At 48.1% G+C, this 57671-nt stretch carries 49 protein-coding genes and 3 tRNA genes; 27 read left to right on the top strand and 25 right to left on the bottom strand.

The features are described 5' to 3' along the window. Window positions 1–61: 61 nt before the first annotated feature. Entirely contained in the window at window positions 62–1219 is a 1158-nt protein-coding gene (locus Q0K92_RS05475; RefSeq protein ID WP_297324797.1) for a cation diffusion facilitator family transporter, read from the top strand. Between the two features lie 85 nt (window positions 1220–1304). On the opposite strand, the gene Q0K92_RS05470 is transcribed toward Q0K92_RS05475, so the two are convergent. Further along, window positions 1305–3335: a hypothetical protein gene (locus Q0K92_RS05470; protein WP_297324796.1), complete on the bottom strand. Its 2031-nt coding sequence runs from the start codon at window positions 3333–3335 to the stop codon at window positions 1305–1307. Window positions 3336–3668: 333 nt separating this feature from the next. Between Q0K92_RS05470 and Q0K92_RS05465 the strand changes: the two genes are divergently transcribed. The 4 genes from Q0K92_RS05465 to Q0K92_RS05450 all read left to right on the top strand — a co-directional run bounded on the left by Q0K92_RS05465 (window position 3669) and on the right by Q0K92_RS05450 (window position 8965). Beyond that, entirely contained in the window at window positions 3669–4910 is a 1242-nt protein-coding gene (locus tag Q0K92_RS05465; protein WP_297324795.1) for a pyridoxal phosphate-dependent aminotransferase, read from the top strand. 75 nt (window positions 4911–4985) lie between these two features. Then, on the top strand, window positions 4986–6299 hold the full coding sequence (locus Q0K92_RS05460) for a homoserine dehydrogenase (protein WP_297324794.1): 1314 nt from the start codon (window positions 4986–4988) through the stop codon (window positions 6297–6299). Between the two features lie 127 nt (window positions 6300–6426). After that, window positions 6427–7845, top strand: a complete 1419-nt coding sequence (gene thrC, locus Q0K92_RS05455; protein ID WP_297324793.1) for a threonine synthase — start codon at window positions 6427–6429, stop codon at window positions 7843–7845. Between the two features lie 304 nt (window positions 7846–8149). Then, window positions 8150–8965 carry a DUF2971 domain-containing protein gene (locus Q0K92_RS05450; RefSeq protein ID WP_297324792.1) on the top strand — a complete coding sequence of 272 codons (816 nt, stop codon included), beginning with the start codon at window positions 8150–8152 and terminating at the stop codon, window positions 8963–8965. 356 nt (window positions 8966–9321) lie between these two features. On the opposite strand, the gene Q0K92_RS05445 is transcribed toward Q0K92_RS05450, so the two are convergent. Continuing rightward, the gene (locus tag Q0K92_RS05445) at window positions 9322–9516 is read right to left on the bottom strand and encodes an entry exclusion lipoprotein TrbK (protein ID WP_297324791.1); all 195 of its coding nucleotides are present in this window, start codon (window positions 9514–9516) and stop codon (window positions 9322–9324) included. 329 nt (window positions 9517–9845) lie between these two features. On the opposite strand from Q0K92_RS05445, the gene Q0K92_RS05440 reads away from it, so the two are divergent. The 7 genes from Q0K92_RS05440 (at window position 9846) to Q0K92_RS05410 (ending at window position 18537) form a co-directional block, all read left to right on the top strand. Then, window positions 9846–10541: a succinate dehydrogenase iron-sulfur subunit gene (locus Q0K92_RS05440; RefSeq protein ID WP_297324790.1), complete on the top strand. Its 696-nt coding sequence runs from the start codon at window positions 9846–9848 to the stop codon at window positions 10539–10541. Then, on the top strand, window positions 10538–10771 hold the full coding sequence (locus Q0K92_RS05435; protein WP_297324789.1) for a succinate dehydrogenase assembly factor 2: 234 nt from the start codon (window positions 10538–10540) through the stop codon (window positions 10769–10771). Before Q0K92_RS05440 ends, Q0K92_RS05435 begins: the two co-directional genes overlap by 4 nt. Window positions 10772–10851: 80 nt before the next feature. Further along, window positions 10852–12153, top strand: coding sequence for a citrate synthase (gene gltA, locus Q0K92_RS05430; RefSeq protein WP_297324788.1), 1302 nt, complete (start codon window positions 10852–10854; stop codon window positions 12151–12153). Between the two features lie 30 nt (window positions 12154–12183). Further along, the gene (locus Q0K92_RS05425; protein WP_297324787.1) at window positions 12184–15012 is read left to right on the top strand and encodes a 2-oxoglutarate dehydrogenase E1 component; all 2829 of its coding nucleotides are present in this window, start codon (window positions 12184–12186) and stop codon (window positions 15010–15012) included. Window positions 15013–15024: 12 nt separating this feature from the next. Further along, on the top strand, window positions 15025–16287 hold the full coding sequence (gene odhB, locus Q0K92_RS05420) for a 2-oxoglutarate dehydrogenase complex dihydrolipoyllysine-residue succinyltransferase (RefSeq protein WP_297324786.1): 1263 nt from the start codon (window positions 15025–15027) through the stop codon (window positions 16285–16287). A 199-nt stretch (window positions 16288–16486) separates the two neighbouring features. Continuing rightward, window positions 16487–16639, top strand: a complete 153-nt coding sequence (locus Q0K92_RS05415) for a hypothetical protein (RefSeq protein ID WP_297324785.1) — start codon at window positions 16487–16489, stop codon at window positions 16637–16639. 350 nt (window positions 16640–16989) lie between these two features. After that, entirely contained in the window at window positions 16990–18537 is a 1548-nt protein-coding gene (locus Q0K92_RS05410) for a galactose oxidase early set domain-containing protein (protein ID WP_297324784.1), read from the top strand. Between the two features lie 193 nt (window positions 18538–18730). Here Q0K92_RS05410 and glgA read toward each other — a convergent pair whose 3' ends face one another. The 5 genes from glgA to glgC all read right to left on the bottom strand — a co-directional run bounded on the left by glgA (window position 18731) and on the right by glgC (window position 27019). Beyond that, window positions 18731–20206, bottom strand: coding sequence for a glycogen synthase GlgA (glgA, locus tag Q0K92_RS05405; RefSeq protein ID WP_297324783.1), 1476 nt, complete (start codon window positions 20204–20206; stop codon window positions 18731–18733). A gap of 10 nt (window positions 20207–20216) precedes the next feature. After that, window positions 20217–21851, bottom strand: coding sequence for a glucose-6-phosphate isomerase (gene pgi / locus Q0K92_RS05400; protein ID WP_297324782.1), 1635 nt, complete (start codon window positions 21849–21851; stop codon window positions 20217–20219). A gap of 25 nt (window positions 21852–21876) precedes the next feature. Continuing rightward, entirely contained in the window at window positions 21877–23889 is a 2013-nt protein-coding gene (locus Q0K92_RS05395) for an alpha-amylase/4-alpha-glucanotransferase domain-containing protein (protein ID WP_297324781.1), read from the bottom strand. Between the two features lie 87 nt (window positions 23890–23976). After that, window positions 23977–25680 carry a glycoside hydrolase family 57 protein gene (locus Q0K92_RS05390; protein ID WP_297324780.1) on the bottom strand — a complete coding sequence of 568 codons (1704 nt, stop codon included), beginning with the start codon at window positions 25678–25680 and terminating at the stop codon, window positions 23977–23979. 34 nt (window positions 25681–25714) lie between these two features. Beyond that, window positions 25715–27019 carry a glucose-1-phosphate adenylyltransferase gene (gene glgC, locus Q0K92_RS05385; RefSeq protein ID WP_297324811.1) on the bottom strand — a complete coding sequence of 435 codons (1305 nt, stop codon included), beginning with the start codon at window positions 27017–27019 and terminating at the stop codon, window positions 25715–25717. 473 nt (window positions 27020–27492) lie between these two features. Here glgC and Q0K92_RS05380 point away from each other — a divergent pair, with 473 nt between their 5' ends. From Q0K92_RS05380 to glgB, 4 genes are all read left to right on the top strand, one after another. After that, window positions 27493–27996 (top strand): TonB-dependent receptor plug domain-containing protein, encoded by a 504-nt coding sequence (locus Q0K92_RS05380; RefSeq protein WP_297324779.1) that lies wholly within the window; start codon window positions 27493–27495, stop codon window positions 27994–27996. A gap of 34 nt (window positions 27997–28030) precedes the next feature. Next, window positions 28031–29464 carry a TonB-dependent receptor gene (locus Q0K92_RS05375; protein ID WP_366084095.1) on the top strand — a complete coding sequence of 478 codons (1434 nt, stop codon included), beginning with the start codon at window positions 28031–28033 and terminating at the stop codon, window positions 29462–29464. A gap of 8 nt (window positions 29465–29472) precedes the next feature. After that, window positions 29473–30051: a YfiR family protein gene (locus Q0K92_RS05370; protein ID WP_297324777.1), complete on the top strand. Its 579-nt coding sequence runs from the start codon at window positions 29473–29475 to the stop codon at window positions 30049–30051. A gap of 128 nt (window positions 30052–30179) precedes the next feature. Beyond that, window positions 30180–32393 carry a 1,4-alpha-glucan branching protein GlgB gene (gene glgB / locus Q0K92_RS05365; protein WP_297324776.1) on the top strand — a complete coding sequence of 738 codons (2214 nt, stop codon included), beginning with the start codon at window positions 30180–30182 and terminating at the stop codon, window positions 32391–32393. Between the two features lie 240 nt (window positions 32394–32633). Here the strand turns inward: glgB and Q0K92_RS05360 are convergent, their stop codons facing one another. The 5 genes from Q0K92_RS05360 to Q0K92_RS05340 are packed head-to-tail and all read right to left on the bottom strand — an operon-like array spanning window position 32634 to window position 35798. Next, window positions 32634–33038, bottom strand: a complete 405-nt coding sequence (locus Q0K92_RS05360; protein WP_297324775.1) for a WD40 repeat domain-containing protein — start codon at window positions 33036–33038, stop codon at window positions 32634–32636. Continuing rightward, window positions 33004–33381 carry a hypothetical protein gene (locus Q0K92_RS05355; protein WP_297324774.1) on the bottom strand — a complete coding sequence of 126 codons (378 nt, stop codon included), beginning with the start codon at window positions 33379–33381 and terminating at the stop codon, window positions 33004–33006. The genes Q0K92_RS05360 and Q0K92_RS05355 overlap by 35 nt, the downstream gene beginning before the upstream one ends. Continuing rightward, window positions 33382–34275: an ROK family protein gene (locus tag Q0K92_RS05350; protein WP_297324773.1), complete on the bottom strand. Its 894-nt coding sequence runs from the start codon at window positions 34273–34275 to the stop codon at window positions 33382–33384. 24 nt (window positions 34276–34299) lie between these two features. Further along, window positions 34300–35142, bottom strand: coding sequence for a cupin domain-containing protein (locus Q0K92_RS05345; protein WP_297324772.1), 843 nt, complete (start codon window positions 35140–35142; stop codon window positions 34300–34302). After that, window positions 35139–35798, bottom strand: a complete 660-nt coding sequence (locus Q0K92_RS05340) for a sigma-70 family RNA polymerase sigma factor (RefSeq protein ID WP_297324771.1) — start codon at window positions 35796–35798, stop codon at window positions 35139–35141. Before Q0K92_RS05340 ends, Q0K92_RS05345 begins: the two co-directional genes overlap by 4 nt. A 563-nt stretch (window positions 35799–36361) precedes the next feature. Here Q0K92_RS05340 and Q0K92_RS05335 point away from each other — a divergent pair. Next, window positions 36362–36955: a hypothetical protein gene (locus tag Q0K92_RS05335; RefSeq protein ID WP_297324770.1), complete on the top strand. Its 594-nt coding sequence runs from the start codon at window positions 36362–36364 to the stop codon at window positions 36953–36955. 135 nt (window positions 36956–37090) lie between these two features. Here the strand turns inward: Q0K92_RS05335 and Q0K92_RS05330 are convergent, their stop codons facing one another. After that, complete coding sequence (locus tag Q0K92_RS05330; protein ID WP_297324769.1) at window positions 37091–37969, bottom strand: hypothetical protein; 879 nt, start codon at window positions 37967–37969, stop codon at window positions 37091–37093. A gap of 310 nt (window positions 37970–38279) precedes the next feature. Between Q0K92_RS05330 and Q0K92_RS05325 the strand changes: the two genes are divergently transcribed. The 3 genes from Q0K92_RS05325 (at window position 38280) to Q0K92_RS05315 (ending at window position 39318) form a co-directional block, all read left to right on the top strand. Further along, window positions 38280–38432, top strand: a complete 153-nt coding sequence (locus Q0K92_RS05325) for a hypothetical protein (RefSeq protein ID WP_297324768.1) — start codon at window positions 38280–38282, stop codon at window positions 38430–38432. A 136-nt stretch (window positions 38433–38568) separates the two neighbouring features. Next, entirely contained in the window at window positions 38569–39108 is a 540-nt protein-coding gene (locus Q0K92_RS05320) for a PEP-CTERM sorting domain-containing protein (RefSeq protein ID WP_297324767.1), read from the top strand. A gap of 27 nt (window positions 39109–39135) precedes the next feature. Continuing rightward, window positions 39136–39318, top strand: coding sequence for a hypothetical protein (locus Q0K92_RS05315; protein ID WP_297324766.1), 183 nt, complete (start codon window positions 39136–39138; stop codon window positions 39316–39318). Between the two features lie 30 nt (window positions 39319–39348). Here the strand turns inward: Q0K92_RS05315 and lspA are convergent, their stop codons facing one another. The 5 genes from lspA to Q0K92_RS05290 all read right to left on the bottom strand — a co-directional run bounded on the left by lspA (window position 39349) and on the right by Q0K92_RS05290 (window position 45875). Beyond that, the gene (lspA, locus tag Q0K92_RS05310) at window positions 39349–39840 is read right to left on the bottom strand and encodes a signal peptidase II (protein ID WP_297324765.1); all 492 of its coding nucleotides are present in this window, start codon (window positions 39838–39840) and stop codon (window positions 39349–39351) included. 32 nt (window positions 39841–39872) lie between these two features. Next, window positions 39873–42674: an isoleucine--tRNA ligase gene (gene ileS, locus Q0K92_RS05305; protein WP_297324764.1), complete on the bottom strand. Its 2802-nt coding sequence runs from the start codon at window positions 42672–42674 to the stop codon at window positions 39873–39875. A 26-nt stretch (window positions 42675–42700) separates the two neighbouring features. Continuing rightward, a complete protein-coding gene (locus Q0K92_RS05300) occupies window positions 42701–43672 on the bottom strand; it encodes a bifunctional riboflavin kinase/FAD synthetase (protein ID WP_297324763.1) in 972 nt (323 codons plus the stop codon). 119 nt (window positions 43673–43791) lie between these two features. After that, a complete protein-coding gene (locus Q0K92_RS05295) occupies window positions 43792–45357 on the bottom strand; it encodes an amino acid permease (protein WP_297324762.1) in 1566 nt (521 codons plus the stop codon). A 137-nt stretch (window positions 45358–45494) separates the two neighbouring features. Beyond that, window positions 45495–45875 carry a helix-turn-helix domain-containing protein gene (locus tag Q0K92_RS05290; protein ID WP_297324810.1) on the bottom strand — a complete coding sequence of 127 codons (381 nt, stop codon included), beginning with the start codon at window positions 45873–45875 and terminating at the stop codon, window positions 45495–45497. Between the two features lie 145 nt (window positions 45876–46020). Here Q0K92_RS05290 and Q0K92_RS05285 point away from each other — a divergent pair, with 145 nt between their 5' ends. The 3 genes from Q0K92_RS05285 (at window position 46021) to Q0K92_RS05275 (ending at window position 48163) form a co-directional block, all read left to right on the top strand. Beyond that, complete coding sequence (locus Q0K92_RS05285; RefSeq protein WP_297324761.1) at window positions 46021–46734, top strand: glutathione S-transferase family protein; 714 nt, start codon at window positions 46021–46023, stop codon at window positions 46732–46734. 262 nt (window positions 46735–46996) lie between these two features. After that, window positions 46997–47536, top strand: coding sequence for a glutathione peroxidase (locus Q0K92_RS05280; RefSeq protein WP_297324760.1), 540 nt, complete (start codon window positions 46997–46999; stop codon window positions 47534–47536). A gap of 147 nt (window positions 47537–47683) precedes the next feature. Continuing rightward, window positions 47684–48163, top strand: coding sequence for a hypothetical protein (locus tag Q0K92_RS05275; protein WP_297324759.1), 480 nt, complete (start codon window positions 47684–47686; stop codon window positions 48161–48163). Between the two features lie 268 nt (window positions 48164–48431). Here the strand turns inward: Q0K92_RS05275 and Q0K92_RS05270 are convergent. The 3 genes from Q0K92_RS05270 to Q0K92_RS05260 all read right to left on the bottom strand — a co-directional run bounded on the left by Q0K92_RS05270 (window position 48432) and on the right by Q0K92_RS05260 (window position 48776). Further along, window positions 48432–48507 (bottom strand) — tRNA-His (locus Q0K92_RS05270). Window positions 48508–48588: 81 nt separating this feature from the next. Continuing rightward, window positions 48589–48665, bottom strand: a tRNA-Arg gene (locus Q0K92_RS05265). Between the two features lie 34 nt (window positions 48666–48699). Further along, window positions 48700–48776 (bottom strand) — tRNA-Pro (locus tag Q0K92_RS05260). Window positions 48777–49036: 260 nt separating this feature from the next. On the opposite strand from Q0K92_RS05260, the gene dksA reads away from it, so the two are divergent. Continuing rightward, window positions 49037–49462 (top strand): RNA polymerase-binding protein DksA, encoded by a 426-nt coding sequence (gene dksA, locus Q0K92_RS05255; RefSeq protein WP_297324758.1) that lies wholly within the window; start codon window positions 49037–49039, stop codon window positions 49460–49462. A gap of 113 nt (window positions 49463–49575) precedes the next feature. On the opposite strand, the gene pnp is transcribed toward dksA, so the two are convergent. From pnp to Q0K92_RS05240, 3 genes are all read right to left on the bottom strand, one after another. Next, on the bottom strand, window positions 49576–51699 hold the full coding sequence (gene pnp, locus Q0K92_RS05250; RefSeq protein ID WP_297324757.1) for a polyribonucleotide nucleotidyltransferase: 2124 nt from the start codon (window positions 51697–51699) through the stop codon (window positions 49576–49578). A gap of 134 nt (window positions 51700–51833) precedes the next feature. After that, window positions 51834–52103 (bottom strand): 30S ribosomal protein S15, encoded by a 270-nt coding sequence (rpsO, locus tag Q0K92_RS05245; RefSeq protein WP_297324756.1) that lies wholly within the window; start codon window positions 52101–52103, stop codon window positions 51834–51836. 349 nt (window positions 52104–52452) lie between these two features. Next, complete coding sequence (locus Q0K92_RS05240; RefSeq protein WP_297324755.1) at window positions 52453–53913, bottom strand: dynamin family protein; 1461 nt, start codon at window positions 53911–53913, stop codon at window positions 52453–52455. A 591-nt stretch (window positions 53914–54504) separates the two neighbouring features. Here Q0K92_RS05240 and Q0K92_RS05235 point away from each other — a divergent pair. Continuing rightward, window positions 54505–55200: a DUF502 domain-containing protein gene (locus Q0K92_RS05235; protein WP_297324754.1), complete on the top strand. Its 696-nt coding sequence runs from the start codon at window positions 54505–54507 to the stop codon at window positions 55198–55200. 22 nt (window positions 55201–55222) lie between these two features. Here the strand turns inward: Q0K92_RS05235 and Q0K92_RS05230 are convergent, their stop codons facing one another. Beyond that, complete coding sequence (locus tag Q0K92_RS05230) at window positions 55223–56263, bottom strand: folate-binding protein (protein ID WP_297324753.1); 1041 nt, start codon at window positions 56261–56263, stop codon at window positions 55223–55225. Between the two features lie 130 nt (window positions 56264–56393). Here Q0K92_RS05230 and Q0K92_RS05225 point away from each other — a divergent pair, with 130 nt between their 5' ends. Beyond that, entirely contained in the window at window positions 56394–56837 is a 444-nt protein-coding gene (locus Q0K92_RS05225; RefSeq protein ID WP_297324752.1) for a protein YgfX, read from the top strand. Window positions 56838–56905: 68 nt separating this feature from the next. After that, entirely contained in the window at window positions 56906–57355 is a 450-nt protein-coding gene (locus Q0K92_RS05220) for a hypothetical protein (RefSeq protein ID WP_297324751.1), read from the top strand. Window positions 57356–57671: the final 316 nt, after the last annotated feature.

Below are 57671 nucleotides of genomic sequence, written 5' to 3'. Positions count from 1 at the left end.
TCTTCGTACATGATGTCGCAACTGGATGATTGGTTACTTTTAGAGTACAGGTAGGCACAGTATGAATGCTGCTTCGGAAATGAGCGCTCAGCAACAACGTTACCGAGACGTGCGCAAAGTGACGCTGGTTGGATCAGTGTTGGATCTTATGCTGGGTGTTACCAAGATCGTGGTGGGGTGGTTTGCCAATTCGCAAGCGCTGATTGCCGACGGTATTCATTCCTTGTCAGACTTGTTGACTGATTTTATGGTGCTGTATGCCGCCAAACACTCGCACAGGGCAGCCGATGAAGCGCATCCCTATGGGCATGGCCGGATTGAAACGCTGGCAACGGTCAGTCTGGGAGTTGTGTTGGTCATCGTCGCCATCGGCATCGCGACGAGCGCGATCCAACGGCTCAATGATCCGCATGTATTATTGGATTTCAGCATATTGGCGCTACTGGTTGCACTGGTGTCCGTGGTGTCCAAAGAGTGGATTTATCATTATACGATGGCGGCTGCGCGGCGGTTGCGCTCGGATATGCTGACGGCCAATGCCTGGCACAGCCGCTCCGATGCTTTTTCGTCGATTGTGGTGCTGATCGGCATCGCCGGCGTCATGTTGGGTTATCCTTACCTCGATGCGATCGCCGCAGTGGTGGTAGCTGCGATGATCGCCAAGATCGGTTTTGATTTGGTGCGTTCCAGTACGCGGGAATTGATCGATACCGCGCTGGATCCTGAAACAGTCAATGCGATTCGAGAACATATTTATGCCGTGAATGGCGTACGCTCAATTCATACGCTCAGATCCCGCAAGAGTGCAGGGGATGCTTTTGTTGATGTGCATATCCAGGTCGATCCTCGTTTAAGCGTATCGGAAGGCCATCAGATCGGCGATGCCGTGCGGCGGCGCTTGATGAAACACGTGGATGAGGTAACGGATGTGACGGTTCACATCGATCCGGAAAACGATGAAACCGGTTCATCCTGCAACGAACTGCCTGCGCGTGATAAAGTCATCGATGAATTAAAACAGCGCTGGCTGCAATTGCCGACGGCGGCAATTGAAACTGTGACGCTGCATTATCTGTCCGGTGAAATCGATGTGGAACTGGACTTGCCGATCGAAATTCTGCAGGACACCAATGAGGCAAAGCACCTGGTGCTGGAACTTAAAAAAGCTGTTGCATCGTTGATTTATATTCGTGAAGTGCAGGTGCGGTTTAGGGCTTGATTTGCACACAACGAATTCTGTGAAGGGATCATCCCTGAAGACCTGTTTTTCAGGGATGATTGTCTAGGTTATTGCCCGATTCAACTTAAATCACCACAAAATCCACATTGGTCAAGGCCAAACCGGCGCTCAATGTAGCAATTTGCACTGCCGCACCCGCGCCGCTTGCATCCGCGTCGTACAGCAATGCACCTGTTACGTTGTTGTACACAACGAAATCATTGGCATCCAGCGCTTGTGTGCCGACTTTGAGTTGACCTACCGCTAATGTGCCCGGAGTGGTTAACGCGGTAAATACAGCATTTTCTAACTGAATGGTGTCATCAGCCACGATAAAATCAGTAATCGCATCAATGTGACCTGCGCTAGTCAGTTTGAAGGTATCTTGGCCTATTCCGCCAGTGAGCGTGTTGTTGCCGGTGCCACCGTCGAGTGTGTCATTACCGCCAGCGCCATTCAATTGATTGGCTGCTGAATTGCCTACCAAGTTGTTGACTGATCCATTACCACTTCCATTGATCGCTGATGCACCGGTGAGGATTAAATTCTCTACATTGTTTGGCAAAGTAAAGGTCGCGCTGCTACTGACTTTATCGGTACCTTCATTGAGATTCTCAGTGACGATATCACCGGCGTTATCGACGACATAATTATCATTGCCGAGACCGCCTATCATAGTGTCGGTATCTGCATTGCCGTTAAGCGTGTCATTGCCTAAACCGCCGTTTAACTGGTTGACTGCCAAATTGCCAATTAATATATTGTTTAGATCATTACCTACTCCATTGACATCCGATATACCGGTTAGCGTGAGATTTTCTACATTCACTGGCAAATTGAAACTGATACTGCTTTTGACGATATCTGTGCCTTCACTTAGGTTTTCGAAAATGGAGACGCCACCATTATCGACAATATAGGTATCATCACCTAAACGCCCTATCAGCGAATCATTACCACCTTTGCCGTTGAAGACGTCATTTAATGCAGTGCCGTAAAGAGAATTATTGTTGAAGCTGCCCGTAAAAGTAAGACCGCCGGCGAGGGAAGTGGCGGCAGCGGCACCTAATTTCAGTGATTCAACTTTAGCGCCGAGCAAATGATCAATCAGTCTGATTGAGCCAAAGCCATCGGCAACGATATAAAGATCATCATTACCGTCCCCAACCAAGCGAATAGAAGAAGCAGGAATATCGTTCAGAATACGCACCGTATCGTTAAGCCCACCAACGATTTCCTCTATGATTGTGTCGTCGCCAAAGAAACCTGAGAAGTCGTAGGAATCATTGCCGAGTCGGCCGGTGAGGAAATCGTTACCTTCTTTGCCATTAATGACGTCATTAAAGGCAGTACCGTAGAGTGAGTTGGGATTGATACTTCCAGTAAAAGTGAGGCCGCCAGTAAGAGAAGTGGCGGCAGCGGCGCCTAATTTCAGTGATTCAACTTTAGCGCCGAGCAAATGATCAACCAGTCTGATTGAGCCAAAGCCATCGGCAACGATATAAAGATCATCATTGCCGTCCCCAACCAAGCGAATAGAAGAAGCAGGAATATCGCTCAGAATACGTATCGTATCGTTAAGCCCACCGGCTGTATCTTCTGAGATGGTATCATCACCAAAAACATCTGAGAAGTCGTAGGAATCATTGCCGAGTCGGCCGGTGAGAAAATCGTTACCTTCTTTGCCATTAATGACATCATTAAAGGCAGTGCCGTAGAGTGAGTCGGGATTGATGCTTCCAGTAAAAGTGAGGCCGCCAGTAAGAGAAGTGACGGCAGCGGCGCCTAATTTCAGTGATTCAACTTTAGCGCCGAGCAAATGATCAACCAGTCTGATTGAGCCAAAGCCATCGGCAACGATATAGAGATCATCATTGCCGTCCCCAACCAAGCGAATAGAAGAAGCAGGAATATCGCTCAGAATACGTACCGTGTCGTTAAGCCCACCAACGACTGCTTCTGTGATGATGTCATCGCCAAAGAAACCTGAGAAATCATAAAAATCATTGCCGAGATCACCAATAAGCGAATCATTGCCACCTTTTCCATTGATCGTATCATCGCCGCTTGTTCCATTCAGCGTGTTGTTAAAATCATCCCCATTGATTATTGCCATTTTTTTTGTTCTCCGTAATAAGAGTAAGTATTATTACCCACTCGGCGCGTATGGTAGCTTGCTGAATAATTCAAAGTCAATGTAAATAATCATATAAAATAATAAGATAGATGATGAACTTCAGTCCGGGAATTGGATGTTTAGATATCTGTTAGTAGAAGGTGGAAGCAATGAGAAAAATTTTATATCAGCGATAACTGAATCAGGTTTTCCTGCCAGTCCATCAACTGAACAACTGTGATTGTGTATATAATTGCACAATCCCGTTTTTTAATGAAAAAACCAGCCTATGGTAGGTTTTGAATCTTTTTATCTTCGTAAATCTTTTTCACCATGCGTCCAATATTAAAATCCAGCAAGCTCACCAATGTGTGTTATGACATTCGCGGTCCGGTGATGGAGCGTGCCAAGCAGATGGAAGAAGAAGGGCATCATATTATCAAGTTGAATATCGGCAATCCGGCGACGTTCGGGTTTGATGTGCCGGAGGAGATCCTGCAGGATGTCATTCGCAATTTGTCGGATGCTTCCGGCTATTGCGATTCCAAAGGGCTGTTTGCGGCGCGCAAAGCGATCATGCATTACACGCAGGAAAAGCAGATCAAGAATGTGCAGCTGGATGATATTTTTATCGGCAATGGCGTATCCGAGCTGGTGGTTTTGACGATGCAGGCGCTGTTGGATAATGGCGATGAGGTGCTGATTCCGATGCCGGACTATCCGTTGTGGACGGCTGCGGTGGTGCTTTCCGGTGGTATGGCGCGACATTATGTGTGTGACGAAGCATCCGGCTGGCTGCCGGATCTGGATGATATTCGCGCCAAAATCGATTCCAGAACACGCGCCATTGTCATCATTAATCCGAATAATCCGACGGGTGCGTTGTATCCGAAGGAATTATTGCTCGAGATCATTGAAATTGCGCGCCAGCATCAATTGATTATTTATGCCGACGAGATTTACGACAAGATTCTGTATGGGGATGCGACGCATACGTCGATTGCTTCATTGGCCGATGACGTGTTGTTTGTGACGTTTAATGGGCTATCCAAAAATTACCGCGCAGCGGGTTTTCGCTCGGGTTGGGCGGTGGTTTCCGGTGAAAAGAGTCATGCCCGTGACTACATTGCCGGGTTGAATATGCTTGCTTCGATGCGATTATGCGCCAATGTGCCGTCGCAATTCGGCATTCAGACAGCACTGGGCGGTTATCAGAGCATTTATGATTTGACGCTGCCAACCGGCCGGTTGATGCGTCAGCGCGATGTCGCTTGGAAAATGCTGACGGATATTCCCGGTGTCAGCTGTTTTAAACCGCAGGCGGCGCTGTATTTGTTTCCGCGCCTGGATCCCGAGGTGTATCCGATTGAGAATGATCAACAGTTTGTACTGGATCTTCTGTTGGAAGAAAAAGTCTTGTTGGTGCAAGGCAGTGGCTTTAACTGGCGCAATCCAGATCATTTTCGCGTGGTGTTTCTGCCCAATGTCGACGATTTGACTGAAGCAGTCGGTCGCATTGCACATTTTCTGCAGCGCTACCGCAGACGTCATGGAACTGATTCAGCATCGTATTAGCTATTTATTTCTCGTCTTCCGGCCCCTATAATCCGGTAGGTTCTACAATCCAATCAGTTTTTATATTTTAATGTTATGAAACCCATAAATGTCGGTTTACTAGGAATTGGTACTGTCGGTGGTGGTACGTACACCGTTCTCAAACGCAATCGTGAAGAAATCGCCCGTCGCGCGGGCCGCGAAATCGTCGTCACAATGATCGCTGATAAGGATCTCGATAAAGCGCGCCAATTGGCGGATCCAGGCGTGGTGGTGACGGACAATGCGCATGAGATTACGACCCACCCCGCCATCGATATCGTCGTTGAGTTGATTGGCGGACAAACGATTGCCAAGGATTTGATACTGGAAGCGATTGCGCACGGTAAACATGTGGTGACCGCCAATAAGGCCCTGCTGGCGAATCATGGCACTGAGATATTCGCAGTGGCGCGCGCCAAGGGCGTGATCGTGGCGTTTGAAGCGGCGGTGGCGGGCGGTATTCCCATTATCAAAGCCCTGCGTGAAGGCTTGACCGCCAATCGCATCACCTGGATTGCCGGCATCATCAATGGCACGGCAAATTTCATTTTGTCCGAAATGCGCGAAAAAGGCTTGTCGTTTGCGGAAGTCTTGCAACAGGCGCAAAAACTGGGCTATGCCGAGGCTGATCCGACCTACGATATTGAAGGCATTGATGCGGCGCATAAAATTACCTTGATGTCGGCGATTGCATTTGGCATACCGGTGCAATTCAGCAAAGTATATACCGAAGGCATTACCAAACTGACCGGCGAAGACATTCGCTATGCGGAGGAATTGGGGTATCGCATCAAACTGCTGGGGATTACCAAACGTGTGGAAAAAGGCATCGAATTGCGCGTGCATCCAACGCTCATTCCAATACGGCGTTTGATCGCCAACGTCGAAGGCGTGATGAATGCTGTGGTCGTCAGAGGCGATGCCGTGGGCGCAACGCTTTACTATGGCGCTGGTGCTGGTGCTGAACCGACGGCGAGTTCAGTGATTGCCGATCTGGTGGATGTGACGCGCATGCAAACCGCTGATCCGATGCATCGTGTTCCAACATTGTCATTCCAGCCGGATTTGTTGTCGGATACGCCGGTGATTTCGATGGAAGACGTCGAAACCTCGTATTACCTGCGCATGCAGGTGATCGATAAACCCGGCGTGATGGCGGAAATCACCCGTATCGTGGCGGATAATGATATTTCCATTAGCGCCCTGATTCAAAAGGAACCTGGCAGTGATTCCGACCGCGTCAGTGTCATTATGTTGACGCACTTGACGGTGGAGAAAAATATCAACGCGGCCATCGCCCGTATTGAATCTCTGCCGGTGGTGACGAATAAAGTCATTCGTATCCGCATCGAAGAATTAAATAAATAGGCATTGAATCATCGGAATGGGTGCAGTGATGAAGTATTGCATCCATTTTTCAGGTATTGCTGCTGTTTTTTAACGCTATTGTGTGATGCAATAGCCTTTATTCAAACTCAATCCATTAAAAATAAGCATGCGTTATATTTCAACCCGCGGTGGAATGCCGCCCAAACCGTTTTCTGAAATCCTGTTAAGTGGCCTGTCGCCTGATGGTGGATTGGCGATACCCGAAGCGTATCCTCAAATCACAGCAGCGGAATTGAATGCGTGGCGCGGCTTGAGTTACCCGGCGCTGGCGTTCGAGATTCTGTCGCGCTTTGTCGACGATATTCCCGCCAATGATTTGCGCCATTTGATCCATCAGACGTATACCGCCGAAGTGTTTGGCAGCGCGGATATCACGCCGCTTAAAACTTTGGAGCCGGGTTTGCATATTCTGGGATTATCGAATGGACCGACCTTGGCGTTCAAGGACATCGCCATGCAATTGCTGGGCAATTTGTTTCAATACCAATTGACGAAAACCGGCGATGAGTTGAACATTCTCGGCGCGACATCGGGCGATACCGGCTCCAGCGCGGAATACGCCATGCGCGGCAAGCACGGTATCCGTGTTTTTATGCTGTCGCCGCTGGGAAAAATGAGCCGCTTTCAGACTGCGCAAATGTTTTCGTTGCAAGACAAAAACATTTTCAACATCGCCATTCGCGGCGTGTTCGACGATTGCCAGGATATCGTCAAGGCAGTCAGTAATGATCACGTCTTCAAACAAGCGCATCGCATCGGCACGGTCAATTCGATCAACTGGGCGCGCATTGTCGCGCAGGTGGTGTATTACTTCAAAGGCTATTTTGCGGCAACCAAAAGCAACGATGAGCAAGTGTCTTTTGCTGTGCCATCCGGTAATTTTGGCAACATCTGCGCCGGCCATGTGGCACGCATGATGGGATTGCCGATCAAACATTTGATTCTGGCGACCAATGAAAATGACGTGCTGGACGAATTTTTCAGCACCGGCGTATACCGCCCACGCACCACCACGGAAACCCGGCACACCAGCAGCCCGTCGATGGATATTTCCAAAGCATCCAACTTCGAGCGCTTCATTTTCGACCTGACCGGCCGGAACGCCAAGCAAGTTGCCGAATTATGGTCAGCGGTGGATCAAGGCAATGCCTTTGATTTATCGACCACACCGCTATTTGCCAAAATTAAGGACTACGGCTTTGTCTCCGGCAGCAGCAACCATGCGAGCCGCATTGCGACGATTCGCGACATCTACCAGCGCTATCATGTGCTGGTTGATACGCACACTGCGGATGGCTTGAAAGTCGGTCAGGCGCACCACGAAGCAGGCGTGCCGCTGATTTGCCTGGAAACCGCATTACCCGTCAAATTTGCTGAAAGTATCCAAGAGGCGATTGGTCAAGAACCCGAACGTCCGGCTGGTTTCGAGAATCTTGAAGATCTGCCGCAACGCTTTGTGGTCAAGGATGCGGATGTGCAGGCAATCAAGGATTATATTGATGAGCAATGTGAGGTATCTGCGTAGAAATATCTGATGAATCGTTGGAATATTCCAGATTGGCTAGAACGTGAGGTAATCGAAAGAGACACTCATTGCGTGTATTGTGGAGTTGAATTTATCACGACGAATCAAACGCGGAAATCGAAACCATCGTGGGAGCATATTGTAAACGATGCAAGAATAATTACTCGCACAAACATTGCGAGATGCTGCATGTCTTGTAATGCAAGTAAGGGAGCAAAGCTTCTTTCTGTTTGGCTGGGCTCGAGTTTTTGCAAGGAACGAAACATTACAAAAGAAACCGTTGCGCCAATTGTCAGGATGGCTCTTGATTATCCCATCAATATTGGATAACTCAGCAAGTAGCCCGGATAAGCCAGCGCCATCCGGGAAGCATGAAACAACTACCACAAATGATTCATTGATGATCGTATACCACTTTATCTCTTCTGAATTTGCACTCAAAGCATTGCGTGACCGCCGTTTGAAAATCTCACGCATCAATGAGCTGAGTGATCCGTTTGAGTTTTGTGCGGCAGATTTTTCCGATAGTGATACCCAAGCTAAGCTGGAAACATTCAAGAATCACGTGAACGAGCATTATGGTGTCATTTGTTTTTCGGAACAATATCATGATCCGGTGCTGTGGAGTCACTATGCCGATGGTCATCGCGGTGTTGCCTTGGTGTTTGAAATTCCCGATGACCAAGCGATCTCTATTGATTACCAGCCTGCGCGCTTGTGCTTGGATGTCGATGCCGCCATTCAGCGTGGCGGTTTTACCGAATCCGATTTAAGTAAACTCATTTCGACCAAATTTTCCAGCTGGCAGTATGAAAATGAGATACGAATGACCTGCCGCCTGAACGATCACTTTTGTCAAATCGACTCAAAAGGGAAAAAGGTTTACTTTGAATCATTAAGCTTGGAATCTTTTGGTCTGGATCCGTTGAAGTTAATCGGATTGATCCGCGGCATCCGGTGTGATTTGAGTCCTATGGATATTGCGAGCGAATTACTGGCAGCGGATACGCTTTCAGTTCAGGATACCCTGTTAGATTTATCGTCCTTTCGAATCATTTCCGGGAAAACTTACCCGGTCAATGGCGTGCGATCTTTTTCCGCTTGTTGCTTTAGGGTTTGATTATGATGGGATTTAAATAATTCCATATAACGCAGTACACGCTATTCAGGAATTAATTTGAAATAAGACAGAAGTGATTGCTCAAGAGATTCGGGCAATTACGAGACGTCCTGCTAACTTGTTTGGTTAAAAAGACAAACCAAACCTGGCTAATCTGGTTTTAAAACTGTGCAGTCCTGGTGCCGGGATTTACATGTGACATGCTCTTTCCTTCTTTTCAATCTGCTCATGTCAAACGCATGGTCTGACACTCAAGTCTGCAGAAGCCGGACTCATCGCTCGTTAGTGACATCAACCCCAGGCTTTTCACGTTCTGGAAACCATCCTGGGGTTTGCCGAATTCCTATACGCGCGCTTTAATTCCCTTTTTTCAAAGCATCGCATTTATCGACAAATGCTTGCCGTGCAACTTCGTCGTTCCTGAAAGTCGCCAGTGATGACTCCAATCCTCTCCCCGAACAATTCACCGAATCCGCTTCGGGAACTCCGCCGCAACCGATCAGAGCGATACTAAGGCCAATCACACAAACGACGCTATATTTAAAATTCATCTAAAATTTTCCTTTATAAAATATTGACTATGGCTTGATGGCTATGTCCGATTTCTCAATCAGTTGGCGCTGGTCCGGCCACACGAACCTAACGTTCCAATTCTACCTGAATCCTCACGGTCTTTGTATTTTTGCCTGGTATCGGTTGCCTCGAAAATGTTTTTCAACGCCTGCTAAAGCCCGCTTGCCAAGCGCCACGAGCAATTTGGCTGGTTGGGTTAGAAAGACAAGTCAAACTATGCTAATCTGGCTTCAAATCTGTATACTTCACAATATCCTGAGTTATTTTTATCGACTATAGGCAGTATTCAAATCGTCCGGAGCCAGTAATGAAATTTTCTATTTACCGCTATGATCCCGATAAAGATGAACAACCTTACATGCGCGATTACGATGTGCAGTTGGCGGCGACCGATAAGATGCTGCTGGATGCATTGTTGCGTATTAAATCGGTCGACGACAGCCTGAGTCTGCGCCGTTCGTGCCGTGAAGGCGTATGTGGTTCGGATGCGATGAATATCAATGGGCGTAATGGGTTGGCGTGTATTACGCCGATCAGTAGTTTGAAGGAACCGGTAGAAATACGTCCACTGCCGGGATTGCCAGTGATTCGCGACCTGATTGTCGATATGACGCAATTCTTCCAGCAATATCACTCCATTAAACCTTATCTGATCAATAATGATCCGCCGCCGGAAACAGAACGGTTGCAATCGCCGGAGGAACGGGCTGCGCTGGATGGCGTTTACGAATGTATCTTATGCGCTTGCTGCACGACATCCTGTCCTTCATTCTGGTGGAATCCGGATAAGTTTGTGGGTCCTGCGGGGTTATTACAAGCTTATCGCTTTCTTGCGGATAGCCGCGATCAGGCGACTGCTGAAAGACTGGATAATCTGGAGGATCCTTACCGATTGTTTCGCTGCCATTCCATTATGAATTGTGTTGATGCGTGTCCTAAAGGCTTGAATCCTACCCAGGCAATCGGCAAAATCAAAGACATGATGGTGAAAAGAATGGTATGAAGGAATTCGAGCGCGCACGCTGGCGCTGTCGGCGCGGTCTACTTGAGTTGGATATCGTTTTGCAACGTTTTATGGATCAGTATTACAGGCAGTTGGATCAGCACGAGCTGGAACAATTTGAACGATTGCTGTCCCTCCCGGACAATGATCTGTGGGACTTGATCACGGCACGGCAGGTCACGACGGATGATAAACTGCAACAGATCGTGGAATTGCTACAAAAGAGTTAGATTTTAGAGGGTATTCTGCGGTTCTGAAACTTTCTAATCGTGCATACTAGTCAATCGTACGCAACAAGTGGAGAAGTAATATGGCACAAAAAGGCATGGCAACTTTAAATCTCAATGATGGCAGCGCGCCCATCGAACTGCCCATTTTATCTGGGACGATGGGACCCGATGTAGTCGATATTCGTGCACTGCATGCAAAAAGTGGCGTATTTACTTATGATCCGGGCTATCTATCGACAGCCAGCAACAGCTCCAACATCACATTCATTGATGGCGACAAAGGAATTTTGCTATATCGTGGCTATCCCATCGAGCAGCTTGCAACGCACTGCGATTTTATCGATGTCTGCCATCTGTTGATGAAAGGTGAATTGCCCGATACAGCGCAGAAATCCGAGTTTGACCGCGCCATCAAAAATCACTCGATGCTGCATGAACAACTGGTCAGGTTTTATAGTGGATTCAGGCGTGATGCGCATCCGATGGCGGTCATGGTGGGTGTGGTCGGTGCGTTATCGGCGTTTTATCATGAAGCGTTGGATATTTCTGATCCGGGGTACCGGGAGCAATCCGCGTTCCGGCTCATCGCAAAACTGCCGACGATTGCTGCGATGGCGTATAAATACAATATCGGCCAACCCTTTATCTATCCGCAGAATCGATTAGGCTATGCGGAAAATTTTCTGCACATGATGTTTGCGGTACCGACTGAAGAATACCAAGCAAATCCGGTGATTGTCCGCGCGTTGGACCGGATTCTGATTTTACATGCCGATCATGAACAAAACGCTTCTACGTCAACGGTGCGCCTGGTTGGCTCCAGCGGTGCGAATCCATTCGCTTGCGTTTCATCGGGAATTTCATGTCTATGGGGACCTGCGCACGGTGGCGCCAATGAGGCTTGCTTGAAAATGCTGGAAGAAATCGGCGATGTTTCCCGTATCGATGAGTTCATTAAACGCGCCAAAGATAAAAATGATAATTATCGGTTAATGGGTTTTGGTCACCGGGTCTATAAGAATTTTGATCCCCGGGCAAAACTGATGCGCGAAACCTGTCATGAGGTTTTAAATGAATTGGGATTGCACAATGATCGTTTGTTTAAGCTGGCGCTACAGCTTGAAAAGATCGCCTTGGAAGACGATTATTTCATTTCCCGGAAACTCTATCCGAATGTCGATTTTTATTCCGGTATCGTACAACGTGCATTGGGGATACCCACCAGCATGTTTACCGCAATTTTTGCCATGGCGAGAACAGTAGGATGGGTGGCGCAATGGAGCGAAATGGTTTCCGATCCGGCGTATAAAATCGGGCGGCCGCGCCAATTGTATACCGGTACCACGATGCGGGATATCCCCAGTTCGTATTCAAGAAAATAGCATTCTTTGATATTAAGGGCTGCCTATCGTATGAACAAGCCGTTGTTTGATGATTCCCTGTTATCCGGCGCAAATGCCGCGTTTATTGAAGCGGTTTATGAAGAATATCTGCATAACCCCAACTCTGTTGCATTAGCCTGGCGTGAATATTTTGATAAGCTGACCAAGCAGCCGGATACCGCAAATAAACACCCGCTAAGCAGCGCTGCTGTGACTGCGGCTCCACAATCTTCCGGTACGGAAAGTCAGACCGCGCTGCCGGATGCGATAGTTGCCGATTCCGATGACCGGAAGCAAGTCGCAGTCCTGCAGCTCATCAATATGTACCGCTATCTTGGCCTGGGCCAGGCTAAACTGGATCCCCTCGGACTCAAGCAACAAGCGGATGTGCCCGAGCTGGATCCTGCGCATTTCGGATTTTCCGAAGCGGATATGGATAAGGTATTTAATACCGGTTCACTGGTTGGGCCTGAGCATGCCACCCTGCGTGAGATTTTGCAGATTCTGCGAGAAACTTACTGCGGTTCCATCGGTGCCGAGTATATGTACATTTCTTTGGTGGAGCAGAAGCGCTGGATACAAGCGCGCTTGGAAGGTCAACGCTCCAATCCGAATTACTCGGATGACTATAAACGTCATATTCTTGAGCGGCTCAATGCGGCGGAGGGACTGGAAAAGTATCTGCATACCCGTTATGTCGGACAGAAACGTTTTTCCGGAGAAGGCAACGAGAGCCTCATTCCATTGCTGGATTGCCTGATCCATCGAGCCGGAAAAGCCGGTGTTCAGCAGATTGTGATGGGCATGGCGCATCGTGCCAGACTGAATGTTCTGGTCAATACGCTGGGAAAAATGCCCGCCGATCTGTTTCGTGAGTTTGAAGGAGAGCAGCCGCAGGATCTGCCGTCAGGTGATGTCAAGTATCACCAAGGTTTCTCATCCGCAATCAACACAGCCGAAGGCATCGTGCGATTGGCACTGGCGTTTAATCCTTCGCATCTGGAAATTGTCAATCCGGTGGTCGAAGGCTCGGTGCGCGCGCGCCAGCATTTATTGAACGACAAACTTGGCGACCGGGTGTTGCCGGTACTGATTCACGGTGATGCCGCTTTCGCCGGACAGGGTGTGGTCATGGAAACGCTCAATTTGTCGCAGACTCGCGGCTATGGCACCGGCGGCACGGTGCATATCATCATCAATAATCAAATCGGATTCACCACATCCGATCCGCGCGATAGCCGTTCGACCTTGTATTGCACCGATGTTGCCAAAATGATCGAGGCGCCCATTTTCCACGTCAATGGTGACGATCCGGAAGCGGTGGTGATGGTGGCTGAGCTGGCGTTTGATTTTCGTATGCGCTTTCATAAAGATGTCGTGATCGATATGGTGTGTTTCCGTCGCCTGGGTCACAATGAGCAGGACGAACCGATGGTGACGCAGCCGAAAATGTATCAGATCATCAACAAACATCCTGGCACCCGTAAGCGCTATGCCGATAGGCTGGTGGCAGAAGGCGTTATTAAACCGGAAGATGCGGACAATCTGATTCAGACCTACCGCGAAGCCATGGATGAAGGTGTCAACCCAAACAAGAGCGTTAGCTACGACTATAAATCTCCCTATACCATCAATTGGGAACCGTTTCTCAAGCCGATCAAATGGAACAAGAAAGTTAAAACCGGCGTGGCGCTGCAAACACTGAAACAGCTTGCGATACGATTGACGGAAACTCCCGAGGGCTTCAAGTTGCATCAACGGGTTGAAAAAATTATTGCCGACCGGCGTTTGATGGGAAATGGCGAATTGCCTCTGGATTGGGGAATGGCGGAGAATCTGGCCTACGCAACCCTGCTGAAGGAAGGTTACCCGGTAAGATTGTCGGGACAGGATTCAGGACGCGGCACATTCTTTCATCGCCATGCCGTGTTGCATGATCAGGTCGCGGCGGATCAGAATGAGCGGATTTATATTCCGCTCCGTCATCTGTATCCCGAACAGCCGGATTTTGTCGTGATTGATTCGATGCTGTCTGAAGAGGCAGTGTTGGGTTTTGAATATGGTTATACCACTACACAACCTAATGAATTGGTGATCTGGGAAGCGCAGTTTGGTGATTTTGCCAATGGTGCGCAGGTGGTGATCGATCAGTTTATCGCCTCCGGTGAAGCCAAGTGGGGACGTGTGTGCGGTTTGGTGATGATGTTACCGCATGGCTATGAAGGGCAGGGGCCAGAGCACTCTTCCGCGCGGTTGGAACGCTATCTGCAGTTATGTGCGGATTACAATATCCAGGTCTGCGTGCCTTCCACGCCGGCACAGATGTTTCACATGCTACGGCGGCAAGTCATCCGCCCGTTGCGCAAACCATTGATCATCATGAGCCCGAAAAGCATGTTGCGCCATAAAGAATCGGTGTCGAGCCTGGAAGATCTGGCGCACGGGCATTTTTATCCGGTGATTTCCGAAGTCGAAGACCTGAATCCGGAAACCGTCAGGCGGATGATTGTTTGCAGCGGAAAAATCTATTACGAATTGCTGGCTTATCGCAAAGAGCATCAAATAATGGACATGGCGATCATTCGCCTGGAACAGTTGTATCCCTTTCCGCATGAGGAATTTCAGACGGAAATCGACCGTTTCAGTAATGCCAAGGAAGTGATCTGGTGTCAGGAAGAACCCGGCAATCAGGGTGCATGGCATCGCATTCAGCACTATCTGTTGCGCCATATGCGATCTGACCAGGCACTGGGTTATGCACTGCGGGCATCTGCAGCTTCTCCGGCGGTGGGTTATACGGCGCGGCACAAGTTTACGCAGAATGAATTAATCGTGGCAGCATTCAGAGATAAAATTTAGAAAGAGGGCACCATGCTAGTTGAAGTCAAAGTACCCGTGTTATCTGAATCCGTAGCCGAGGCTACGTTAGTATCCTGGCACAAAAAAGCAGGCGACTACGTCAATCGCTCGGAAAACCTGATCGATATCGAAACCGACAAGGTGGTGCTTGAATTGCCCGCTCCCAATGCCGGCGTGTTGACCAAGATTTTAAAACAGGATGGCGCAACCGTGGTCAGCGGTGAAGTCATTGCCATGATTGAAACTGAAGCGACCGCCGGTACTACCATCACCGCTAAACCGGGTGATCAACCGGCATCTGCTGCGGAAAAACAGGCAGTGATCGCTACCGGCAGCAGCGCTGAAAATGCCAGCGCCGAGGACATCGATCAGGCGATACCGATGCTGATGCCCGCCGCGCGTAAATTGGCAGAAGAAAATAACCTGAAAGCCACGGAAACTTCTGCCATCAAAGGCACCGGTTTGGGCGGGCGCGTTACCAAAGAAGACGTGCAAACGTATATGGCAAGCAAGTCGGGCGCAGCTTCAAAAGTTGCACCTGGATCCGTCGCAACGGCTACATCAGCAGCAGGAGCGCGTACCGAACGCAGGGTGGCGATGTCCCGATTGCGGCAGCGCATTGCTGAACGTCTGGTGCAATCACAATCCACCGCGGCGATTCTGACCACGTTTAATGAAGTCAATATGCAGGCGATCATTGATCTGCGCACACGCTACAAAACTGAGTTTGAAAAGGAGCACGGCGTCAAGCTGGGCTTCATGTCGTTCTTTGTCAAAGCCGTTATCGCTGCGTTAAAGAAATATCCGATCGTCAATGCGTCGGTGGAAGGCAATGAGATCGTTTATCACGAATATTATGACATCGGCATCGCCGTCGGCAGTCCGCGCGGGTTGGTGGTACCAGTCATCCGCGATGCGGACAAACTAACGCTGGCCGAAATTGAGCTACAGATCGCCGATTTCGCCAAGCGCGCGCAAGACGGCAAACTGACCATCGAAGAACTCAGCGGCGGCACTTTCTCGATTACCAATGGCGGCGTGTTCGGTTCCATGCTGTCGACGCCGATCATCAATCCGCCACAAAGCGCTATCCTGGGTATCCACGCCACCAAAGAACGGGCGGTGGTCGAGAACGGACAAATCGTGATCCGTCCGATGAATTATTTGGCGTTGTCGTATGATCACCGCATCATTGACGGTCGGGAAGCGGTGTTGTCGCTGGTGGCAATGAAAGAAGCGCTGGAATATCCGATGAGTCCGCTGTTGGAAACATGAAAAGGCGCAGCTGAGCCTATTTTAGCACCGTGGCGACAACGCAGATAGTTTCTCAACGCCTGCTAGTTGGGCGTACAATTTAAATCTCTACGGGTTCAATTTTCCGGAAGCTGGTTGAAAAGCAGCAGATTGAAGCGCGCAGTTAATACCCCGCTGCTTGCAGCGGAGTGTTTTATTCATCAAAAAAAGGTGCTTTGATATGAAAAAACTTGTCATGATTGCTTCTCTCGTACTTTCCGTGGCGCTTTATTTATTCTTTGAAGTGACCGGCAATGAAGCGGCATTAGCCCCAGTATTGCTAGGTCTTCTGGTTTCCTTCATTTGCGCAATGATGTTGCTGACTGAAAAATAGTGATGCAGTCATCCAAACGAAATTCTCAACTGTGAGAAACAAAAAACCACAGAAAGTAAATATAACGCTTTAGGGTTCAGCGTATTGAGCTTCGTTCCAAATAAGCCTGCTTGCCGATGAATCCAGGAGGCCCAAACCATACTCGCTATAGCCAAAACTAAGCTATTTCATAGATAAAATTAAGTTTTTTACCTATTTCTTAATAAAAAGAAAGTAAATATACTTAAGGGCCGTCACTTGGAAACTAAAAAATAATTGCTTTCAGCATCCGGTTTTCTAGCTTTCATAAGCAGTGCGTCATGATGGTTGATGGTATTTATCAGTGATTTATGTTTATTCAGAGGTGCTTTATGAGATTCAAGAATAATGGTCTGGTGCAAAAGATTAAGCACTTAATGTATGCTGTGCCGATTAGCTTGGCGTTATTAATCTTCAGTTATGGAAGTATCACTTCCGTAATGGCAGCCGGACCGGAAGCGCATCTGAAAGGTGAGTTCGGCCCTCTGCACGCGTGGCCAATCGTACCTGTTCACATGACATTAATGCCGGATGGTCGGGTATTTGCTGTTGGACCTCAAACGAAAAATAATCTGAAGTATGCGGTCTGGAATCCTGCAATGGGAACAAGCGCCAATGCATTTGAGACACTACCGAATACCACCAGCACAAACATTTTTTGCGCTGGTCAGGCGATGATCCCGGAAACAGGTCAAGCGCTTATTATTGGTGGAGATACAACCTATGCGATGCCGGGTTCGACTTATGGGTATCATACTGCTGATGTCAATGTTTACGATCCCACTACAGATACACTAATAACCCAGACCAGCATGGCTTATAGTCGTTGGTATGCAACCGCAGTGACGTTACCTAATGGTGAACATTTAGCGCTGGGTGGTCGCGATGTAAGACCCGCTGCAGGAATCGCAGCCGAATATGCGCCTATACCGGAAGTACGTGCCGTAAACGGCAGCTGGCGTTCGTTGAGTGCTGCATCCAGTGATGCAGCGTATGGAGCGATCGGAGGCAATTCTTGGTACTATCCACGTGCGTGGGTAAATCCGCAAGGGAGTGTATTTATTGTTAACCCGATTGGCTTGATGTACAAGCTAGACACCGCAGGTGCCGGCACACTCACGCTGTATAAGAAAAGGATACTGGCTGGCAAGAATTTTCTGCCCAGTGCGATGTTCTCTCCCGGTCGCATCCTCTTTGTTCGCAAGGATCGTACAGCAATCATCGTTGATATCAACGGTACGGGTGAACCCACATCGTCCTCAGGCGGAAGTTTGTCACTGGATCGGCAATATGGCAATGCCACGGTGCTTGCCGATGGCCGGGTTTGGGTTAATGGCGGTTCATCGACGGGTAATGACCTAGTGGGTGCAGCGCTGGATTCTGAATTGTGGAATCCTGTGACTAACACATGGACGACAACCGCGAGTGCTTCAACAGTGCGTCTATATCACTCAGCTGCACTGTTGCTTGCAGATGGAACGGTACTTACCGGAGGTGGCGGTGTTCCTGGTCCATTACGGCAAATGAATGGCGAAGTATACTATCCACCTTATCTATTTAAGAAGGATGGAACCGGTGAGTTTGCACCTCGTCCGGAAATCGTTGATGCGCCATCGGTCATGATTGGCTGGAATCAGGTGTTTCCAATCGAAGCGACTGAGAATATTGCGCGAGTCACGCTGGTGCGTGCCGGAGCAGTTACACATGCATTTAATAATGAACAGCGTTTCTTTGAGCTGTCGCCAATTTCACAAACCGGTAACAGTGTGACGGTAAGGTCGCCAGCATCAGTTAACGACGCTCCTCCAGGTTTTTATCTGCTTTTCGTTTGGAATGCGGCAGGAACGCCTTCATTGGCTAAGGTCGTGCACCTTGGTTAGGTCGTTGTTTCCGAAATGAAATAACAAAGGCTGATAGAGTAGGGAAGTTTATGGGCATGCCTCGTGCAACACGTTGCACGAGACGGTGCTATGCTGTGAAGTGAGTACGCCACAGTTTTCTTTCTTTAACAGGTTGTTGAAAAAGGAAGAGAATTTGGCGATTGCATACTTGAAATTTTGGCATGAGAAACAATCAGGCTAACAGCGCCCCGTAGATTTTCTGATAGGCTATTGCGCTTGCATGCCAGCTGAAATCTTTTGCCATGCCATTCCGCTGCAAACGTTGCCAGTTTCTCTTATTGTGATAGACTTGTGCTGCACGCTTTATCGTATTGAGCAAGTTGTCGGCGGTCATTGGGTGGAATAAGAAACCGCTGGCGTTTCCTTGTGCGAGTGTAGTCGGCGTACAATCGACCACAGTGTCGAGCAGGCCACCGGTGGCGTGTACTACGGGTGGTGTGCCATAGCGCTGACTGTACATTTGATTTAAACCGCACGGTTCAAATCGCGAAGGCATCAGGAAGCAATCTGCGCCCGCTTCGATCAAGTGAGACAGGGCTTCATTAAAACCGATACGTACCGCGATTGCATTGGGGTAAGTTTGGGCCAGCGTTGAAAGCTGGTGCTCCAGATCTGCATGATCACTACCGAGCACTATCAGTTGAGCGGGTATTTTTACCAGTTGCGGTGCCACTTGTATCAACAGATCAGTGCCTTTCTGATGATTCAGGCGACTGACCACACCGAATAACGGGGTATCGGCGTCAACGGTTAATCCCATTTGCTGCTGTAGCGCGCTTTTATTGGCTGCTTTATCGGATAGTTTTTTACTCGTATAGTTTTTTACCAGGTGGGGATCGGTTGCGGGATCCCATTCGCTGGTGGCTATACCGTTAATGATGCCGGTGAGATGGCGGCGGCGTGTGGCCAGTAGACCTTGCAAACCAAAACCCAGCGGTTCTATTTGAATTTCCTCTGCATAATTAGGGCTGACTGTGGTGATGTGGTCAGCATAATAAAGTCCTGCTTTGAGGAAAGACAGATTGCCATAATACTCAACGCCATTGACATCAAAACTATCCGGAGGCAATCCCAACTGAATGACGCTGCCAGGGGGAAAAATGCCCTGGAATGCAAGGTTATGGATCGTCATCACAGTCGCGGCTTTTTTTCCTGGATGAAAATGCAGGTAGGCGGGGGTGAGACCGCTTTGCCAGTCGTTGCAATGTGCAATGTGCGGGCGCCAGGCAATCGGACTGGCATCACTGGCCAGAATGGCGCCAATTTTCGATAGCAAACCAAATCGTAGTGCATTATCCGGCCAGTCGCGTCCCAGCGTATCCATGTAGGGGCCGCCTTCACGGCGATATAGCCCCGGACAGTCGATCACAAAGACCGGTATGTTCTCAGTCTTGCTGAGCGATAATCTCCCCGACAGCAGGGTAGTGGGCGGAAATTGTGGCAATTCGTTGAACTCGGCCACTTTGGATTTGTATTTAACCCCTGCCAGAACCTGTGGATAGCCCGGTAGCAGGAGCCGTACATCAGTTTGCAGTGTGCGTAGCGCAACAGGCAATGCAGCGCTGACATCACCCAGACCGCCGGTTTTGCATAACGGATATACTTCAGAGGTAATAAATAGAATGCGCAGCCCTTGGGATGATGGCATGGGTATATTTTTACTGATTGGCCTTGAAATAATTGATCAATCCGTTGGTGGATGGATCATGAGACGTTACGGTAGCCTCCTGTTTCAGTTCGGTCAGGATTTTTCCGGCAAGCTGTTTGCCCAGCTCCACACCCCATTGATCAAACGGATTGATATTCCAGATCACGCTTTGCACAAAAACTTTATGCTCGTATAGCGCAATGAGTGAACCCAGTGTCCTGGGGTCCAGTTTTTTAAACAGAATGGAAGTGGTGGGGCGATTCCCGGGGAAAATTTTGTGCGGCAACAGTTGCTCCACAGATGCTGCGTTCATGCCTTGTGATGTTAGTTCCGCACGTACTTCCTGCGCATTCTTGCCGGCCATCAGCGCTTCAGTCTGGGCAAAGAAATTGGCCAATAACATGCGATGATGATCGCCAACCGGATAATGGCTTTGACAAGGTGCCAGAAAATCCGCTGAGATGGTTTGCGTTCCTTGATGCAATAACTGGTAGAAAGCGTGCTGGCCGTTGGTTCCGGGTTCGCCCCAGACCACCGCGCCGGTGGCATAATCCACTGCTTCACCGTCACGGCTGATACGTTTGCCGTTGCTCTCCATTTCCAGCTGTTGTAGGTAGGCGGGGAAACGGTGCATGGATTGATCGTACGGCAGCACTGCGTGCGATGCAGTATTGAAAAAATTGATGTGCCAGATACCCATCAGACCCAGCATGACCGGCAGGTTCTTTTCGAGTGGCGCGGTGGCGAAATGCTGATCCATGTCCCGTGCGCCTGCGAGCAGGGCATAAAAATTATCCATGCCGACGGCCAAAGCGATGGGTAGACCGATTGCTGACCATAACGAATAGCGTCCACCCACCCAATCCCAGAACTCAAACATGTTGTCAGGATCAATGCCGAATTTTTCCACGGCAGCGCGATTGGTGGAAACAGCGACAAAATGATGCGCGATATCTTTTTCCCCGCCACCGTGAGACAGAAACCACCGCCGTGCGGAATGCGCATTAGTCAGTGTTTCCTGAGTGGTGAATGTTTTTGAAGCGATGATAAATAAAGTCGTGGCCGGGTCAAGATGTTGCAATGTTTCAAACAATTGCGCGCCATCAATGTTGGAAACGAAGTGCGGCGTAAGCGCGGGTAGACCGTAAGGTTTGAGCGCTTCAGTGACCATCACCGGCCCCAGATCGGAGCCGCCGATACCGATATTGACGATATCAGTGAAAATTTTTCCCGTATACCCTTTGCGCGCACCGCTTTGCACCGCAACTGAAAAGCGTTCCATCTGTTTCAACACGCGGCTGACTTCCGGCATGACATCTACACCATCCACATAAGTGGCGTGTTCGCTGCGTAACGCAATATGCAGTGCGGCGCGCTGCTCAGTGGCATTGATTTTCTCTCCGGAGAACATGCGCGTAATCCAGTTGTGCAGTTCCTGCTGATGCGCCAGTGCCAGTAGCCGGTCGATCGTCTCATGATTGATTGGCTGTTTCGAGAAATCGATCAGAATGTCATTGAAAGGTAGCGAAAATTTCTCAAAGCGCTGCGGATCTTTTTGGAATAAGTCGCGCAAGTGCTGCTGCGCCATGACAGATTGATGTGCCTGCAAGGCAAGCCAAGCCGGTGATTCAGTGAGTGATGACATATTAATTTGTAGTAATTACCGAATATTAAGCATCGTACCGATTGATTTTCAGCGTGATCACCAATTCCTGCGTGGTGATCGGCCATTCCAACCGGAGTGTCAGCGCCTGCATGATTTTCTCAAACCCACTTTCAGATTGTGATACTGAAAAGTGCGGATGCCCAATTAATGTGACCGGGGAAGAAGTTTTGATCACAATATTGCCGCCCAGCGTATCATCGTCCAGTGTTATTTCAGTCAAATCCGTCAACTCAAGCGATTGACCAAAGCCGCCAGGAATTTTCCCCTGATAAATGTAACGCCCGCCGACGCCGTCGCAACTTGGCATAGCCAGATTAATTTCGGTGCTGAACAACTGCGGCATTTTAGCGGTAAAGCGATATGCTACTTGTAACCGGTTATCGTCCAGCATGAATTGTTTATGGATCGGATACTCGGTGTTTTCGGATTGAAAATGATTGTTTTCAAGTGCTGCAGCGGTGGATTGGTAAACGATATAGGTATTGTCCAAAGAATCAACAAACAAACTGCGCGGATGATCGTCGGCAACGATATCTTCCGCATTGATCTCATGTTTATAGCTGACGCGGTCATGCGCTGAAGCAATACCGCTGACTGCATGACTGGATGTATGATCTTCACCCGGCTGAATTTTCTGATGATAATGCTCGACCTGGCAGCGCAAGGTATCGCCAAAGTTATGGTTGAGCCGGTAAGCATCCAGCTCGCAAATACTGGCAAAGCTATCCAGTTTCAGGACGGCCTGCAGCATACCATTTTGTAAATAAGCTTCTTCCACACCGTCCAAGTCGGTGTCTTCGGTGAAGTATGTTGTTCGAGGCGCGCAAACATCGAGCAACGCTTCCAGTTCAATGAGGGCGTTGTAGACTGCACGCCGCAGATGGGGAAGATACAAACCGCCAAACAGGCCGTGCCAATAGGCATCATTGGCTTGGGATTCGTAGAGTTTTTGCTGCATCAGGGCGGTGCGCTGTTTTTTCGGGAGTGAATTCAGCCGTGCAGAAAGTCCTAGCATGCGCTTATGCATCCAATTCGATTCAGGATAGCGCGAAAAGAAATTTTTCCAGATACCGCCGCGTAGGAATGCTTTCTTGTGTTCATACCAGCCGCTCGTCTTGGCTTGTTGTACCAAATCTGCGTAGGTGCTAGCAGACTGAGTGGGCAGTGTCCATTCATTCATTTCAATATAGGATACCGTGGGCAAGTAGACAACGCCGCGTGTTTTTTCACCGGCGTGATATTCGCTGTAGTGCTGGGTACAAATTTTGGGTGAAGCCAGCACGCTTTGGATAAAGTGCTCAAGCCAGCCTTTTTCATACACCCATTGGTAAGTTTCCGGCCAGATGCCGAATTTTTCAATGTCATCAAAATAAATTGCTGCCGCATGGGTATGTGACGGGTGCTGGTCTGCCAATGATTCCAGGTAAGCGATGGTTTCTTCAACAGGGGCGAACGGGATTTTATAGCGTAGCGATTCCGAAATTGGGAACAAGTCGAGTTTATGGCTATCTTCTTCGGTGGTGAAATAACCGTTTAATTCGGTTGGTGTCTTGCCGGCACAGAGAAAATGATAGTCATCCACAATGACGTAACGGATGCCGCAATCCGCAAGTGCCGGAACGACCGTTGATTCCCATACACGTTCTGTCAGCCACGCACCTTGCGGACGTTGTCCTAGCTTTGCTGCCAATTTGTTGGAGAAAGTCTCGATCTGCCCGATGCGATCCCGATTGGGAATCACTGCCAAAACCGGTTCGGTATCACCCGCACCAAATAATTCCACTTGATTGCGTTCAACCATTTCACGCAGTAATACCATGTCTTCAGGGAAATGTTGCAGCAGATAATCGAGCAGCCAGCCGGAGAAATGGACGGCGAAACGAAAATCCGGGTAGCGGTGCAATACTTGCAAAAACGGTTTGTAACAACGCAAATGTGCATCCGTCAGTACATCGGGAAAATTGCCGACAGGCTGATGCGCATGGACACCGAAAAGTAGCGAAACACGTTGTGACATTCAATGACTCCGGTAATTGTTAAGAACGTGGGTAACCGAGAACCCGATTTCAAACACGGATGAGTGGTGTTTGAAATCAATCAGGTATTATGAAGATCGCCGCATAGCGCCGCTCGCCTCAGTTTGCTCATTACCTTTGCTGATGGATTCAAGTACTGACGGCGGTATCGGCAATTTAAGCAAATGATACAGATTCATCAAGTTTTGCCGGAACAACTGGTCAAAACTTGCCACCGAATGCGCCGGATTGTAATCGCCAAACCACCAGAACCAGTCAGAGCTCTCGCACGATGCCAATTGCCGGCTGGCCTCCGTTTTTTGCTCATCGGTCAAGCGGTCGCTTTGCATCACCAGATCAAAGCTGTGCTTGGCTATACATAGCATATCCCAGGCGCAATTTTTTTCCTTATCGCCAATCCACGTGGAGAAAGTGCCGTATACCCAACTACCGGCTGCCAGTGTAGGTAATGTTGAAATATTATTCGTATTTTTAGTATCGGCGATATAGTTACGATACGTCGTGGTGCGAATAAACGGATGATTATCGAGTAAGCTGTAAAGATCTTCAAGAAAGTAATAGCCGTTATACGGATACGATTCCCAGGCATTTTCTCCATCCAGAATGACGCTGACAACCGGACTTTCCTCAGCGGGTGTGTTGTGGTAGATATGTTCCAGCGATTGTATGAAATTTTCTGCCGCATCACGTCCAAACCACTTGGCATATTCAAAGCCGATCAAATCGGATAGCTGGTCATCGCGAAAGAAACACGTGATTTTCTCGGTTTCTCCGGCCACCTTGTAAGGGCGATATAAATAGTGACTGCGATCCGGTAATGGCGCATCAGGATGAGAGGCACGCAAGCTATTGACCAGAACACCCTCACCACTTGCACTCCACTGACAGTTCTGTTCTGCCAGAATTTTTAATAATGCTGTCGACAGAGCGCCTTCAGCGGGCCAGATGCCGCAGGGTTCTTCATTAAAACGCTGTGTGTGGTGAGTGATTGCTGACGAGAGATGAAACGCAACACGGCTGCGTCCACCGGGATAAAGGTGGTGCTCCGGTAAGGTGATATCGGGTTGACTATCCCGGGCGGAAGAAAAATCAATCAGCAGCGGTGCGAGCGGATGGTAATGGGGCGTAGTGGATAATTCGATCTGACCTGACTCGGCCAGTTTGCGGTAGCGCGGAATTAATTGTTTGATCAGATCCCCAATCAGATTGAATAGTTGCAGCCGATCTTCGTAGCCGAATCCCTGGCTTTGCGCCATCAGCCTCATGATGAACTCGTTGTTCCGGCGCACACTCTCACCCATCCACGCCAAGTGATACCACACCAGCAAATCGGCCAGATATTGTCCGGAAACATAAGCTAATTCACTTTCACTGCGTTTGTTGAAGATTTGATAAAGCTCATGCAGGCGTTTATAGGCCGGGTACGGTTGCAGCATCGTTTCATGATTGCTGAGAAAGCAGCTGTCGAACACGTATGAGCGATCCTGCATGGAAATGTGCTCGAGATCGGACGTGGCTAACAAGCGTAGCAAAGGGCTGCGTATCTGTCCGCTAGAAAATTGCTCAGTGAAATCTTCCAATTGATCGAGCAGTATCGGTACAAAATTGACAACTGCTTTGGTCTGCGGATGCATTTCCAGGTGATAAGCCATGTCGGTATAGTCTTTGATGGCGTGCAGATATACCCACGGCAATACAAATTCCTTCGTGACATAATCACGGTAATCCGGTTGATGCATGTGCCACAGTAAAACAAGATTTAATTGCTTCATTTCAAAATGATACTACTTACGAAAATTTTTATCGTTAACGTCCAACATGATGTATATTTTGCCCTAACATTTCAGGTGTAATCAATGTGATGCCTTTTTCAGTCACATAGAATCGTTTGCGATCCGCCTCTGCATCATAGCCCACGACCAATCCCTCAGGGATCACGCATTGTTTTTCCACCACCACACGTCGTAGACGCGCATGCCTGCCAATCACGACATTGGGCAATATGACCGAATCTTCCACCGTGCTGTAGCTGTTGACTTTTACATTGGAAAACAGCAATGAACGACGCACGGTTGCACCGCTGATAATACAACCTCCCGATACGGACGAATCCAGCGCCTGACCACGACGATCCGCATCATCGAAAACGAATTTGGCCGGGGGTAATTGTTCCTGGTGTGTCCAGATCGGCCAGTCTTCATCGTACAGGTTGAGCTGCGGTGTCACGGTGATCAGGTCTAAATTGGCTTCCCAATAAGCATCCACGGTTCCCACATCGCGCCAATACGGTATTCCGGATGCCATATTGACGCAACTGTTCATGAATCGATGCGCAAATACACGATAGCGGGGCACCAGGTACGGGATCAGATCCTTGCCAAAATCGTGGGATGAATCATTGGCTTGATGGTCACGAATGAGTTGCTCATAGAGAAATTTGGCATTAAACACATAGATTCCCATGCTGACCAGCGCTTTTCCCGGCTGACCGGGTATCGGTATCGGATCGCTCGGCTTTTCGGCAAAACTGGTGACTTGCCAAGCATCATTGACGCCCATGACGCCAAAAGCGCTGGCTTCCTCTACCGCAACTTCCAGGCACGCTACCGTCATGTCGGCTGCTTTCTCGATATGTTCGGCCAGTAGCTTACTGTAGTCCATTTTGTAAATATGATCGCCGCCCAGAATCAATACATATTCGGCGTCGTGGCGCTGCAATATGTCGACATTCTGGAATACCGCATCAGCGGTACCTTGATACCATGTTTCATCGGCGGTTCGTTGTTGCGCGGGTAGCAGTTCGACAAATTCTTTGAAACGGCCATCAAGAAAACTCCAGCCATGCTGAATATGGCGGATCAAGCTCTGTGCTTTGTATTGCGTCACAACGCCGATACGCCGCACACCCGAATTGACGCAATTGGAAAGTGGAAAATCAATGATGCGGAATTTTCCGCCAAACGGCACCGCCGGTTTTGCGCGCCAATCCGTTAATTGATGTAAACGGCTACCGCGTCCTCCCGCCAGTATCAGTGCGAGTGTGTTGTGCGTGATATTGCTGTGAAAGCGTGTGCTGGCGTTATGTTCCGCTTGAGATTCACTGGTATACATAGGTTCTTTATTGTTATCCATAGTGATTGTACCTTTCACGATTCATCTGAGCATGTTATCGCATTATGGCACTTTCTTACAGATCGCTTTGCTTTTAATTATTGTTTTTCAAAGCGCGCCAGCGCCTAAAACACCCATGCAGCAGACTGTTCAAGTTCGATGAAGAGACCAGCTTTGTTCGCCCTGTGCCAATGATGGAAAAGAACCTATAAATTCCTGTTATTAGCCATATTGGTTGAATGCATAAGAATTTATGATGGCAATCCTTGGAAAGAAGAAATAACGTCCACGTGGTAAATATTCTTACGCTTCGATACAGAAATTGACATGCTAGTACACCCCCATCACCTCCATTATCCACATCACTTCAATACCTTGGTAATCAATTGCGCATGACTGTAAGCTGTCCATTATTAAAAATAATAACTAGCCTGAAATTCTTGATCTTCGCAATTGTTTGCAGTTTCGCAAACTTGGTACTTGCTAGTGGTAAGTCAGCTAATAATCAGTTTCTGGATCTCAGTCTGCAAGAATTGATGGACATTAAAGTGGTCAATGTGTCTTCAGTCTCCAAGCATGCGCAGAAACTGACCGAAGTGGCTTCGGCTGTATTTGTGATCACACAAGACGATATCCGTCGATCCGGTGCGACCAGCATTCCCGATGCGCTACGCATGGCACCCGGCGTGCAGGTTGAACGTATCGGTACCGATAAATGGGCTGTCAGTATTCGTGGCTTCAATGGATTTTCTGCGGATAAAGTACAGGTGCTGATTGATGGACGTAGCGATTATTCGCCGTTGATTGCAGGTACATTGTGGGTGCAACAGGATACGCTGATGGAAGATATTGAGCGTATCGAAATTATTCGTGGTCCTGCGGCGACAGTCTGGGGAACCAATGCAGTCAATGGCATCACCAAAAACGCCGCCGACACCCAAGGTGTGTTGCTGACAGCCGGCGGAGGCAAGTTTTGAGCACGGTTTTGGAAGTGCCCGCTACGGTGGAAAGATTAACGAAGATACGCCCTTTCGTGTTTATGCCAAAGGATTTACCCGTGACAACACGGTTTCCCTGTCAGGAGAAAATGCGCACGATCAATGGCATTCGGTACGAGGAGGATTCCGCGTGGATCATGTCCGTGGAATCGATCAGTTCACGCTACAAGGAGAAGGTTTCTCGAATGCCATCGGCAATACAGTCAATCAGCATTATCTCGATGTACCCGTTATATCCAATCCCATACAAATAGGCCGTCAAGACGGTGGATATATGCGTTTTCGCTGGGATCGCGTGCTTTCGGATCAATCCTCGCTGCTGTTCCAAGCCGCTTACGATCGCAATCATTTCCGCTTGCTGCCTATTACAGAATTCAAGGCCGAGAGTGTCGACATCGATTTTCAGCACCGCTTTCCACTGTTTGATAAACATCATTTAACCTGGGGAGGTCACTACCGGGTCAATCATACCAAAGTGGCCGATGCGGAAATTGTGCAGTTTAGCCCACGGGAAAAAACCAATCACTTCTTCAGCGGTTTTGTTCGTGATGAAGTTGCGCTGATACCCAAATATGTACTGTTCTCGGCGGGCACTCGCGTCGATCACAACGATTTTACCGGCGTGGAGATACAACCGAACGCGCGCTTAACGTGGCTTCCCAGCAGCCAGAATTCAGTTTGGATAGCCATTTCACGTGCAGTGCGAACACCTTCGCGTACTGAAACTGACGCTCGTCTCAACACCGGGTATTTGCCGAGTTTACTGGGAACGTCCGATTTGCCCGTTTCCATCCTGGGTGTGTTGTACGGTAATAGCAACTTTGATTCAGAAAAATTGCTGGCCTATGAATTAGGGTATCGCCATCAATTTTCTTCGCGGGCATCTGTCGATATTGCCGGGTTTGTCAATGATTATAGTCACCTGCGTGATTTTAGTTTTGGCGCGCTGGCGCTCAGTTCTGGATTGCCGCAACATTTGGTGCTGCCGGTACTGCCTAACAACAAAGCTTCTGCGCTAACTTATGGGTTTGAAGTGGCGGCAGATTGGAAGCCGCTCGAGAAATGGCGATTACAAGGCAATTATAGCTATCTGAATATACATACTGCCTCGAGCGAGCTATTTAAAAGTGTTGATCCGATAGTTGGTAGCGCGAGTAAAGCGAATCCTCAACATCAATTATCTTTTCGCTCGCATTACGACATCACTGAAAAACTGGAATTGAATCTTTGGTTGCGTTACACCAGCAATATCTCGTTTTATGATATTCCAAGCTATGTCGCGATGGATGCAAAACTGATATGGAAGCCGGTGCGTAACGTCGAATTATTTGCCGTGGGACAAAATCTGTTGAGTGGAAGCCATCGGGAATTTGAGTCCAGTGGGCTTTCTTCGGTTCCAACGCTGATTCCTCGAGGAGTGTATGTGGGGGCGCAGTGGCGTTTCTAACGAGGATAATGAGATTGACTCTACTTGCTAAACTAATTCGCTCAGATAGATTCGTAAAACGAATAATCTGTCATTGCGTATTAGTCTTATGCCTGAGTTTCAATTGCACGCTGGTTCAATCAGCTGCTTACGCTGAGGACAGTGTCGAATATCAAGTTAAAGCGGCTTTTATTGCAAACTTTATCGCATTTACAAATTGGCCGGATGACACCCTGCAAACAATCGATCTGTGTATCTATGGGGAAGATTATTTCGGTAGCAGCATCGATCAGTTACAAAATAAATCCAGTAATAATCGTAAAATCAGAGTGCGGCGTATTAGCGATCTTGGCGCACTGAACGAATGTCAGGTTGTTTTTATCTCTAAATCAAACGCGAGTAGTGTAATGGCTATTTTAGATAGCCTGCGGGGAAAACCCATGCTGACGCTTGCCGATAGTCCAAATATGGCAGCCCAGGGTGTGGTGATTAACATGAACTTAAGAAATGAAAAAATTGTTTTTGAAGTTAATCTGAAAGCCGCACGTGAATCCGGGCTGTATATCAGTTCCCAGTTACTGCAATTGGCTACCCGGGTGTATCAATAGCAAAAATTCGGCAAAACCGGATGGGTATTTGGGGAGCTTATTTTCGTTTTTACCATTCACGTGATAATCTCTATGCTTGCGTTACCCGGGCGATCCCACTTAAACCGTTTTAATTTCCAAGATCCGATGTGATTACCACCCGTACAATCAATCCATTGCAAGAAGCTTTGCTGCATGCGCGGCTACATGATCCATTTTCGTATCTGGGGTTGCATCAGGAACAGGGTCAAGCCTTGGTACGGGTATTCCGCCCTGATGACACGCATGTATGGATCAGAACGGCTGGCGGTTTTGAACCGATGCGGCGCATCCATCCGCATGGCGTGTTCGAGTGGCGCGGAGAATCTCCGCCCGACATGCCGTATCGGTTGCGGATCGAAAAGCAAGGTGCACGGCATATTGTCTATGAAACGTATGATCCTTATGCTTTTGCGCCGCAAATTTCGGGTCATGATTTGCACCTGTTCAATGAAGGCAAGCTGTGGCAAGCCTACCGCATGCTGGGTGCGCAACCTGCCAACAATGCCGGTATCGCTGGCATGCGTTTTTCGGTATGGGCGCCCAACGCCGGACGTGTCAGCGTGGTCGGCGATTTCAATCGGTGGGATGGAAGAACGCATCCGATGAAAGTGCATCACGCCAGCGGCGTGTGGGAATTGTTCATTCCGGAATTGCCGCCGGATTCACTGTATAAATATGAAATTTGCAATCGGAACAGCGGGGAAATTCTGCTTAAAACGGATCCTTATGCCAATCACTACGAGCTGCGTCCCAACACGGCGGCGCTGACGCCTGCGGATGGCCGCCATGATTGGCACGATGCAATGTGGATGACGAGCCGCGCTAACTGGGATTGGCTGCATGCGCCGCTGAATGTGCTTGAAGTTCACGCCGGATCGTGGAAGCGGCATCCGGATGGGCGTTTTTACACATACCGGGAACTCGCTGATCATTTGCTGCCCTATGTGCTGGAAATGGGCTATACGCATATCGAATTGATGCCCATTGCGGAACATCCGCTGGACGAATCCTGGGGTTATCAGACCACCGGCTATTTTGCCGCCACCAGCCGTTATGGCTCACCTGATGACTTCCGGTTTTTTGTGGATACCTGCCATCAGGCGGGAATTGGCGTGATCCTGGATTGGGTGCCTGCGCATTTTCCGCAGGATACGTTTGCTTTGGCGCGCTTCGACGGCACGGCATTGTATGAACATGAAGATCCGCGCCTTGGTTTTCACCAGGATTGGGGCACGTACATCTTCAATTACGGCCGCAACGAAGTGAAATCATTTCTGCTGTCCAGCGCGCATTACTGGTTATCCGAATTTCACCTGGACGGATTGCGTGTCGATGCGGTGGCTTCGATGCTGTATCTGGATTATTCGCGCAAGGAAGGGGAGTGGTTGCCCAATAAGTATGGCGGTCGCGAAAATCTGGAAGCCATCGAATTCCTGCGCGAGCTGAATATCATGGTGCACGCCGAATTTCCCGGCGCGCTGACGCTGGCCGAAGAATCCACCGCGTGGCCGGGCGTATCGCGCCCTACCTATGTCGGCGGTCTGGGATTTTCGATGAAATGGAATATGGGGTGGATGCACGACACCCTGGCATATATGCGGCAAGACCCCGTGCATCGGCGTTATCACCAGGATCAACTCACGTTCAGTCAGCTCTATGCGTATAGTGAAAATTTTGTACTGCCGTTTTCGCATGACGAAGTGGTGCATGGCAAAGGCTCGCTTTGGAACAAAATGCCCGGCGATGCGTGGCAGAAATTTGCCAATGTGCGCCTGCTGCTGGTGTATCAGATGACGTGGCCGGGCAAGAAGCTCAACTTCATGGGCAACGAATTCGCCCAGCAGCAGGAATGGCGCATTAACCATGAACTGGATTGGTATTTGCTCGGACAAAAGCAGCATTCCGGTATCGAGGCTGCGCACCGTGACTTGAATCATTATTACAAACACATCCCGGCTTTGCATCAACTCGACTTTGTATCGGAAGGATTTCACTGGATCGATTGCCAGGATGCCGATCATTCGGTAATCAGCTACGTGCGGCGCGCCAAAGATGGCTCTTTTGTGCTGGTGGTTCTCAATTTCACCCCGGTGCCGCGCACCGGCTACCGCATCGGCGTCTCGGCCGCCGGGACTTATCATGAACTGTTCAACAGTGATTCAACCTACTACGGCGGCAGCAATGTCGGCAATTTAGGCAATATCGCCAGCGTGCACATACCCTGGATGGGTTTCGCCGATTCGATGACGGTTACGTTGCCGCCGTTGGCGGGGGTGGTTTTTTCTTTGCAGGATATGTCCGATACTAGGAATCCTGAATAACTGTCATTTCGAGCATAGCGAGAAATCTATGTTGCTGATTTCCTAAGATTCCTCACTATGTTCGGAATAACAAATAGGGTTATCCAGCATATCCCTTAAAGTTTAATTGGCAGCATCTGCTTTGTCGGGAGGAATTGGCAAACCGGGGCACTGTTCTTCATAGGGAATATCCGGTGATACCCACTCTTTCCATTCCTGATGGCTCATGTTGCGACCGAGTTTTTTGCACAGTGCTTCGGTTCAGACTTCGAATACTTCCCACAGTCGCAATGCGTGGTCCCAATCGACTGACACAATGCGTTTGCCGTCCAGGTTGAAAGCAGCACTGCTAATTTCAGCTAAATTCTCTTTCACAAAAATTAGATGATTTAGTTTTAGATATTCAATCTGTAAAGCTTCATCGGTATTTGCTGAGCGAACTATTTGGTGGCCAGCCAGAACTTTGAATAGCCCTTGAATAGTTCCTCCTGGTCGCAAGACGGAAGTCATCGTTCCACCTTCAGCAACCAGACGCATGGCAGTAGTGCCCAGTAATGCTTGTTCTGCTTTAACTTTGGCTTCAAGTGCTTTTTGCTGAGCAATAAAGTACCCCGCCGCAAGCGGCGGGGTATTAAACCCTGCGGAGATTAAACATAAACACAACAAAGCCTATTAACACGATTACGATGACAACAACGCTGATTACCCAACGCCGTCGGAGTTGCTGCTGCTTCTGCCTCTGGGTTTTCTTGAGTTGCTGACTGGCTTGTCCATGTTGCAACGCGATTTGGGCCAGGCGGTCATGCACCAGTTCGATAGAGTCGCCTTCTTCCAGGCTTTCATGGCGGATCAAACGTTTACTGATCAAAGTGTTGATCTGTTCAAGGGTAGCCAGTTTTTCGGATTCTGCGGATCGCACGGGATACGACAGGCGCACGCCATTCGAAGTAATTAGGTATTTTTCAACAAAATCGCGCACGGTTTTCGATAAGCCATCTGAGCTCATCAATCAGGTTTCGTCGCTACGCCACAATTGCGCCGCGCCACGCACACCGGAACTGTCGCCATGCGCGTTTTTTAGAATCGGTGTGATGAACTCATCGTTAAACACATAATGCGCCACGCGCGCTCGGCCTTCGGAATAAAGCCTGTCGATATTGGAGAGTCCGCCGCCGAGGACAATGGCGTCCGGATCGAGAATATTCACCACCATTGCCAAAGCACGGCCAAAGCGGTCAAAGAAACGCTGCATGGCAGCTTCCGCTGCGGCATGGCCTTGTGCTGCATGCGTTACGATGTCGTTGGCGTTGAATACACTGTTTCCGCCGTGGCGATGGAAGTCGGCTGCCAAGCCGATGCCGGAAATCAATGTTTCGATACAGCCTTTATGCCCGCAATAACAATCCGGTCCATCCAATTCCAGGATATTGTGGCCCCACTCGCCGCCGATGTGCTGATGGCCCTGGTGCAATTGCTTGTTGAACACGATACCGCCGCCCACACCCGTGCCCATGATTACGCCAAACACCACGCCGTAGCCTTTTCCCGCGCCATCCAGTGCCTCGCTCAAAGCAAAGCAATTGGCATCGTTGGCGATGCGTAACGGCCGGCTCAGCAGTGCTTGCAAATCCTCGAGCAATGGCTGCCCATTCAGGCAAGCGGTATTGGAATTCTTCATCCTGCCGGTTACCGCCGAGATGGCGCCAGGTGTGCCGATACCAATCGAACATTGGCGGCCAACTTCGGCTTCAAGCCGCCCGACGAGTTGGTCAATTTTGTGTAAAATGGCTGGATAGCCTTCAGATTGCTGGGTGTCGATACGTTTGCGCAACAACTCGTTGCTATCGTTATCCAGCACCACGCCCTCTATTTTTGTACCGCCGAGATCAATGCCAATCCGCATGTTTGAATCTCAATAATCGTTTTTTCACAGAGATTGCCTATGATTCCGGGCGCTCCGCATGAATACCAGCACCCCCTTGTCCGTCGATATCGAACGGGCTTCGGTGCCGATTGGCGCGAGTTGCCAGTCGCCAGTAAGTAGCAGGGTGTCGCCAAAGAAAGCATCGCCTTCGAGCAACAGACATTCTTCAGCGTGTGCAAGCGTGCGTTGGGACGGTGCCCAGTTGGTATCAGCAGCAATGCGAACAATCGACGAGCAAGTGTGACCATCGTCGTACAACGGCTTGCTGGATACACCCGGTGCCAGATCCGACCATTCACCCTCGTTGGCACGGATGGTGATCAATTCACGGCCATCGCCGGGTAAAAAGGCGGTGAGTAGGTCGCGGGCAATTTCTCCGCTGTGTCCTACCGGTATGCCACGTAAGTAGAGCAGGGCGCCGGTTTCTGACGATATTTTGCCATGACGGCTGCCAGCGCGTGCCAAATGGTAATCGCCGGTACTGACCGTGAGGTCTCCGAGACTGGCTGAGCCGCGCAGTACCACGCATTCCTCGTCTTCATGGTGGCGATGCGTGGGAAGGCTGGCACCGGGTGCGATATCAAGCAAGAAAGCACGGCTGTTTTTATCCAGGGTTTTGGCACGAACGCCGGGACGAATCTTGCGCCAGTTGCCTTGTTCGCTACGAATCGTGATACGGGATGATTCTGCGGTGATGCTGGCGTGAATGCGTTGAAAAAGCTGGGTACGGATTTTTGAGCGCTGCTGCACGCTAGGCTGTAATGACGTTAATCCCTCCAGTAAAGCAGATTCGACTTTTTCTGCGTGTTGCGGATTTTCCGAATCTAATGAGTAGCGTTTTTTCATCGTTCAAAGCCTTTGATTAAATCGTCTTTCAGCACATCGTGCAATTGCTTGAGCGCGCGGCGGATGTGCGATTTTACTGTACCCAGTGCCATGCCGGTAAATGTGGTGATTTCCTCATGTGTCAAGCCGCGAAAAAAAGCCAGCGTAATCAATTGCCGTTGCATCGGCTCGAGTTGCTGTAGTGCCTGATTCAATAGTAAGTTGTTTTGCGTGGCTGACAGTAAATCGTGCGGATCACCATCAGCAGCAGGTTCATCGATCAGCAAAAGCGCCGGTTCTTCACACAGTTGCGCGCTATCTGCTTTGCGTAAATAATCCAGTGCCCGGCTACGCGTGATCGTCAATAGCCATGCGATGACCTTGCCACGTTGCGCATCGAAACGCAGCGCTTCGCGCCAGACCTGCCAATATACATCCTCACTGACTTCTTCCGCCGCTTGCGGGTTGCGTGTGATGCGCAGTGCCACGCCATAAACCCGTGCCAGCGTCGCTTCGTATAATTGTGCCAGCGCTTGCTCATCACGACCGGCAATCGCGGTGACCCAAGCCTGCATTTGCGCTTCTTCGGCATCGCGGCCACTGCATGGTGTTGCATGATTGATCACTGATGACACACCTTGTTCATTATGATTATCAGCCTTTCTATAGCGCCGCATGCTCGAACCCCTGGCACCAGCTGGGATGCAGTATTGCCGTATCGTATAAATAATTCAATAGCATCACACCAGAAATTGACGGTAATACGGGGTGATAAACCGGCTGCGCGCTAATTTCCTTGGAATGCTCACATCACCCGGTTGCAGCCATTAATGAAATGTAAGCTTTTGTTAACCTATACGCAGCAAATATGAATTTGGATGCAAGCGGATGGGGGCGTCCGAGAATAGCATCCTTCGTTGATGTGATCATTGACCGCAACGGCTTGGCATATGATCAATAAAAATTCTGACTCAATTTAAAGCAGCGCGCAAAAATATTTCTTTTTTATAGCGTTAGCGCATTCATCTACTGGTTTATCCACAGAAATTGTGGAAAAGATTTTCCACTGACTCCTTATATTTTTCTGTTTTTCTGCATCCGGATTTTAAACGCCTGCGTATTAAGCAGTGGAGTGGCCTGAAGAAAGTATTTCTTTCAGCAGACTTCATGGATTCCCAGTGGGTGCCGGTCGCTATCCTGGGAAAAAATAAATTGAAATTAAGTGATAGGAGAATCAATCATGATCATGAAACAATCGAATCAGGGCACATCAAATGGGGTGAAATATCTGCTGATTGCGCTCATCTGCGGATTGATTGCAGTCGATGGAATGAATTCAGCGCTCGCTGATTCAGGTAAGTCGATAGAGCGGCAAGCCGAAGTCGACGAAAATAAACATACTGAAGACGGTGAAGCGGATCCACGCTTAGTCATCAAAAGCGATACGGTTGCGGCCAGGCTAGGGGGGTACCATGGAATTCTTGCATTTTTGCATAACTTCGCAGTGCCAGCCTTGCTTTCCGATAGTGAAATTGTATCGTTCTTTGGCAATTTGACGACGACGCCGGATGATATTGAGCGCTGCCTGGCCATGATGCTGGATCACGATCTGGGCGGATCATCGCGGAAGAGCGGCGCAGTACTCGAATCGGGGCATCAATGCCGCAGTTCCATGGCGAAGATTCATCGGGGAAGAAATATTCCGGATGAAACCATCACAAGATTTATTCACATCATTGGAGAACAGGCTGCGCTTGCCGGTGTGAGCCAGGCGGATATTCAGGCGATTGCTAAGGTGCTTGAGCGCAGCCGTGGCGGGGTTCGTAACAAATAACCAGCGCATAGTCAGCTTGATACCCCCACTGTTTGCGGTGGGGGTTTTTCATATTACGGGGTTTAACAGGCCGTTAAAAACGTTTTGAGCCTGTTGTTAATACCGTAGCGCAACAGCCGGTTTTTCAGTGACTTACTAACCGCTGATCTTCTCGAAACTGCCGTCATCTCTTCTAATCCATACTTCTCCAGTAACCGCGTCACTGACGGTTGTGGCATCGGTCGCAAAGCAATCGGCTACGATCTGATTGGTGTATGTTCCTTTTGTGAAATAGTTGACTGGCGGTGTCATTGCGACGCCAGGAAAATTTGCTACTAATGCTGTGACGGCTGATGTAATATCGAGGCAAAGATCGGAGTTGACGACCATATTGGCGGTGTCAACCGGCGCATTCATGGTGCAGTGTTTAACATTTGCCGCGGCATCGACGATGGTTTTAATGGGATCGGGCAAGCCCGGAATGTTGATTGCCAAGCCTTTTATTTCTGATGAAGTCACGGTATTGCTGCCGAGTACGGAAGTGTTGCTCGCAGTCGCTTGTCGCGGTGTTTGGCACAGATTGGTGTTAGAAAGATCAGGCGCAGGAATGCATGAACCATTTGAAGTGATTGTGACGACATTGCCGCTTTGGCTATAAGAAATTCCAGTGGGAATTTTTGATGCATCACAAGCGGCAATACTGCCGTTGCCTCCGGAACTGTTGATTTGACTGATCACATTGGCAAGGGTGTCGATCTTTGCGGGCGTATTTCCGAAAATACCGCCGAGCACATACACAGTATTGTCGCTTTTGTTGACCCCGGCATAGATTTGCGATTCCGGGTAATATCGATACAACCAAGGTTCAATCTTTTGCGTGACCTGGCGGCTCGGAAAGAGTTGCGGGTAAGTATTTTCGGCCCAGGTAAGCAGAATCTCGGTATCACTGGCGGTGTCGGCTGCAGCGAAGTGGCTATTGCCGACTAGGATGACTGTACAAGCAGATAAAATGAACGCTTTCATGCGGTGTTTCATGCGAATGGTCTCCGTGGATTGAATAAAAAATGTTTGAATGACTGGAACATATTCGAGGTATTCCGAAAATGGCGAGGATTACTCTGAGTGCGCTAGTTGGGTGATATCTTCCGATGGGTGTAATGCATGGGAGTAATCAATGCCTGTCCATACCGTTCAATAAAAATGGTGATAAACATTAGCATGTTATTCGTTGGGATCAGTGCATGATATGGACGGATAAAAGTACTTGTTTTTCCATTATAAAAAGAATTATCCTACAAAAATAAGCGCAATAATCTTGCTATCAGGATCTGCCATAGCGATTGATATGCCGACAGATTTATTTTCTTACGATGCTGTATACCGTACAATCATTGGTGATGAGTTAATGATGGGATTTGAGCAAGCGTTTGGGAAAGTACCCGGCTTTGTTGTGCTGTTTCAACTGATTGATTATAGAGAGAAACTTGTGCAATGGTGATTTGGTAACAGCACCGGATTGTCGGCTGAAAAACAATTACGATGGATCGTTATTGATTGATAACGAGAAGATATGAATGTTATTGGGAGTATTGAATAAGATGAGAAAAATGATATGCAGCGCATTAGAAAGTAAATTGACAACAATCGCAGCGGCCGGCTTGATACTGGTATCAGCAAGCGCGTCAGCGGATACGCTTGACTTCAGCGTACTTTCACCGGGAACCCAAGGCAACACTGTCCTGGTGCTGCCGCAAGCGACGATAACGTCTTTGGGTGCCGATATCTTCGTAGGTGCCGCGAGTATTGATCATGAAATCTGCGCATTGACCAGCGGATTCGACTGTCAAGCGGACATGAAAATTGATTTTGCCACTGCAGTCAATGGCCTCAAGTTTGTGACGTCCGGATGGGATGCCGGTGATCACGTTGACGTCAATGTGTATGACGGTGCTGTGTTACTGGGCACAGTTGGGAAATCAACCGATGGTCTGGTTGATTTGACCGCATTTTCGCATGTGACGAGTATTTATTTGGATGATTCTTCGACCGGATCTGGATTTGGCTATGACCACTTCATCTTCGCCGTTCCCGAACCTGAAACCTACGCGATGCTGTTAGTCGGACTGGGATTGCTGGGTTTCGTCGCACGCCGCAAACGTGCACACAGTATTTAACCTGATTATTTTCTACAGGAATCTACTATGAAGAGAAAACAGATAGCAAGTGCGGTTGCTTTGCTGACGATGCTACCCTGGTTGTCCGGCTGTTGGATGCTGGCGGCTGCCGGGGCGGGTGCTTATGGCGGGTATCAAATGAAGAAAGAAGGCTATACGCTACAGAATCCGATCACTAAGGAAGAAGATAAAAAGAAATCGACCAAATAGGATTCTTAGTAATTTGGCTGTCAATGTAAATTACTTAGCTTTTTTCTCAGAATCTTGCGGATTTTCCTTGTGCTGGAAACTTTCATAAATCATCAGTGCGGCACCGATAAAAATGGCGGAATCGGCAATATTGAATGCCGGCCAGTGACTATCGCCGATGTAGAAATCCAGAAAATCGACCACATGACCGAGTGTGATTCGGTCGTATAAATTGCCTAGCGCACCGCCCAGAATGAAACTCAATGAGAAACAGAATAATTTCTCATGACGGTATTTATTGAGCAGATAGATAATCAGCACAGCGGCGCTGCCTGCAATGCCGCTCAGGAACCAGCGCTGCCAGCCTGATTCCTCGCTCAGGAAACTAAACGCAGCACCGGGATTGTAAGTCAGCACCAGGTTAAAGAAACCGGTCAACGGGATTTTCTGGCCGAACTCCAATGCGGATTCCACCCAGTACTTGCTGGCAAGGTCTAATGTCAGAACAATCAAAGCAATGCTCAGGCTGATATAAAGCTTCATAGTGAAAAGTTTCCGGTAATTGATATTGGGTGTTACGCATAGTGTCGTTCTTCACCACGACCATAAAGATTGGTGACGCAGCGTTCACACAGCGTGGCATGTTCCGCGTGGTGCCCCACATCTTGGCGGTAATGCCAGCAACGCTCACATTTTGCGTGTGTGCTGGATGTCACGGAAATACCTTGCTGCTGCGGATCGCTGACTTGAATCAGCGTGACTGCGGAGACAATCAGCACAAAACGTAAATCGTTACCCAATGCATTGAGCAGGGTAAAGTCATCGCTATTGGTGCGTATCTCGACCGCTGCCGCCAGTGATGAGCCGATTTCCCCCTGCGCCCGGGATTCTTCCAGTTTCTTCAGCACGTGCGAACGCAACGTGCGTATTTTTGCCCAGCGTTGTTGTAATAACTCGGTATCCGGTTGCGCTGGAAAGGTATGCCATTGATGGAGTAATACGCTGTTTTCGCTATCGCCGGTCAGGTGTTCCCAGACTTCTTCCGAAGTAAAGCTCAAGATCGGTGCAAACAGGCGTACCAGACTGTGCGTAATGTGATACAGCACAGTTTGTGCCGAGTGGCGCGGTATGCCTTTGGCTGCCGCTGTGTACAGGCGATCTTTGAGGATGTCCAGATAGAAGCCACCCAAATCTTCAGAGCAGTAATTATGCAGTTGATGCACCACTTGATGGAACTCATAGCGCTGATAGCTTTGGGTTAAATCTTGCTGGAACGCTGCAGTAAATGCCAGCATGTAGCGATCGATTTCCAGCAGGTCGGTGACGTCAACCAAGTCTGTTTGCGGATTAAAATCCATCAGATTGGCCAACAAGAAACGCAGCGTATTGCGGATGCGGCGATAACTTTCGACCACGCGCTTAAGAATTTCTTCGGAAATGGAGAGTTCGCCGGAATAATCCGTCGATGCCACCCATAAACGCAGAATATCAGCACCGGAGGTATCCATCACTTTTTGCGGCGCGATGACATTGCCCTTGGATTTGCTCATTTTGTGGCCGGTGCCGTCGACGACAAACCCATGCGTAAGCAGTGCATCGTAGGGTGCGCGGCCGTCGATGGCGCAACCGGTCAGCAGTGAAGATTGAAACCAGCCGCGATGCTGGTCGGAACCCTCCAGATACAGATCGGCCGGGAATTTGAGCTGCGCATTCGCTTTGACAACGGTGTCGTGCGTGGTGCCGGAATCAAACCACACATCCAGCGTATCGGTCAGTTTTTTATAATCGCTGGCGTCTGCGCCGAGCAATTCTGCAGCATCCAGTGCGAACCAGGCTTCGATGCCTTGCTGTTCCACTTTTTGCGCGACTTGTTCGAGCAATTCAAGCGATCGTGGGTGCGGTGCGTGGGTTTCCTTATGCACAAAAAGCGCCATAGGGACACCCCAGTTGCGTTGGCGTGAAACGCACCAGTCCGGACGATTGTTGATCATCGCCTCCAGGCGGGCTCTGCCCCATGCCGGATAAAATGCGGTGGACTCGACAGCTTGCATGGCTAAGTCGCGCAGGTTTTTTTTCTGTGCCGTTGCTGCAGTTGTGTTATGTAGATTCATGCCGATGAACCACTGTGGCGTGGCGCGAAAAATGATCGGTGTTTTATGGCGCCAGCAATGCGGGTAGCTGTGATCGATTTTTTTCAGACAAAACAGATGCTCGCTGGTTTTGAGTGTGTCAATGACCACATCGTTGGCTTTCCACACGGAAAGCCCGCCAACCAAAGGCGTATTGGCGATAAATTTACCATCGCCAGCCACCGGGCTTTCGCTCGGCAGGCCATATTGTTGTCCCACAAAATAATCGTCCAGACCATGCGCCGGTGCCGTATGCACAAGACCTGTGCCGGCTTCCAGCGTGACATGTTTGCCGCAGATGATGTTGACCGTGCGCGGTTCAAACGGATGCTGCAATGGCAAATGTTCCAACGCCTGGCCTTTGCAGGTCGCCAGTGTTTCACCCGTTAAGTCGTAGCGTTCCAGGCACGCTTGTTTCAGTTCGCTGGCGAGGATCAGCAAGCCACGTGGGGTTTGTACCAGCGCATAGTCGAAATCCGGATGAACGCTGATTGCTTGGTTGGCGGGCAGGGTCCATGGCGTAGTCGTCCAAATAATCGCATAGATTGGGGTACTTGCAGGGATGACGACACCAAAGGTATCGCTGAGCAATCGGTACTCGGACGATTGCACGGTAAAACCGACATCAATCGCTGGTGAAGCTTTGTCTTCATATTCCACTTCCGCTTCAGCCAGTGCGGAGCCACAGTCGATACACCAATTGACCGGCTTCTGACCCTGATACAGATAGCCATTTTGATAAATTTTCCCCAAGGCGCGAATAATGCCGGCTTCTGTCTTGAAATCCATCGTGAGATAAGGATGGTCCCAGTCGCCCAATACACCCAGGCGAATGAAATCAGCTTTCTGGCGCTCTACCTGCTCTTTGGCAAAAGCCCGGCAGAGTTCGCGCACTTTATCGGCAGGTAAGTGCTTGCCGTGTTTTTTCTCGATCTGATGCTCGATGGGCAGCCCATGACAATCCCAACCCGGGACGTATGGCGCATCGAAACCTGCAAGTGTTTTGCTTTTGATGATGATGTCTTTAAGGATTTTGTTGACCGCGTGACCGATATGGATGTCGCCATTGGCATAAGGGGGGCCGTCATGCAAGATGAATTTGGGGCGTCCTTGGCTGGCAGCGCGGATTTTCTGATATAGATTTTTTTCTTGCCAGGCTTTCAGCATGCCGGGCTCGCGGCTGGCGAGATTGCCACGCATCGGGAATGGTGTGTCGAGTAAATTGAGGGTTTTCTTGTAATCAGTCATGAACTAAAGAACTAAAAATGAATGGGTTAAAGGGCGTTACATAAGCTACTTGAATGGATTGGCGCCGTCATGAAAAAGTCTTTTGCCTGCGTGACATCTTTTTCAATTTGCCGGATGAGCGTGTCGATATTCGCATATTTTTCTTCATCGCGCAGTTTGTGTAGAAAATCAACCTGCAAATGCTGTCCATAAATTTCCCGGTTAAAGTCGAACAAATGCACTTCCAGTACCGGTTTGCCATTTTCATGCACCGTCGGCCGCACACCCAGGCTGGCGACACCGGGCAGTGGTGTAGCAGGTGACGATCGGATGGCGCCATGCACCGCGACAACAAAGATACCTGACAGTGCTGGGCGATTATATTTCAACTGAATATTTGCAGTTGGAAATCCGATCTGCCTGCCTAGTTTGTCGCCGTCAATCACCCGTCCGCTGATGCTGTACGGTCTGCCCAGTAGTTCCTGGGCGGCATTCAGGTTGCCATGAGCGAGCGCTTGCCGGATAGCGGTACTGGAAACGCGCTGGCCATTCATGATCACGCTGGGCATGATTTCCACCGCAAAGCCATTTGCCGTTGAAAGGGCTTGCAGCATAGCGAAATCACCGGCACGTCGTGCCCCGAAACGGAAATCATCTCCCACCAGCAACCAGCGGACAGACAGCGCTTGGTTCAGAATGCGCGTGATAAATGCTTCCGGATTGATTTCAGCGAAATCATCATTGAAGCGGCAGATATGAATGCAGTCGATTCCCGCCTGGATTAGTAATTTCAGTTTTTCCCGTAGACTGGTCAAGCGGGCAGGGGCGTGATCCGGGGCGAAGAATTCGCGCGGATGCGGTTCAAAAATCATCACGCAAGCAGGAAGCCCGAGTTTATTGGCAGTGTCTTTCAGGCGCGCGAGCATGGCTTGATGGCCTAAATGAACGCCATCGAAATTACCGATGGTGAGTGCAACCGGTGTCTTAGCGCATTGATATGACCGTCGCCAAGTGTGCATGGCCGGGAAACCTTAAAATTGGTCATTTTAGCGTGTTTAAGGCAAACAGGTCTAGCGAGCTGTTGAAAAACGTTTTCGAGGCAGGCGGAAATGGGTGAGAAAGCGCGATTTATGTGTGCTCAGTCCTTATTTCTTGGTGGACTATTGTCATGATGGCAATCCACCAGCGGTCGAACCTGACTGATGATGTCTTCGCCGCCGGCTGCGATGTCGATACCTCGGGCAACGTGGCTCTTGCGGTAACCGTACAGGAAATAGAAAATTAGCCCAATTCCGGACCAGATCGGAAATACCAGTTTGGCATCGGTGGGCAGGAACAGAAAAAGCGTGATACAACCCACCACGGCAAGCGGTCCCACTAGCCAGATTCCAGGCGCTCTAAAAGGCCGCACGCGATGCTTATCCTTGACGCGCAGTATCATCACCGCGAATGCCACGACCATGAAGGCAAACAGCGTACCGGAATTGGAAATGTCCGCCAGCTTACCGACCGGCAAAAAGGCCGCGGCGATGGTCACACCGAGGCCTGTCATGTACGTAACAATATGTGGCGTTTTGAAGCGTGGATGAATACGACTCAACACTTCCGGCAGCAGACCGTCGCGCGACATGACGAAAAAGATGCGCGTCTGACCGAACAGCATCATCAGCACCACTGAAGGCAGCGCCAGGAAAGCAGTCAGTCCGAGCAGATTGCCGATCTTTTCCCATCCGATTTCCCGCAGGACCAGTGCCAGCGCTTCACGCGAACAAACCAATGGTTGTTGTCCGGCGGTGGTGAGCGATTGGCATTGCTCAGCTAACGCCAGTGAACCGGGTGCCAAGCCTTTGCCGGCTGCATCCAGCACCGGCTGTGCGCCGATGGCGCCAATCGCACCCATCGAAATCAGCAGGTAAAAGACAGTGCAGATCATCAGCGAACTGATGAGTCCGATGGGTACATTGCGTTGTGGATTCTTGGTTTCCTCCGCAGCGGTCGAAACCGCATCGAATCCCACATAGGCAAAGAAAATGGAAGATGCCGCCGCGACCACACCCACTTCACCCAAAGGCAAGAAAGGCTGGAAATTCTCAATGTCAGCGACTGGTAGCGTAAGCGCAATAAACAGTGTCAGGATGGCAATCTTGATGGCAACAAGCACCGCATTAAATTGCGCGCTTTCCCGTGTGCCGATAACGAGGAGTCCAACGACTAGTATGCACACGAAGATTGCCGGTAAATTGATGATACCGCCGGCAAAAGGACCATTCGCCAGCGCAAAGGGAATTTTGATCCCCAATGAATGATCGAGGAGCCCGACAAAATAACCTGACCATCCGACCGCTACGGCGCTTGCAGCTACGGAATATTCGAGCATCAGCGCCCACCCCACCAACCAGGCCACCAATTCACCCAGAACTGCATAGGAATAGGTATATGCGGAGCCGGAGACAGGCACCATGGAGGACAATTCGGAATAGCAAAGGGCTGCTACGATACAGACAAAACTGGCAATGACAAAAGAGAGCATCATGCCAGGGCCGGCTTTCTGCGCAGCTTCGGCGGTCAATACAAAAATACCCGTCCCGATGATCGCGCCGACGCCCAGGAGCGTTAATTGCCATGCGCCTAAGGTGCGTTGCAGGCTTTTCTTTTCTGCTGTGGCCAGAATGGCATCTAGTGATTTTACGCGCCAGAAAATCATGAATGGTTCCTTTCAGTGAATGCAAATGTCTTCGATAAACCGGGAATTCTGCGGGGACATAGTGTACAAGAAATGACGCTGGCGTAAAGATAAAATGGAGCCGCTGGCCGACTCCATCATTGTGCAAGTCTTATTATTTAATTCTCGCCGGATGATCGGTGTTCATGCGGTTTAAAAACCATACTACCTGGATAATAGACTTTTCCCCATTTAACCAACGCTTCCAGTATGGGCCGTAAATCTTCTCCCTTTTTTGTCAGACGATATTCATGGCGTAGCGGCTTTTGTTGATAGGCTTGTTGCATGACGATTCCGGCAATTTCCAGTTTCTTCAGCCGATCCGCCAGAATGTTTGTGGCGATGCGTTCGGGCGATGTGATCAGTTCCTGATATCGCTTTTTACCCAATAATAGGTCGCGAATAATCAACAATGTCCATTTGTCGCCGAGCTGATCCAACGCGCAGGCAATCGGACAACACGAGCGCTCAAAAGTGGATTGATCCGGATTATCATTCATCAATTCATGTACCTTATTCAGCGGATAAACGATTACAGTGGCACTGTAGTACATTCGCTTGCAATTAGCAAGTCTATGAGATAAAGTTGCTTGCATTGTACAAGTAGATATTAAGGTTGTATTAATCATCATGAGGATCACTGATATGTTAAAACTGTATCAATTTGAACGCACCTGGGGTATTCCTAATTTAAGCCCTTTCTGTTGCAAAATCGAAACGTACTTGCGCATGGCGGATATCGGTTATGAAATTAAATCAACACTTCCGTTGCGTGCGCCGAAAGGTAAATTGCCCTATATTGAGGATGGCGGCAAAGCATTGGGTGATTCGCGTTTTATCATCGCGCATCTTAAATCAACCTATACAGATCTGGATAAAGAGTTAAATGATGCAGAGTTGGCAGTGTCGTTGGCTATGCAGCGTTTGCTTGAGGAGCATTTGTTCTGGGCTGCGCTATATTCACGCTGGCAATACACCGACGCAAACTGGCAAACCAACAAGCAAGCCATTTTTGGAGGATTGCCGCCTATTATTCGGGATATTGTCGCCAGCCGCTGGCGTCAAAAAATTAAGCGGCAGATCCACGGTCACGGTACCGGCAGGCATCAGGCTGAAGAAATCTTCACATTGGGCAAACAGGACATTGATGCGTTATCCGCAAGCCTTGGCGATCAGCAATACTTTTTAGGCGACCGGCCTACTACGTTGGATACTTCGGCGTTTGGTCTGCTGATCAATATCATCGGCTGCCCGATTGAGTCACCGCTGAAGGAATATGGCTTATCCAAGCATAATCTGGTCGACTATGTAAACCGGATCAAACATGAGTTTTATCCGGAATTGCAAATGACGCGCTAAGGATTATACAAAAAGGGTGGCGCACTCCCAGAGCATCGTGCCATTGGTGAGCAATATCTCACTGTATCTGGGACAAAAATTCTCATAATGTGATCCCTCTGAAGATTAATTGCAGCGTGGATCTGTGTGCGCTATCGTTTAATCACGGCGGATTGGCAATGTGGAAAACTGTTTCAAGCAAAATCCAATTGCCGGAAAGTGAGATAAAATGAACTTGAAACGACTTTCGAGATACACCAACAACTTAATTGAGGAGGCGAGCATGCGCACTTTTCTCGTATTGATCATGGCTTTTCTAGCTAACCCTGTTTTCGGTTGCAACAGTACGCTGTTGGATCAGAATTTTCGCAAACTTGCAGCACCGGAAACGGTGAATTTATGTGAAACTTACTCTGGCAAAGTGCTGCTTATCGTCAACACTGCGAGTAAGTGTGGCTATACGCCACAGTATGAGGGCTTGGAAAAATTGCACGAAAAATATGAACAGCAGGGACTTGTTGTACTGGGTTTCCCATCGAATGATTTTATGGGTCAGGAACCGGGAACCGAAGCGGAAATTCAGGATTTTTGCCGCCTTACCTTTGATGTTAAGTTTCCCATGTTTGAGAAAACACTCGTGAAAAAAGAACATGCTCATCCCCTTTATGCACAGTTGGCCGAGCTATCCGGTACCTACCCAACGTGGAATTTCCACAAATACCTGATCGGTCGCGATGGCAAATTCATCGCGCAATTCAGTCCGCACACAAAACCCTTTGATTCAGTTGTGACGACAGCCATTGAGCAGGCTTTGCAGCAATAAGTTGATGAAAAAACAACCTCATTCTTCTTCCGATTCGGCACACGAGCAAGAACCGGAAATAGGCGTTCTGTCGATCCTGATACTTTCTTTGTTTATCGGACTAATCGCCGGTGCCGGGGTCGATAAGTCGCATATTCTGCCAATTGCGTGTATTTCTGCAGTCGTTCTCTTAGTCAACAGAAAAAAATTGCTGCTGGAAAAACTGCAACGCAAGCGGAGGATGGCCCACAACCAAGTCTCAGCACGGCGGAAGGAAATTATGCATGGACAGAACGAGGGCAGTTTGCTGTTACAGTCAAGGGGGAATTGTATCAGGAGGCAATTAGGCAATTAATACAGGAAAATGCCGTCAATGCAGATTCAGATCCTAACGCACAGATTTTTCAAGCCCATCTGATGCCGGATAACGACAATTCCTGCGACAGCGGTGCCGTGCGGGTGGATATCAACAATCGGACTGTCGGCTACTTAAGCCGGGAAGATGCCCAAAACTTTCATCGCCGGTTGGATGAGAAGCAGCTCTCGAACCGAATAACTATTTGTAATGCCATTATCACGGGTGGTAATGAGGTGGATGGCAAAACTTTCAATTACGATGTGAAGCTGGATATAGAATCACTTGGTTAGTTTTGATGATTTAAATCGACACCGATCTTTTTATTCTATTTTAGATTCAAGTGTCTTTTTAATCTCTTCGGGATTAACTTCCTGTACCGAGAATGCTGCAGAAGTGTTTTATTTAAAAAATTTATTAGTGATTATTTGAGCAGCAACAAATCCAATCACCAGTGCGATTGTTGAATAAAAAATTACTTCAATAATATCAAACATTTGTCACCTTATTCAATATTGTCTTATAAAATTCAGGTATATGTTATGCAATTATATAGTGATATGGGGTGGCTGATGGGACTCGAACCCACGACAACCGGAATCACAATCCGGGACTCTACCAGCTGAGCTACAGCCACCATAAGAAAAACTAAGGCAAATTGGTTTAATTTACACAAACTGTGTTGAGTAATGTAGTCCACACTATATAGAAATATTTGTGGCGTGCCCGACAGGGATCGAACCTGTAACCCCCAGCTTAGAAGGCTGGTGCTCTATCCGATTGAGCTACGGGCACCAAATCGGGCTGCTCTAAATATTAGGGCTGAAATTGGTCGGGGTGGAGAGATTTGAACTCCCGACATCCTGGTCCCAAACCAGGCGCGCTACCAGGCTACGCTACACCCCGGAAAAGGCGTCACTATACCTTCTTAGGTTTGAAACGTCAATTTCTTCGTATGCGAAGATAAGAATTCTGCCTTCTATTGCAAGTATAGGAATTTAGAAATGTTGGTATTGTACGAATAATGTCACAAATGAGTTCTGGATTTTTATACTATTTTAAGTTGAGACATGTAATGAGCTGGATAAATAACTTGTGATCTAATGTATTTTCTGATAATAGTATACGATTTTTGTACGCTACCGGAATTAAGGAACCTTAAAGAGATGCCAAAAGAGCTACAGAGTAAACAAGTGACGCCCTATGAACCAAAAGCAGGTGAGGATTATATGAGTCCTGCCCAGCTCACACATTTTCGTAAGATATTGGAAGGTATGAAAATTGAATTGGGTCAGGATATTGATCGTGCGGTCCACACCATGCAAGATGACGCTACAGTGTTTGCTGACCCCAACGATCGTGCTAGCCAGGAATCTGATATGACACTTGAGTTACGCAACCGTGATCGTGAGCGTAAACTTATCAAGAAGATCGATGAGATAATTGGAAAAATAGACTCTGGGGATTATGGTTATTGTGAAAGCTGTGGAATAGAGATTGGATTAAAGCGGCTTGAAGCCCGGCCGACTGCAACACTCTGCATTGACTGCAAAACGTTGGATGAAATGCGTGAGAAGCAAATAGCTAAGTAGGTGTATATGGAAGAGTAATCAATCTGAATCGGTGGTGGAAATAAAAAACCCTGTGTAGATCACAGGGTTTTTTAATATTTAATAGTAAAGACTAAAGACAGCAGAATTTTATTTTAGGATTCTTCTTCTGTGGCAGAGTCGGAATTATTTTCATCAACAGATGCGGCTTTCATGCTTAATCGTAACCTTCCTTTATCATCGGCTTCAAGCACCTTGACGCGTACTTGTTGACCTTCATTCAGATGATCGGAAACATTGTTAACACGTTCGTTGGCAATTTGTGAAATATGTAATAAGCCGTCTTTCCCAGGCAGAACGCTGACAATAGCACCAAAATCAAGTAATTTTAAAACTACACCATCATAAATTTTTCCAACCTCAACTTCAGCGGTAATATCTTCAATACGTTTTTTGGCAAGCTCACCACCTTCAGCGCTGACACAAGCAATTGTTACTTGACCATCATCGGTAATATCAATCGTGGTACCGGTTTCTTCCGTAAGTGCGCGTATAACGGCGCCACCTTTACCGATGACATCACGAATTTTTTCTGGATTGATTTTGAGTTTGATGATACGTGGTGCGTGAACTGAGATATCCTCGCGAGTCGAAGGCAGCGCCTGTTTCATGATTTGCAGAATATGCATGCGCCCTTCATGCGCTTGTATTAGTGCGGCATGCATGATTTCTTTGGTGATACCTTGAATCTTAATATCCATCTGCAATGCGGTAATGCCTTTTTCGGTACCCGCTACTTTAAAATCCATATCACCCAGATGATCTTCATCGCCAAGAATATCGGTGAGCACAGCAAAGCGATTCCCTTCTTTAATCAAGCCCATGGCAATGCCGGCAACATGAGCTTTGAGTGGCACACCCGCATCCATGAGCGCAAGGCAGCCACCACAAACCGATGCCATTGAACTGGAGCCGTTGGATTCGGTAATTTCAGATACGACGCGTAACGAATAACCAAATTCTTCCGGAGAAGGCAGAACAGCCGCTAAGGCGCGCTTTGCAAGGCGTCCGTGACCGATTTCCCGGCGTTTTGGAGTGCCGACACGGCCTATTTCCCCAGTGGCGTAGGGAGGCATGTTGTAATGCAACATGAAGCGATCGTTGTAATCACCCTGAAGTGAGTCAATCTTTTGCTCATCGCGTGCTGTGCCCAGTGTTGCCACCGCTAATGCTTGAGTTTCGCCGCGTGTGAAGAGCGCTGATCCATGTGTGCGGGGCAGTACGCCATTCCGAATGGTAATAGCTCTGACGGTGCGTGTACCACGGCCATCAATGCGAGGTTCCCCATCTAAGATTTGATTGCGTACGATTTTGGATTCCAATGCAAAAAAAGCTTCCTTGAAGGTTTGCAAATCGGGACCGCCTTCGGTATCAACACCGATTTCAGTCGATATGCGTTGACTGATTGCTTCAATAGCTTCAGAACGCGCTTGCTTCTGTTTTATCTTAAAGGCTTGCCGCAAGTCGGTTTCTGCCATCCCAGCGATTTTTTCTACAAATGCAGTATCTTTTGCAGGTGGTGTCCAATCCCAGGTAGTTACACCTGCTTCATCAGCAAATTCATTGATTGCATTGATAACCGCTTGCATTTGCTCGTGACCATACACAACAGCGCCAAGCATTACTTCTTCAGGTAATTCCATCGCTTCGGATTCGACCATCAGAACGGCTTGTTGCGTACCTGCAACCACTAAATTCAGTTGAGTATCCTTAAGTTCTGAAATAGTTGGATTGAGCACATATTCATTATTGATGAAGCCGACGCGAGCTGCGCCAAGAGGACCATCAAATGGTATGCCGGAAAGGATGAGCGCTGCTGAGGTCCCGATGATAGAAGGAATATCTGCATCCACTTCATTGTCAGATGACATGACAGTGGCGACGATTTGCACTTCATTATAGAAACCTTCGGGGAAGAGTGGGCGAATAGGGCGGTCAATAAGCCTGGAAGTGAGAGTTTCTTTTTCTGATGGGCGACCTTCCCGCTTAAAGAAACTACCAGGTATTCTGCCTGCAGCATAAAATTTTTCCTGATAATCCACGGTGAGTGGAAAGAAATCCTGGCCAGGTTTTATATTTTTTGCACCGACTACGGTAACAAGTACAACTGTATCGTCCATTGTAACCACTACAGCGCCATGTGCTTGTCTTGCTATCTCTCCCGTTTCCAGCGTAAGCTGATGACGTCCGTAGGTAATGCTCTTCTTGATGGGTTTCAATTAACAATCCTTTTCTAATTCTGATGAATTTTTCCGAATTTTAAATCGCCATCAAACCAGGTTACTGGTTGTAAGGAAATTTTAACGGAAAATGATCTACTTAATTTGCAGCTGACCGGGTTTGCGGAGAGCATTTATTTGCGTAAACCAAGGCGTTCAATCAGTGTCTGATACGTATCAGCATTGCGACGTTTAAGATAGTCCAATAGCTTACGACGGCGACTTACCATACGTAGCAGGCCTCTACGCGAATGATGATCCTTGACATGTGTTTTGAAATGCCCAATCAGATCGTTGATCCGAGTTGTCAAAAGAGCAACTTGAACTTCTGGAGAGCCAGTATCTCCGTCGGCTCTTTGATAGTCGCGCACTACCTGTGCTTTTTGGTCGATTGTGACTGACATAAATGATTTCTCCAATTCAATTAATTACCAGTGTAAAGAAAAGCCGGAATTTTACTCTTTAATATTGTTCTTGTCCAAATCAGATCGGGGTGTGGAATGATTAAAAATGATCGGGGGTAGAAAATAAGGATTGCTTTGACGATATGTATTGATAAATTTATGTGATACAGGATCTTATGTTTTTTAGATTTTTGTAAGTCGTATGTTGGAAATGCATGTATTGAGGAGCGAATCTGGGAATGGCTGGATAAACTTGGATAGCAAAAGAATCAATGCCGTGATTGGTTGTACATCAGCAATTCTTTTGGTTATCCAAGTTAATAGTAAGTAAGGCTTGTTATCAGCAGAGTTAAACTTGCGAGTTTTCGCCGCCATGTCCTGATGGGTTGGTAAACTGATCATTCAATGTTTGAATGTAATCATTGGCTTCGTTAATGATTTCATCAATGGTTTGCTGCGTTACTTCATTCCAACCAGCTGGACCTTGCAGGAACATTGGACGATGAGCAGCAGTGCTCTTGTTGAATGCCTGCATGTACTGCTTGTATGTTTCATGATCCTTGATTTCATCCGCCAATTTTTTCAGCAATCTATTGGCAACTGCACGACGGATAGAAAAATGAATGTAAATAACGCCGATTACCAGCACTAAGGCTATGACCAACGCGGATGTCTCACCTTGCATAAATTCAGTCGGGAATGTTTTGACAAGACTCCAAGATTCGCTCAGGGTAAGTGCAATACCCGCTAATATTGCTAATGTACTAAAAACCAAGCCATCAAACAGCATAACTTTGCTTTTCCATTTTTTCAGCATATCAGAGAGTTTGTTGACAACTTGATTTTTAATGCCTTTTGCTGTTTGTTCAAGTTTGCCAACAATACGGTAGGAACGCTCTACTTCGATTTGGTGCATGCGTGCATCGATATCAGCCATATCCTCTTCACGTTTTTTTTCAAAACGTTCTCTAATATGGGGATTCGCAATCGGGACGGCGGCACTTGGGTTATAAATTCGATAGAATCGTCCAGTGACCAAGCCAACTTCAGCCAATGAGCGTTGCCAAGCTGAGACGACTTCCTCAGGATTGTCTTCTTGTGCTGTGACATCGATTTGATTCAGAATATAAAGAAATTTATTGGCGTCTGCGCGGTTAACACTGGCCGATACTAAATACGCCAAAGTGTCTTGCATCGCTTTCGGTTCCGGATGGCGTGCATCAAAAAACACTAACACAAGGTCAGACAAATTAATGATGTGTTGAGTCAAGCGTAATGTCGATGCACGCTGGTTATCGGCATCAAAGCCGGGAGAATCGATGAGAATTTTTCCGCGTACGTTTTCAGATGGGCATGTTTTTAGTTGCAAGTAAGCATCAATACGTTCTTGTCCGGCTTCGGAGATTTCTTCAATACTGCGGCTTATCTGAAAAAATGGAAAACGTGGATCTGCATCGAGTGCAATGCCTGGCAGCGTCTTTGCTTCATTATGGCGGCTGTAGCAAATCACTGTGAATTTGTCATCGACAGCCTGGTTGCCTGTACGTTGAAGTGGTAAGTTTAAGTAGGAGTTAATATAGGTTGACTTGCCGGCAGAAAACGTACCCAATACGGCGATCATGGGCCACCACGTTACACAAGTTGCATAGGATTCATCCTTATTGATTAATCCCATGCTATGACCAACATAATCCATTTTTCTAAAACTTTTTACCGCGTTGGCCAGAGTCGGATTATCAGGATGCTCGTCGGCAAGATGTTTTTGTAGACTTTTTAGGTACTTATTGATTTGTGTTGAACTATGTGACATAACAGTTCCTTTTCATTCTTATAAAAGTGCACCCTCAACAAGATGCTGTACGGGTGATATTTTTGGTTTGTTTATTAACGCTGTTTGCATGAATTGATGCTGTTTTTCAAAAAGTTATTTGGTTTTTTTATAAAAAAGGAATGTACACTAACCAAAACTTTTTTGAATCAAAAGAAAACAGGTATCGCGTCATTGTTTGGTATAACACATTCAGTACTGTACTAGTATTTATGTTAAAAGTTAAAGAAACTAGCCCGGGGATTCTACCAAGAACAATGCTGCCTTGCTAGCAGACCGTTGAAAAACGTTTTCGAGGCAGCCGATACCAGGCAAGAACAGGCGAGAAAGCGCAGTTTATGCATAATAAATGAGCATTCTGAACCTGTTTTTAACGCCGCAGCGGCAATGCAGGTGGTTTTTCAACGGCCTGCTAATAAATGGTATTCCTAATGTTCATGCGATATTTGCGTAAACTAATATTAGTTAGCTGGTTGTGGTTTGTAATTTGGAGAAGTGCAACGTTGATTGCACAAGCATAATCATAAAAAGAGTTAAGATAAATCGGCTGTTCAGCTGGAGACAATTTTAGAGATGACGACAGAAAGCAATAATGAGCAACACACAACGCATTCCGTTCACGTAGGCCGCTATATACTCATAGGCTGTCTCACAGTGGCACCATTGTGGGTTACCTGGCTGGTATTTGATTTTTTATTAAATTTGTTGGCGCGTATCGGGGATCCTTTGTTAAAAGGAATGGCGCATGCAGTACGTCCGTTTTCAGATACGACAGCCAGTTGGTTGCTGGATTCGAATTTTCAGCATGCGGTTGCCGCATTGTTGACCATAGCCAGTCTGTACGGTATTGGATTGTTGGCATCTTTTGTCATTGGGAAAAAGGTGATTAGTATTTATGAGAACATACTAGCCAGATTGCCATTAGTACAAACAATCTATGGTGCCACTAAACGCTTTTTGCATACTATCAGTCAACCGCCTGTTGCCGGACAACGCGTCGTTCTGATCAGTTTTCCGTCGTCGGAAATGAAGGCTGTCGGTTTTATCACAAAAATCATACAAGACAAGCATAGCGGGAGAAAATTAGCTGCGGTTTATGTACCAACCGCGCCCAATCCGACATCCGGTTATATCGAAATCCTGCCAATAGAAGATGTCATTCTAACGGACTGGACCACCGAAGAAGCTATGACATTTGTGGTGACAGGCGGCACCAATGCGCCCGAAAGTCTGAATTTCTCGAACAAGCAGAAGCAGCCAGACGCCTGAATAACGTTGCATCAGTGTATTTTTACACAGGCAACGGATACGGAAGCGGCTTGATTGTCAGCACAGGGCCTCGCAATGATTGCCAATGAATATCACAGGTATCAACGCTGCTTTGCTGGATGACCGCCAAAACATCAAAGCCGCCATGCGGAGACAATGCAGCATTGACGATGTTGCCGCTGGATTGATCATCCATATCCATGCTGAATAAGGCATCACCGGCGCTGATTGTTTCGGTTGTGGCGATATGGGCCAGAAACATGCGTCGCTTGAGTTTGCCAAGATACTGGGTGCGTGCCACGATTTCCTGACCAGGGTAGCAGCCTTTTTTAAAGCTGATGCCGCCAATGGCATCCAGATTGATCATTTGAGGCAGAAATGCTTCCTGGGTCTCAGGCAGAATGGTGGGAATCGCGGCTTGAATAGTCAACCAATCCCAGCAATCGGTGCCAACAGGCGCGGCGTGCTGATTGAGGTGCTCCCAGAGCATGGGGGCATTCTCGATCGGTGTGATCAATTCCATGCGCTGCTGTGAAAGGTAAAGAATGCTGATTTTTTCGTGATGCATGACTTGCAGCGGTTGATCCGGATTGTGTGGTGATTCTGTAATTTCTTTAATCAACAGAGCGGCATTCGGACCTGCAATGCCGATTCGGGCCAGATCGTTGCTTGCATCGGTCAATTGCACTTTGGCACGTAGTACATAGAGCGCTAAACGCTTTTGCATCGAAGCAGTTAAACTGACGGGCAATTGCATTAAATAATCATCGCCTTGCTGCCACAGTAAAAAGCTTGCCAGTACCCGGCCTTTGGACGTGCAATAACTGCCATATTGCGCCTGCTGTAGATTAACTTCCCGAACATCGCAACTGAGCTGACTTTGTAAAAAGGTTTGTGCGTCATTTCCAGAGAAACGAATCAAGCCATGGTGGGAAAGATCGGTCATAATGGTTCCGGTCTGCGCATTTTTACGTTCTGTTGTGATATCACCAAAATGCATCACATAATCGTTCTCAATAATGGCGTGACAGTTACGCAGATAGGTTTGCCAGACTGGATTCATGCAAAAAGAAAGACTATGAATAGTAAATAGGCGTGATTATACGATATCCCGTCGGGGTAAAATCAAGAGCCAATCTCAGGAAATTGGCCTTCACCTTCTGAAATGTTAATGATCGATAAACCATTTTGATATGGCCATTTTGTCCATTCATCGCAAACCTTCATTTCAACTCGTGGCGTTACTCAGTCTGGTACATATTGCTGCGGCCGGTTTATTATGGCCGTTGGCGCTGCCCTTGGGTATTAAGGCGATTGTCGCTATCGCGCTGGTCATCAGTCTGGTTTATTATTTGCGGCAGGATGCCTTGCTCATCGCAGACAATGCGGTGATAGTTTTTGCGCTATCTGATGAAATGCAATGCATCGTAACCATACGCTCGGGCGAATCAATGATTTGTAACATACTAGGTAATACCTTTGTTGCGCCTTATCTGACGGTACTGAATCTGAAGCCTGTGGGGGAGCTCTTTACGCGCAGTGTAGTGATACTGCCCGATGGCATTGATGCAGAGGAATTCAGGCAATTACGGATATGGTTGCGTTGGAAGTGGAAAAATAACAGTGAAATTGGATAATTCAGGTGCCTCGATTTTGATCATCTAATAGTTTTATATATCGTATGATATTGATCTTAAAAGTAATAATGAAGTTAATTTTTTTTATTTGTCTCTTGGCTGGTTTGTTCGGCTGTAAAGCGATTTCAAGCATTAATCAACGCCCGTCCCTGGATGTTAAGCTGATTGGTGTATGGAGCGGTGAATACCTGGAGGAAGGTGGCACGGTAAAAAAATGGATGCAAACAAGAAATGCTGATGGTACGTATGCGATTGAATTTAGTTTTGTGGAAGTGGATGGCACTATCAAGAGCTTTGCTGAATCAGGTCGGTGGTGGGTTCAAGATGGTTTATTTTATGAAATTGCTTTGCCTGAAAAAGAACAACCTGATAGATATCAGTATTCTTTTAAAGCAAAGAAATGTGTCAGTTTTGTACTCGCTGAAAGTGACGGATTGATTGAGGAAGCTAATGGTTATGTGTTCAGCGAATGTCTTGTAGCGGACCCGTCGCCGGCAAGCATTGGTGGATCAATTTGAGTTTATAATCAAACGGTTAGTAAATCTATAAACGATAACGCGAGAGCTTTCTCTTTATGAATCTGTATCTCATTTTTGAGAGAAGTTGAGTTTTATTCTGACTACCGCTGCGATATTTTTTATTTTTATGTAATGTGCAAATTATTATTTCTGATCTCGCTAGATTTCCTAAAACTCAAAATTTATTCAGAGAAAAGTGCTTACATATGTAATTCCTTGTTCATAAAATGGAAAAATGATGGCTAGGCATAAAAATTCCTTGATGTGGAGAATGTTATTTATGACAAATGACTTGACTTTAAGGGGTAAGGTCGAC

This window comes from Nitrosomonas sp. (assembly GCF_024282095.1).
Taxonomy (GTDB): Bacteria; Pseudomonadota; Gammaproteobacteria; order Burkholderiales; family Nitrosomonadaceae; genus Nitrosomonas.
The sequence above is the reverse complement of the archived record's forward strand: the minus strand, read 5'-3'. Positions and strand labels throughout refer to the sequence as shown.

Excerpts from the sequence above, each read along its gene's own strand:
- Q0K92_RS05475 (WP_297324797.1), top strand. The coding sequence starts at position 62 with ATGAATGCTGCTTCGGAAATGAGCGCTCAGCAACAACGTTACCGAGAC.
- Q0K92_RS05470 (WP_297324796.1), bottom strand. The coding sequence starts at position 3,335 with ATGGCAATAATCAATGGGGATGATTTTAACAACACGCTGAATGGAACA.
- Q0K92_RS05465 (WP_297324795.1), top strand. The coding sequence starts at position 3,669 with ATGCGTCCAATATTAAAATCCAGCAAGCTCACCAATGTGTGTTATGAC.
- Q0K92_RS05460 (WP_297324794.1), top strand. The coding sequence starts at position 4,986 with ATGAAACCCATAAATGTCGGTTTACTAGGAATTGGTACTGTCGGTGGT.
- thrC (WP_297324793.1), top strand. The coding sequence starts at position 6,427 with ATGCGTTATATTTCAACCCGCGGTGGAATGCCGCCCAAACCGTTTTCT.
- Q0K92_RS05445 (WP_297324791.1), bottom strand. The coding sequence starts at position 9,516 with ATGAATTTTAAATATAGCGTCGTTTGTGTGATTGGCCTTAGTATCGCT.
- Q0K92_RS05440 (WP_297324790.1), top strand. The coding sequence starts at position 9,846 with ATGAAATTTTCTATTTACCGCTATGATCCCGATAAAGATGAACAACCT.
- Q0K92_RS05435 (WP_297324789.1), top strand. The coding sequence starts at position 10,538 with ATGAAGGAATTCGAGCGCGCACGCTGGCGCTGTCGGCGCGGTCTACTT.
- gltA (WP_297324788.1), top strand. The coding sequence starts at position 10,852 with ATGGCACAAAAAGGCATGGCAACTTTAAATCTCAATGATGGCAGCGCG.
- Q0K92_RS05425 (WP_297324787.1), top strand. The coding sequence starts at position 12,184 with ATGAACAAGCCGTTGTTTGATGATTCCCTGTTATCCGGCGCAAATGCC.
- odhB (WP_297324786.1), top strand. The coding sequence starts at position 15,025 with ATGCTAGTTGAAGTCAAAGTACCCGTGTTATCTGAATCCGTAGCCGAG.
- Q0K92_RS05415 (WP_297324785.1), top strand. The coding sequence starts at position 16,487 with ATGAAAAAACTTGTCATGATTGCTTCTCTCGTACTTTCCGTGGCGCTT.
- Q0K92_RS05410 (WP_297324784.1), top strand. The coding sequence starts at position 16,990 with ATGAGATTCAAGAATAATGGTCTGGTGCAAAAGATTAAGCACTTAATG.
- glgA (WP_297324783.1), bottom strand. The coding sequence starts at position 20,206 with ATGCCATCATCCCAAGGGCTGCGCATTCTATTTATTACCTCTGAAGTA.
- pgi (WP_297324782.1), bottom strand. The coding sequence starts at position 21,851 with ATGTCATCACTCACTGAATCACCGGCTTGGCTTGCCTTGCAGGCACAT.
- Q0K92_RS05395 (WP_297324781.1), bottom strand. The coding sequence starts at position 23,889 with ATGTCACAACGTGTTTCGCTACTTTTCGGTGTCCATGCGCATCAGCCT.
- Q0K92_RS05390 (WP_297324780.1), bottom strand. The coding sequence starts at position 25,680 with ATGAAGCAATTAAATCTTGTTTTACTGTGGCACATGCATCAACCGGAT.
- glgC (WP_297324811.1), bottom strand. The coding sequence starts at position 27,019 with ATGTATACCAGTGAATCTCAAGCGGAACATAACGCCAGCACACGCTTT.
- Q0K92_RS05370 (WP_297324777.1), top strand. The coding sequence starts at position 29,473 with ATGAGATTGACTCTACTTGCTAAACTAATTCGCTCAGATAGATTCGTA.
- Q0K92_RS05350 (WP_297324773.1), bottom strand. The coding sequence starts at position 34,275 with ATGCGGATTGGCATTGATCTCGGCGGTACAAAAATAGAGGGCGTGGTG.
- Q0K92_RS05345 (WP_297324772.1), bottom strand. The coding sequence starts at position 35,142 with ATGAAAAAACGCTACTCATTAGATTCGGAAAATCCGCAACACGCAGAA.
- Q0K92_RS05340 (WP_297324771.1), bottom strand. The coding sequence starts at position 35,798 with ATGCGGCGCTATAGAAAGGCTGATAATCATAATGAACAAGGTGTGTCA.
- Q0K92_RS05335 (WP_297324770.1), top strand. The coding sequence starts at position 36,362 with ATGATCATGAAACAATCGAATCAGGGCACATCAAATGGGGTGAAATAT.
- Q0K92_RS05330 (WP_297324769.1), bottom strand. The coding sequence starts at position 37,969 with ATGAAACACCGCATGAAAGCGTTCATTTTATCTGCTTGTACAGTCATC.
- Q0K92_RS05325 (WP_297324768.1), top strand. The coding sequence starts at position 38,280 with ATGCCGACAGATTTATTTTCTTACGATGCTGTATACCGTACAATCATT.
- Q0K92_RS05315 (WP_297324766.1), top strand. The coding sequence starts at position 39,136 with ATGAAGAGAAAACAGATAGCAAGTGCGGTTGCTTTGCTGACGATGCTA.
- lspA (WP_297324765.1), bottom strand. The coding sequence starts at position 39,840 with ATGAAGCTTTATATCAGCCTGAGCATTGCTTTGATTGTTCTGACATTA.
- ileS (WP_297324764.1), bottom strand. The coding sequence starts at position 42,674 with ATGACTGATTACAAGAAAACCCTCAATTTACTCGACACACCATTCCCG.
- Q0K92_RS05300 (WP_297324763.1), bottom strand. The coding sequence starts at position 43,672 with ATGCACACTTGGCGACGGTCATATCAATGCGCTAAGACACCGGTTGCA.
- Q0K92_RS05295 (WP_297324762.1), bottom strand. The coding sequence starts at position 45,357 with ATGATTTTCTGGCGCGTAAAATCACTAGATGCCATTCTGGCCACAGCA.
- Q0K92_RS05290 (WP_297324810.1), bottom strand. The coding sequence starts at position 45,875 with ATGAATGATAATCCGGATCAATCCACTTTTGAGCGCTCGTGTTGTCCG.
- Q0K92_RS05285 (WP_297324761.1), top strand. The coding sequence starts at position 46,021 with ATGTTAAAACTGTATCAATTTGAACGCACCTGGGGTATTCCTAATTTA.
- Q0K92_RS05280 (WP_297324760.1), top strand. The coding sequence starts at position 46,997 with ATGCGCACTTTTCTCGTATTGATCATGGCTTTTCTAGCTAACCCTGTT.
- dksA (WP_297324758.1), top strand. The coding sequence starts at position 49,037 with ATGCCAAAAGAGCTACAGAGTAAACAAGTGACGCCCTATGAACCAAAA.
- rpsO (WP_297324756.1), bottom strand. The coding sequence starts at position 52,103 with ATGTCAGTCACAATCGACCAAAAAGCACAGGTAGTGCGCGACTATCAA.
- Q0K92_RS05240 (WP_297324755.1), bottom strand. The coding sequence starts at position 53,913 with ATGTCACATAGTTCAACACAAATCAATAAGTACCTAAAAAGTCTACAA.
- Q0K92_RS05235 (WP_297324754.1), top strand. The coding sequence starts at position 54,505 with ATGACGACAGAAAGCAATAATGAGCAACACACAACGCATTCCGTTCAC.
- Q0K92_RS05230 (WP_297324753.1), bottom strand. The coding sequence starts at position 56,263 with ATGAATCCAGTCTGGCAAACCTATCTGCGTAACTGTCACGCCATTATT.
- Q0K92_RS05225 (WP_297324752.1), top strand. The coding sequence starts at position 56,394 with ATGGCCATTTTGTCCATTCATCGCAAACCTTCATTTCAACTCGTGGCG.
- Q0K92_RS05220 (WP_297324751.1), top strand. The coding sequence starts at position 56,906 with ATGAAGTTAATTTTTTTTATTTGTCTCTTGGCTGGTTTGTTCGGCTGT.